This window comes from Streptomyces sp. NPDC088097 (assembly GCF_044741845.1).
GTDB lineage: Bacteria > Actinomycetota > Actinomycetes > Streptomycetales > Streptomycetaceae > Streptomyces.
The window spans coordinates 1-55,005 of sequence record NZ_JBIUTJ010000004.1; the positions used below are offsets into that span (position 1 = coordinate 1).

Annotated in this window: 53 protein-coding genes, 1 tRNA gene and 1 riboswitch (1 of these 55 only partly in view); of the genes, 14 read left to right on the plus strand and 40 right to left on the minus strand. The window is 72.8% G+C overall.

Annotated features, from left to right (window positions below; genetic code table 11):
• Positions 1-228: 228 nt before the first annotated feature.
• Positions 229-693 (plus strand): hypothetical protein, encoded by a 465-nt coding sequence (locus tag ACIOD1_RS14075; RefSeq protein WP_401902364.1) that lies wholly within the window; start codon positions 229-231, stop codon positions 691-693.
• 108 nt (positions 694-801) lie between these two features.
• Here ACIOD1_RS14075 and ACIOD1_RS14080 read toward each other — a convergent pair whose 3' ends face one another.
• Entirely contained in the window at positions 802-1,959 is a 1,158-nt protein-coding gene (locus ACIOD1_RS14080) for an agmatine/peptidylarginine deiminase (protein WP_401902366.1), read from the minus strand.
• Positions 1,960-2,140: 181 nt separating this feature from the next.
• On the opposite strand from ACIOD1_RS14080, the gene ACIOD1_RS14085 reads away from it, so the two are divergent.
• Entirely contained in the window at positions 2,141-2,773 is a 633-nt protein-coding gene (locus ACIOD1_RS14085; protein ID WP_401902368.1) for a TetR/AcrR family transcriptional regulator, read from the plus strand.
• Positions 2,774-2,863: 90 nt separating this feature from the next.
• On the opposite strand, the gene ACIOD1_RS14090 is transcribed toward ACIOD1_RS14085, so the two are convergent.
• From ACIOD1_RS14090 to ACIOD1_RS14135, 10 genes are all read right to left on the minus strand, one after another.
• Positions 2,864-3,667 (minus strand): ABC transporter ATP-binding protein, encoded by an 804-nt coding sequence (locus tag ACIOD1_RS14090; protein WP_401902370.1) that lies wholly within the window; start codon positions 3,665-3,667, stop codon positions 2,864-2,866.
• Positions 3,657-4,679 (minus strand): ABC transporter ATP-binding protein, encoded by a 1,023-nt coding sequence (locus tag ACIOD1_RS14095; RefSeq protein WP_401902371.1) that lies wholly within the window; start codon positions 4,677-4,679, stop codon positions 3,657-3,659. The genes ACIOD1_RS14090 and ACIOD1_RS14095 overlap by 11 nt, the downstream gene beginning before the upstream one ends.
• Positions 4,676-5,530: an ABC transporter permease gene (locus tag ACIOD1_RS14100; protein WP_365619957.1), complete on the minus strand. Its 855-nt coding sequence runs from the start codon at positions 5,528-5,530 to the stop codon at positions 4,676-4,678. Before ACIOD1_RS14100 ends, ACIOD1_RS14095 begins: the two co-directional genes overlap by 4 nt.
• Positions 5,527-6,489, minus strand: coding sequence for an ABC transporter permease (locus ACIOD1_RS14105; protein WP_401902373.1), 963 nt, complete (start codon positions 6,487-6,489; stop codon positions 5,527-5,529). Before ACIOD1_RS14105 ends, ACIOD1_RS14100 begins: the two co-directional genes overlap by 4 nt.
• The gene (locus tag ACIOD1_RS14110) at positions 6,486-8,159 is read right to left on the minus strand and encodes an ABC transporter substrate-binding protein (protein ID WP_401902375.1); all 1,674 of its coding nucleotides are present in this window, start codon (positions 8,157-8,159) and stop codon (positions 6,486-6,488) included. The genes ACIOD1_RS14105 and ACIOD1_RS14110 overlap by 4 nt, the downstream gene beginning before the upstream one ends.
• 85 nt (positions 8,160-8,244) lie before the next feature.
• Positions 8,245-9,258 carry an agmatine deiminase family protein gene (locus ACIOD1_RS14115; protein ID WP_365619966.1) on the minus strand — a complete coding sequence of 338 codons (1,014 nt, stop codon included), beginning with the start codon at positions 9,256-9,258 and terminating at the stop codon, positions 8,245-8,247.
• Between the two features lie 152 nt (positions 9,259-9,410).
• Positions 9,411-10,109, minus strand: a complete 699-nt coding sequence (gene ureA / locus ACIOD1_RS14120) for an urease subunit gamma (protein ID WP_365619969.1) — start codon at positions 10,107-10,109, stop codon at positions 9,411-9,413.
• A 478-nt stretch (positions 10,110-10,587) separates the two neighbouring features.
• Positions 10,588-11,169 (minus strand): helix-turn-helix domain-containing protein, encoded by a 582-nt coding sequence (locus ACIOD1_RS14125; protein ID WP_365619972.1) that lies wholly within the window; start codon positions 11,167-11,169, stop codon positions 10,588-10,590.
• 146 nt (positions 11,170-11,315) lie between these two features.
• A complete protein-coding gene (locus tag ACIOD1_RS14130) occupies positions 11,316-12,485 on the minus strand; it encodes an agmatine deiminase family protein (protein ID WP_365619975.1) in 1,170 nt (389 codons plus the stop codon).
• Positions 12,486-12,601: 116 nt separating this feature from the next.
• Positions 12,602-14,281 (minus strand): serine/threonine-protein kinase, encoded by a 1,680-nt coding sequence (locus ACIOD1_RS14135; protein WP_401902378.1) that lies wholly within the window; start codon positions 14,279-14,281, stop codon positions 12,602-12,604.
• 177 nt (positions 14,282-14,458) lie between these two features.
• Between ACIOD1_RS14135 and ACIOD1_RS14140 the strand changes: the two genes are divergently transcribed.
• The 3 genes from ACIOD1_RS14140 (at position 14,459) to ACIOD1_RS14150 (ending at position 17,376) form a co-directional block, all read left to right on the plus strand.
• A complete protein-coding gene (locus ACIOD1_RS14140; RefSeq protein ID WP_401902380.1) occupies positions 14,459-15,073 on the plus strand; it encodes a TetR/AcrR family transcriptional regulator in 615 nt (204 codons plus the stop codon).
• 183 nt (positions 15,074-15,256) lie between these two features.
• Positions 15,257-16,411: an agmatine deiminase family protein gene (locus tag ACIOD1_RS14145; RefSeq protein ID WP_365619984.1), complete on the plus strand. Its 1,155-nt coding sequence runs from the start codon at positions 15,257-15,259 to the stop codon at positions 16,409-16,411.
• A gap of 44 nt (positions 16,412-16,455) precedes the next feature.
• Entirely contained in the window at positions 16,456-17,376 is a 921-nt protein-coding gene (locus ACIOD1_RS14150) for a DUF4436 domain-containing protein (protein ID WP_401902382.1), read from the plus strand.
• 76 nt (positions 17,377-17,452) lie between these two features.
• Here ACIOD1_RS14150 and ACIOD1_RS14155 read toward each other — a convergent pair.
• Positions 17,453-17,526: transfer RNA gene (locus ACIOD1_RS14155), tRNA-Pro, on the minus strand.
• Positions 17,527-17,718: 192 nt separating this feature from the next.
• On the opposite strand from ACIOD1_RS14155, the gene ACIOD1_RS14160 reads away from it, so the two are divergent.
• A complete protein-coding gene (locus ACIOD1_RS14160) occupies positions 17,719-18,420 on the plus strand; it encodes a transketolase (RefSeq protein ID WP_365619990.1) in 702 nt (233 codons plus the stop codon).
• A 30-nt stretch (positions 18,421-18,450) separates the two neighbouring features.
• Positions 18,451-19,356, plus strand: coding sequence for a transketolase family protein (locus tag ACIOD1_RS14165; protein WP_401902384.1), 906 nt, complete (start codon positions 18,451-18,453; stop codon positions 19,354-19,356).
• A 33-nt stretch (positions 19,357-19,389) separates the two neighbouring features.
• On the opposite strand, the gene ACIOD1_RS14170 is transcribed toward ACIOD1_RS14165, so the two are convergent.
• From ACIOD1_RS14170 to ACIOD1_RS14210, 9 genes are all read right to left on the minus strand, one after another.
• Positions 19,390-19,749, minus strand: a complete 360-nt coding sequence (locus ACIOD1_RS14170; RefSeq protein ID WP_401902386.1) for an MmcQ/YjbR family DNA-binding protein — start codon at positions 19,747-19,749, stop codon at positions 19,390-19,392.
• A 93-nt stretch (positions 19,750-19,842) separates the two neighbouring features.
• On the minus strand, positions 19,843-20,388 hold the full coding sequence (locus ACIOD1_RS14175) for a GAF domain-containing protein (RefSeq protein ID WP_401902388.1): 546 nt from the start codon (positions 20,386-20,388) through the stop codon (positions 19,843-19,845).
• 34 nt (positions 20,389-20,422) lie between these two features.
• The gene (locus tag ACIOD1_RS14180) at positions 20,423-21,010 is read right to left on the minus strand and encodes an ATP/GTP-binding protein (RefSeq protein ID WP_365620002.1); all 588 of its coding nucleotides are present in this window, start codon (positions 21,008-21,010) and stop codon (positions 20,423-20,425) included.
• Positions 20,988-21,422, minus strand: coding sequence for a DUF742 domain-containing protein (locus ACIOD1_RS14185; protein ID WP_401902390.1), 435 nt, complete (start codon positions 21,420-21,422; stop codon positions 20,988-20,990). Before ACIOD1_RS14185 ends, ACIOD1_RS14180 begins: the two co-directional genes overlap by 23 nt.
• Positions 21,419-21,850: a roadblock/LC7 domain-containing protein gene (locus tag ACIOD1_RS14190; RefSeq protein WP_365620068.1), complete on the minus strand. Its 432-nt coding sequence runs from the start codon at positions 21,848-21,850 to the stop codon at positions 21,419-21,421. The genes ACIOD1_RS14185 and ACIOD1_RS14190 overlap by 4 nt, the downstream gene beginning before the upstream one ends.
• A gap of 34 nt (positions 21,851-21,884) precedes the next feature.
• On the minus strand, positions 21,885-23,657 hold the full coding sequence (locus tag ACIOD1_RS14195) for an ATP-binding protein (protein ID WP_365620005.1): 1,773 nt from the start codon (positions 23,655-23,657) through the stop codon (positions 21,885-21,887).
• Between the two features lie 320 nt (positions 23,658-23,977).
• On the minus strand, positions 23,978-25,189 hold the full coding sequence (locus ACIOD1_RS14200; RefSeq protein ID WP_365620008.1) for an MBL fold metallo-hydrolase: 1,212 nt from the start codon (positions 25,187-25,189) through the stop codon (positions 23,978-23,980).
• Between the two features lie 161 nt (positions 25,190-25,350).
• Positions 25,351-26,136, minus strand: coding sequence for an SGNH/GDSL hydrolase family protein (locus tag ACIOD1_RS14205; protein ID WP_365620011.1), 786 nt, complete (start codon positions 26,134-26,136; stop codon positions 25,351-25,353).
• Between the two features lie 163 nt (positions 26,137-26,299).
• On the minus strand, positions 26,300-27,319 hold the full coding sequence (locus ACIOD1_RS14210) for a LysM peptidoglycan-binding domain-containing M23 family metallopeptidase (RefSeq protein WP_365620013.1): 1,020 nt from the start codon (positions 27,317-27,319) through the stop codon (positions 26,300-26,302).
• Positions 27,320-27,323: 4 nt separating this feature from the next.
• Positions 27,324-27,503: riboswitch (cyclic di-AMP (ydaO/yuaA leader) on the minus strand.
• A 322-nt stretch (positions 27,504-27,825) separates the two neighbouring features.
• On the opposite strand from ACIOD1_RS14210, the gene ACIOD1_RS14215 reads away from it, so the two are divergent.
• Positions 27,826-28,644, plus strand: a complete 819-nt coding sequence (locus tag ACIOD1_RS14215; protein WP_401902392.1) for a tyrosine-protein phosphatase — start codon at positions 27,826-27,828, stop codon at positions 28,642-28,644.
• Positions 28,645-28,715: 71 nt separating this feature from the next.
• Here ACIOD1_RS14215 and ACIOD1_RS14220 read toward each other — a convergent pair whose 3' ends face one another.
• From ACIOD1_RS14220 to ACIOD1_RS14290, 15 genes are all read right to left on the minus strand, one after another.
• Positions 28,716-30,119 carry an aspartate aminotransferase family protein gene (locus tag ACIOD1_RS14220; protein WP_365618662.1) on the minus strand — a complete coding sequence of 468 codons (1,404 nt, stop codon included), beginning with the start codon at positions 30,117-30,119 and terminating at the stop codon, positions 28,716-28,718.
• Positions 30,116-31,147 (minus strand): adenosyl-hopene transferase HpnH, encoded by a 1,032-nt coding sequence (hpnH, locus tag ACIOD1_RS14225; protein ID WP_365618665.1) that lies wholly within the window; start codon positions 31,145-31,147, stop codon positions 30,116-30,118. Before hpnH ends, ACIOD1_RS14220 begins: the two co-directional genes overlap by 4 nt.
• Positions 31,148-31,152: 5 nt before the next feature.
• Entirely contained in the window at positions 31,153-31,794 is a 642-nt protein-coding gene (locus ACIOD1_RS14230) for a 1-hydroxy-2-methyl-2-butenyl 4-diphosphate reductase (RefSeq protein WP_365618668.1), read from the minus strand.
• The gene (gene shc / locus ACIOD1_RS14235) at positions 31,794-33,878 is read right to left on the minus strand and encodes a squalene--hopene cyclase (RefSeq protein WP_401902395.1); all 2,085 of its coding nucleotides are present in this window, start codon (positions 33,876-33,878) and stop codon (positions 31,794-31,796) included. The genes ACIOD1_RS14230 and shc overlap by 1 nt, the downstream gene beginning before the upstream one ends.
• Before the next feature lie 121 nt (positions 33,879-33,999).
• Entirely contained in the window at positions 34,000-35,094 is a 1,095-nt protein-coding gene (locus tag ACIOD1_RS14240; protein ID WP_401902397.1) for a polyprenyl synthetase family protein, read from the minus strand.
• Positions 35,095-35,153: 59 nt separating this feature from the next.
• Positions 35,154-36,524 carry a hydroxysqualene dehydroxylase HpnE gene (gene hpnE, locus ACIOD1_RS14245; protein ID WP_365618676.1) on the minus strand — a complete coding sequence of 457 codons (1,371 nt, stop codon included), beginning with the start codon at positions 36,522-36,524 and terminating at the stop codon, positions 35,154-35,156.
• Positions 36,525-36,591: 67 nt separating this feature from the next.
• Positions 36,592-37,572: a presqualene diphosphate synthase HpnD gene (gene hpnD / locus ACIOD1_RS14250; protein ID WP_401902401.1), complete on the minus strand. Its 981-nt coding sequence runs from the start codon at positions 37,570-37,572 to the stop codon at positions 36,592-36,594.
• The gene (gene hpnC, locus ACIOD1_RS14255; RefSeq protein ID WP_365618682.1) at positions 37,569-38,570 is read right to left on the minus strand and encodes a squalene synthase HpnC; all 1,002 of its coding nucleotides are present in this window, start codon (positions 38,568-38,570) and stop codon (positions 37,569-37,571) included. Before hpnC ends, hpnD begins: the two co-directional genes overlap by 4 nt.
• A 369-nt stretch (positions 38,571-38,939) precedes the next feature.
• Positions 38,940-39,722, minus strand: coding sequence for an ABC transporter ATP-binding protein (locus tag ACIOD1_RS14260; protein ID WP_365618685.1), 783 nt, complete (start codon positions 39,720-39,722; stop codon positions 38,940-38,942).
• The gene (locus ACIOD1_RS14265; protein ID WP_365618688.1) at positions 39,715-40,644 is read right to left on the minus strand and encodes an ABC transporter permease; all 930 of its coding nucleotides are present in this window, start codon (positions 40,642-40,644) and stop codon (positions 39,715-39,717) included. The genes ACIOD1_RS14260 and ACIOD1_RS14265 overlap by 8 nt, the downstream gene beginning before the upstream one ends.
• Before the next feature lie 93 nt (positions 40,645-40,737).
• Entirely contained in the window at positions 40,738-41,610 is an 873-nt protein-coding gene (locus ACIOD1_RS14270; protein ID WP_401903044.1) for a glycosyltransferase family 2 protein, read from the minus strand.
• An 8-nt stretch (positions 41,611-41,618) separates the two neighbouring features.
• Positions 41,619-42,398: a CDP-alcohol phosphatidyltransferase family protein gene (locus ACIOD1_RS14275; RefSeq protein ID WP_365618694.1), complete on the minus strand. Its 780-nt coding sequence runs from the start codon at positions 42,396-42,398 to the stop codon at positions 41,619-41,621.
• Entirely contained in the window at positions 42,376-43,437 is a 1,062-nt protein-coding gene (locus tag ACIOD1_RS14280; protein ID WP_365618697.1) for an iron-containing alcohol dehydrogenase family protein, read from the minus strand. The genes ACIOD1_RS14275 and ACIOD1_RS14280 overlap by 23 nt, the downstream gene beginning before the upstream one ends.
• On the minus strand, positions 43,425-44,177 hold the full coding sequence (locus ACIOD1_RS14285; protein ID WP_365618699.1) for a phosphocholine cytidylyltransferase family protein: 753 nt from the start codon (positions 44,175-44,177) through the stop codon (positions 43,425-43,427). Before ACIOD1_RS14285 ends, ACIOD1_RS14280 begins: the two co-directional genes overlap by 13 nt.
• Entirely contained in the window at positions 44,174-45,958 is a 1,785-nt protein-coding gene (locus ACIOD1_RS14290) for a DUF5941 domain-containing protein (RefSeq protein WP_401903046.1), read from the minus strand. The genes ACIOD1_RS14285 and ACIOD1_RS14290 overlap by 4 nt, the downstream gene beginning before the upstream one ends.
• 149 nt (positions 45,959-46,107) lie before the next feature.
• Between ACIOD1_RS14290 and ACIOD1_RS14295 the strand changes: the two genes are divergently transcribed.
• The 3 genes from ACIOD1_RS14295 (at position 46,108) to idi (ending at position 48,495) form a co-directional block, all read left to right on the plus strand.
• Positions 46,108-46,284: a hypothetical protein gene (locus ACIOD1_RS14295; RefSeq protein ID WP_401902406.1), complete on the plus strand. Its 177-nt coding sequence runs from the start codon at positions 46,108-46,110 to the stop codon at positions 46,282-46,284.
• Between the two features lie 199 nt (positions 46,285-46,483).
• Entirely contained in the window at positions 46,484-47,743 is a 1,260-nt protein-coding gene (locus ACIOD1_RS14300; protein ID WP_401902408.1) for a GNAT family N-acetyltransferase, read from the plus strand.
• Positions 47,744-47,895: 152 nt separating this feature from the next.
• Complete coding sequence (gene idi / locus ACIOD1_RS14305) at positions 47,896-48,495, plus strand: isopentenyl-diphosphate Delta-isomerase (RefSeq protein ID WP_365618708.1); 600 nt, start codon at positions 47,896-47,898, stop codon at positions 48,493-48,495.
• A gap of 39 nt (positions 48,496-48,534) precedes the next feature.
• On the opposite strand, the gene ACIOD1_RS14310 is transcribed toward idi, so the two are convergent.
• Together ACIOD1_RS14310 and ACIOD1_RS14315 are read right to left on the minus strand one after the other, a co-directional pair.
• Positions 48,535-49,029 (minus strand): ATP-binding protein, encoded by a 495-nt coding sequence (locus ACIOD1_RS14310; RefSeq protein ID WP_401903049.1) that lies wholly within the window; start codon positions 49,027-49,029, stop codon positions 48,535-48,537.
• A gap of 130 nt (positions 49,030-49,159) precedes the next feature.
• Positions 49,160-49,885, minus strand: a complete 726-nt coding sequence (locus tag ACIOD1_RS14315) for an HdeD family acid-resistance protein (RefSeq protein WP_401902410.1) — start codon at positions 49,883-49,885, stop codon at positions 49,160-49,162.
• Positions 49,886-49,965: 80 nt separating this feature from the next.
• On the opposite strand from ACIOD1_RS14315, the gene ACIOD1_RS14320 reads away from it, so the two are divergent.
• A complete protein-coding gene (locus ACIOD1_RS14320) occupies positions 49,966-50,742 on the plus strand; it encodes an enoyl-CoA hydratase/isomerase family protein (RefSeq protein WP_401902411.1) in 777 nt (258 codons plus the stop codon).
• A 1-nt stretch (position 50,743) separates the two neighbouring features.
• Here the strand turns inward: ACIOD1_RS14320 and ACIOD1_RS14325 are convergent, their stop codons facing one another.
• Both ACIOD1_RS14325 and ACIOD1_RS14330 read right to left on the minus strand, forming a co-directional pair.
• Positions 50,744-51,367, minus strand: coding sequence for a DJ-1/PfpI family protein (locus ACIOD1_RS14325; RefSeq protein ID WP_365618717.1), 624 nt, complete (start codon positions 51,365-51,367; stop codon positions 50,744-50,746).
• An 89-nt stretch (positions 51,368-51,456) separates the two neighbouring features.
• Positions 51,457-52,431 (minus strand): GlxA family transcriptional regulator, encoded by a 975-nt coding sequence (locus tag ACIOD1_RS14330; protein WP_365618720.1) that lies wholly within the window; start codon positions 52,429-52,431, stop codon positions 51,457-51,459.
• Between the two features lie 34 nt (positions 52,432-52,465).
• Between ACIOD1_RS14330 and ACIOD1_RS14335 the strand changes: the two genes are divergently transcribed.
• Together ACIOD1_RS14335 and ACIOD1_RS14340 are read left to right on the plus strand one after the other, a co-directional pair.
• Entirely contained in the window at positions 52,466-53,818 is a 1,353-nt protein-coding gene (locus ACIOD1_RS14335) for an SLC13 family permease (RefSeq protein WP_401903052.1), read from the plus strand.
• A 67-nt stretch (positions 53,819-53,885) separates the two neighbouring features.
• Positions 53,886-55,005, plus strand: partial view of an ABC-F family ATP-binding cassette domain-containing protein gene (locus ACIOD1_RS14340; protein ID WP_365618723.1) — the 5' portion only. 518 nt of this gene lie beyond the right edge of the window; the window shows 1,120 of its 1,638 coding nt (coding positions 1-1,120); the start codon lies at positions 53,886-53,888; its stop codon lies off the right edge, out of view.

The window sequence follows — 55,005 nt, forward strand, 5'->3', positions numbered from 1 at the left end:
CCGCCCCCCACCCCCGGGCCCCCCCCCACCCCCCGCCCCCGGGGGGCGTACACCCCCCCAAAAACCCCCCCCCCCGCCCCCCCCCCCCCCCGGCGCCCGCCCCCCCCCCCCCGGGGCGGGGGGGGGGCCCGGCCGGGGTGCCGACGGGTGGCCTCCGTGACACTCTGAAACGGGGGATGATCGCCGGCCTTGGCGTGCCAGACCGGCTCTGCCACCGAGGAGATCGACATGGCCGGCGACGCCGCCCGACCCCGAGCAGGCCACACCCATCCCAGCCCCACGCACGGGCCGACATCCGGTCGGACCCTCCTGGCGGCGACACTGATGATCATCGGTGGCGCGATGGCGATCTTCGAAGGGATCGCCGCCCTCACCAAGGACCGTCTCTTCGTCGTGACCCGCCACTACGTGTTCGAGTTCAACCTCACCGGCTGGGGCTGGATCCACCTGATCCTCGGCATCGGCCTCGTCGTCGCCGGCTGCGCCGTGCTCGGCGGGGCCCTGTGGGGTCGCTTCTTCGGGGTCGCCGTCGCTGGACTGGCAGCCATCGCCAACTTCCTGTGGCTGCCGTACTACCCCTGGTGGGCCCTGACCCTGATCGCCGTCAATCTCCTGGTCGTCTGGGCCCTGTGCACGGGCATGCACCACGAGGCGGACGCGGCCTCTGCCGCAGCCGCACGGCCGACCGTCTGACCGTCTGACCCACGGGCCGAGCGACCGAAGCCCGGGCCGACAAACCCGAAGGGCCGTTCCGGATCGCTCCGGAACGGCCCCTCCCCTCCCCCCGGCACCGGCGGCGCGTTACGCCACCGGCTGCTGCTGGGTGACGCAGTGGATCCCGCCGCCGCCGGTCCCGAGGCGGTCGATGTTGAGCTGCTCGATGACGCGGCCCGGGTAGAGGCGCGCCAGCGTGGCCTTGGCCGCGGTGTCGGCGCGGGTGTCCCCGAACTGGCCCGAGATCACCGCGCCGTTGCACAGGTAGTAGTTGGCGAACGAGGCGAGGAAGTCCGCGTTCCCCGAGCGGATCTTGTTGTAGTCGGGCCCTTGGAGCTGCTCGACGGACATGCGCGCCCCGCCGGCCGAGGTGGCCGCGGACAGGACCTGGTACTGCTTGCGCGCGTCTTTGGCGTAGACGTCGTTGTCCGAGGCCAACGGCATCTGGACGAGGGCCTTGCCGGGGGCGAGGAAGCGGGAGGTGGCGTCCACGTGGTCGTCGGTGATGTCCTGGCCGACCACGCCGTCGAACCAGATGACCTTGGAGGCGCCGTAGGCGGAGAGCATCGCGGACTCGATCTGCGCCTGCGACCGGTTGGGGTTGCGGTTCTTGTTCACCAGGCTGCTGCGGGTGGCCATGAGGGTGCCCGCGCCGTCCTGCTCGATGGCGCCGCCCTCGCCCACCAGTGCGGCGGAGGTGAACGGGACGCCGACGTAGGAGGCGATCCGTCCGGCGACCAGGGCGTCCTTGGCGTGGGTCTGCTTGTTGCCCCAGCCGTTGAAGTTCAGGCCGACCGCGTCGAGTCCGCCGGATCCGTCGGTACGGAAGACGGGCCCGGTGTCGCGCATCCAGCAGTCGTCGACGGGGATGGTGGCGACGACGGTGACGGTGGACCCGCACACCGAGCGCGCCTTGGCCGCGCTCGCGGAGTTGGCGCACATGTAGACCGGCTCGTACTTGGCCACGGTGCGGGCGATGAGCGCGATGTCCGACTGGACCCCGCTGAGCGTGCTGCCCCAAATGGACGTGCTGTCCGGCCAGGCCATCCAGGTACGGGTGTGCCGGACGTCCTCGATCGGTACGCGGAACGCACCCGCCGCCGCCGGACGCGCCACGGAGGCGGCACGGGCCCGCCCCTCGGTCGCCGCCAGCGCGGCCGCGGCGGCGGCGAGGCCCGCCGCCGTCAGGAAGCCGCGCCGGTCCATGCCCCCGCCTACGGGCCGTCTCACCACGTGATCGTTCATGGGATGGTTCCCTTCGATGATCCAACTCCCCGTCACCACAACGGGGTTGACCGGAAAGCTAAAACTGACCAAGCGCTCGGTCAATAGTTTCGACGAGGTCGTTCCGGACGGTCCGCGGGAGCGTTCCGTACGATCCGGGAAAACCGCAGGTGGCGTTCCCGAGGCCGGCTAGAGTGACGCCATGGCAGCTTCCACGAAGGATTCCGGGGACCGGGCCGTTCCCGCACGGGCCGGCCGGCCACGGGCCTCGGCGAAGGGCGAGCAGACGCGAGCGCGCCTGATCGCCGCCGCGCGGACCCTGCTCGCGGGCGAGATGAGCGAACGCTTCACCACCCGCAACGTCGCGGCCCTGTGCGGCGTTTCGCACGGGATGTGCCACTACCACTTCCAGGACCGCACCGACCTGGTCCTGGCGGTCATCGCCGACATCCGCCCCGAGTGGATCACGCCCCTGGAAGCGGCCGTGTCCGATCCCGGCACGTTCGCGCGGCGCGCCGAACGGGTGGTCGAGCTGCTCGCCCGCCCCGAGGGCGCCGAGCTGTCCCACCTCCATTCCGCCCTGCACTGGCAGGCGTTGAACGACGCCCGGGTCCGGGAGAGCCTGGAAGCCGAGTACCGGCGCTGGCGCGCCTGTTTCGTGGCCCTCTTCCAGGTCCTGGCCGACGAACGCGGCGGAGGGCTCGACCCGCGCCCGCTGGGACTGGCCGTGGCCGCGGCCGTGGACGGCCTGGCGGCCATGGACTCCCTCGGCGCGGACGGCGGTACGGGGCCGGTCCTGCGCACCCTGCTCCGTACGCTCGCCGCCGGGGCCTGAGCGACCCCGGCGACGACCGGCGCCGAGCCCGGCTTCTCGGACCGACCCCGACCGGTTCCGACCGCCGACCGCTCCGAGCCCGCCCGGGCGCTACAACGCCCTACGGGCCGCCGCGATGGCCTCCGGGTCCCACCCCGGGCGGGGTACCGACTCCAGGAGCAGCCGCGTGTAGGGGTGCCGGGGCGCGGCGAGCACCTCGGCCGTCGCGCCCGCCTCGACGATGCGGCCGTGACGCATGACGACGATCTCGTCGGTGACGCAGCGCACGACCCCGAGGTCGTGGGTGATGAAGAGGTAGCCGATCCCGGTCTCCTCCCTGATGTCGGCCAGCAGGTTGAGGATCTGTGCCTGGACGGAGACGTCGAGCGCGGCGACCGCCTCGTCCAGCACGAGGACGGACGGCTCGACCGCCAAGGCCCGTGCGATGGCGACGCGTTGGCGTTGCCCGCCGGAGAGCCGGCGCGGCAGGGCGTCGGCGGCCTGGTTGCCGAGGCCCACCTGTTCGAGCAACTCCCGTATCCGCACGGTGTGGTCGCGCCCGGGGAAGTGCAGGCGCAGCGTCTCGCGCAGGGCCGCCTCGACGCTGGTGCGCGGATCGAGGGAGAGGTACGGGTCCTGGAAGACCATCTGGACCTCGCGGGCGCGGGCCAGGCGCCGCGCGCGGCCGCGGCCCTCGCCCCGCGCGGTCCGGTCGCGACCGCCGACCAGGACCTCGCCGCCGTCGGCGCGTTCGAGGCCGACGATGATCCGGGCCGTCGTGGTCTTGCCGGAACCGGACTCCCCCACGATGCCGAGCGAGCCGCCCTCGGGGAGGACGAAGGAGACGTCGTCCACGGCGCGCACGGCTCCGTAGGAGCGGCTGAGCCCCCTGACCTCCAGTACGTTATCGGGCATCGACGGCGCTCCCTTCGAGCCGGTCGCTGTGGTGGCAGGCGGCCAGGTGGCCCGGCCTGCCGGGGGCGGCCGCCGGCAGCGGGACCTTCTGGTCGCAGACTTCCGTGGCCAGCGGACAACGAGCCGCGAAGGCGCAGCCGTGCAGCGCGCGGCGCAGGTCCGGCGGCTGGCCGGCGATGGCGGCGAGCCGGCCGCGCGGCCCGTCCATCCGTGGGGTGGAGGCCAGCAGGGCGGCCGTGTAGGGGTGGCGGGGAGCCGCGAACAGGGCCTCGGCGGGCCCGCTCTCGGCGATCCGGCCGGCGTACATGACGTAGACGCGGTCGCTGATGGCGGCGGCCAGGTCGAGGTCGTGGGTGACGAAGAGCAGGCCGGTGCCGAAGCGTGCGCGGAGGCCGGCGAGCAGGGCGATGACCTCGGCCTGGGAGGTGACGTCCAGGGCGGTGGTGGGCTCGTCGGCGAGGAGGAGCGCGGGGTCCCCCATGAGGGCCGCCGCGATCACCACCCGCTGGAGCATGCCGCCGGAGACCTGTCCGGGGTACTTGCGCAGGACGGACCCGTCCAGGCCCACCGCCTGGAGGAGTTCGCCGGCCCGCTCGGTCGCCTGGGACCGCGTCATGGCCTTGGTCAGCGTGACGCTCTCGGTGAGGAAGTCCCCGATGCGGCGCAGCGGGTTGACGGCGGCGCGGGGGTCCTGGAAGACCATGGCGGCGCCTCCGGCGCGCAGGCCGCGCAACCGGTCGTCGGTCATGGTGAGGACGTCCTCACCGCCGACCTTCACGCTTCCCTCGACGACGGCTCCGGGCGGCAGCAGGCGCAGCGCGCTGCGCGAGGTGATGCTCTTGCCCGATCCGGATTCGCCGACGAGGGCGACGGTCTCGCCGGGGGCGACGGTGAGGTCGACGCCGTCGAGGACGGGGCGGGCGGTGCCGGGGAGGGTGATGCGCAGCCCTTGGATGTCGAGCGTGTGCGTCGGCGGCGGGGTCGTCGACGGCGTCGATGCGGTCGGGTTCATCGGTCCCTCCTGGCGACACGGTCGGCCCAGCGTTCGCCGACGACGTTGAAGGCGACCACGGTCAGCACGATGAAGACGCAGGGCAGGATCGCGGACAGCGGGTAGCCGTGTTGGATGGCGGTCTGTCCGTCGAAGACCATGCGGCCCCAGTCGGGGGTGAGGGCGGGAACGCCGAGCCCGAGGAACGACAGTCCCGCGAGGTCCATCAGCGCGTAGCCGAAGTTGATCGTGGACTGGGCGAGGACGACGGGAGCGATGTTGGGCAGGATGTGGCGCAGGCAGATCTGGAGCGCCGAGTGGCCTTGGACCTGGTAGGCGCTGACGTACGGGCGGGCCCGTTCGGCCAGGACCAGGGAGCGGGTGAGGCGGCTGACGTAGGGCAGGTAGGCCACGGCCAGCGCGATGACCGGGGCGATCAGCCCTTCGCCGTACACCGAGATGATCAGGATGGCGAGCAGCATGCCCGGGAAGGCGAAGACCAGTTCCGTGCTGCGGGACAGGACGGAGTCGATCCAGCCGCCCCGCCAGGCCGCCGCCATGCCGACGGCAATCCCTGCGACGGTGGAGAAGGCGACGACGCCGAGCGGGCCGAGCAGGGAGGTCCGCGCGCCGAGGAGCAGCCGGGAGAGGGTGTCGCGGCCGGCGGCGTCCACGCCGAACGGGTGCGCGGCGGAGGGTGCGGCGAGGGCGTCGCCGAGGTCGACGGCGTTGGGGTCGTGGGGGGCCAGCCAGGGGGCGAACAGGGCGGCGAACACGACCAGGCCGACCAGGGTGAGGCAGGCGAGGTGGAGCGGGGAGCCGGCCGCGCGGATCCGGGAGAGGCCGGGGCGGCGGGTGAGGACGGTGGTCATGTGGCGCTCCCCCTCGTTCCGAGGGTGACCCGGGGGTCGACCAGGGGTAGTAGCAGGTCCACGATCAGGTTCACGATCATGAAGAGGGCGACGATGATCAGGGAGATCGCCTGGACGGTCGGGAAGTCCTTGGTGGTGGTGGACAGTTCGAGGAGCTGACCGATGCCGCCGATGCTGAAGGCGGTCTCGACCAGGATGGTGCACACCAGCAGCGTGGAGACGATGAGGCCGCCGGTGGTCAGGACGGTGCCGAGCGAATTGCGGAAGACGTGGCGGCGGATGACCTGGCGTTCGGGGACGCCCCGGCTGCGGGCGACCGTCACGTGTTCGCTGTCGAGGGCTTCGAGCATGGCGGAGCGGGTGACCCGCGCCAGCATGCCGATCAGGTAGAGGGCCAGCGCGACGGCGGGGAGCGTGAGGTGCCAGAGCATGTCCCCGAGGCCGCCGTCGCCCGCGCCGCTGCTGGGGAACCAGCCGAGCTTGACGGCGAAGAGACCTTGGAGCAGGACCGCCGCGACGAAGGACGGGGTTCCGACGGCGAACGTGGTGGTGACGAGGATCGTGGAGTCGGTGGCACCGCCGCGGACGGCGGCGACGCGGCCGAGGAGCAGACCGACGGCGACGACCACGACGAGCGACATCGCGATCAGGGCCAGGGTGATCGGCAGGCGGTCCGCGAGCAGGCGCGAGACGTCGGTGCGGTAGGTGATCGACCGTCCGAAGTCCCCGTGCAGCACGTCACCGAGCCAGCGGAGGTACCGGACGAGGAAGGGGTCGTCCAGGTGGTACTGGGCGTTGATCGAGGCGAGTGCCTCCGGGGAGGCCGAGCGGCCGGCGAGCAGGAAGCTCGCCGGGTTGCCCGGTGCCAGGTACATGGCCCCGAAGACCACGAACGAGGCGGCGAGGAGGGTGGCGATCATCTCCGCCACCCGCCGTGCCGCGAATCTGACGAAATTCACCGCACGGCCCCCACGTCGGCCGCCCACGGGTAGTACATGTACGAGATCGTGGTGGGGGCCCCGGTGATCCGCTTGTTCATGAACAGCGCGGTGGGCCACTCGGCGACGGGGATCCACAGCAGTTGTTCGGAGGCCTTCCGCTGGAGCTTCGCGGCGATCTCCATCCGCTGCTCGGCCGGGTAGACGCCGCCGGCCTGCTCGACGAGCCGGTCGTACTCGGGGTCGCTGTAGCCGGCGAAGTTCATGTACGCGCCGGTCTTGAAGTTCGTCAGCAGGTCGAGCGGATCGGTGATCGAGTCGTAGTAGGTCAGCGGGAACATGTCGATGCCCTCGCGCGCCTGCGGGTCGGTGAACAGGGCGGTGAAGGCGTTCGGGGCGATCGTCTTCAACCGGATGTCGAGACCGATCCGGGTGCCGGCGGCCTGGACGGCCGTGGCGAGGAGGGAGACGTCCTGGCCGATGGAACTGGTGGCCACGGTCAGCGTCTTGCCGCCCGCGCCGGCCTCCTTGACCAGGGCCTTGGCCTTCTCGATGTCCTGCCCGCTGGGGGGCAGGCCCTCGAAGGCGCTCTTACGGGTGCCCTCGGGGGCGGCGGCCCAAGCGGCGCGGGTGGTGAGGGAGTTGGTGGTGGTCCCGGCCCCGCCGAGTCCGGCCTTCACGAATCCTGAGCGGTCCAGCGCCAGGGACAGGGCCTGGCGCACGCGCAGGTCACCGAGGGGGCCCTGCATGTTGGTGACGTTGAGGTTGACCGTGCTCAGGCCCTCACCGAAGTAGAGGGTGCCCGCGCCGCTGCCGCTCAGGCGGGCGTAGCTCTCGGTGGGGATCAGGTAGCCGCCGTCGACCTCCCCGCTGAGCAGGGCGTTCGTCCGCGCGGAGGGGTCGGTCAGGACCCGGAAGACGGTCTTCTTCGCCTTGGCCTTGGTGCCCCAGTACCCGTCGAAGCGGTCCAGCTCGATCGACTGGCCCTTGTTCCACGTGCCGAGTTGGAAGGGGCCGGTACAGCCGAGGCCGCCGGTGGTGCCGTAGTCCTTGCCGGCCGCCTCGACGGCGGCCTTGGAGGCGACCACTCCGGCGGCGGTGGCCATGTACTGGGGGAATTGCGAGTCGGGCTTGTTGAGCTTGACGGTGACCTGGAGCGGGCCGCTCTTGTCGATCGAGGCGACGTTCTGGAACACCTGCGCCCAGGCGGCGGCGTTGTCGGGGTTGCGCTGCCGGTCGAGGCTGAAGACCACGTCGTCGGCGGTCATCTCCTTGCCGTCGTGGAAGCGCACTCCGGGCCGCAGGTCGTAGACCCAGGTGGTGGGGTCGGGGTTGGAGGCCTGCCGGGCGAGGCCGGGTTCCGTCGTCAGGCCCGGGGTCCAGCGCATCAGGCTCTCGCACACGTTGGACAGGACGGTGTTCTGCGGGTAGTCGAAGGCCACCGTGTAGTCGAGGGTGGGCGGCTCGGCGTAGACGGCCCAGGTGAAGGAGTCGATCTCGCCGCGGGCCTGCGGGGTGGAGGCCGACAGCTTGACGTCGGTGACGCCGCCGGCGTCGTCCTTCGGCGGCCCGGAGCAGGCCGCGAGGAGGGCGAAGGAGGTCAGGGCGGCGGTCGCGGTCGCGCCGAGGAAGGTGCGCCGACCGCGCCGGGAGCGGGAGGCTCCGCCGGTACGGGCTGGGGAGGTGGTCATCGTCGCGCTCTCTGTTCCGTGAGGGATGCGGGGGAGGAGCGGGCGGCCCGCCGGGGCGGTCCGCCGGGAGCGGCCGGTTTCCCGGTCAGGCGGTGGTGCGCACGGCCGGGACCTGCTGGGTGATGCAGTGGACCCCGCCGCCGCCGAAGGCGATGGCGAGCGCCCGCACCCCGACGACCTTGCGGCCCGGGTAGGCGGTGGCGATCACAGCGAGGGCTTCGTCGTCCTGGGGCACTCCCGCGACCGGGACGACCACGCCGCCGTTGGCGACGTAGTAGTTGAGGTAGGACACCTCGACCTCGCCGTCGCCGAGATCGGTGAAGGCCGTCTGCGGCACCTCGATGATCTCCAGCCGTCGGCCGCGGGCGTCGGTGGTGGCCTCCAGCACGGCCCGGTTGGCGCGCATCCGGGCGTGGTCGGGGTGGGCCGGATCGGCGGGCAGGGAGATGACGACGGTGCCCGGCGCGGCGAAGGCGGCGACCCCGTCGACGTGTCCGTCGGTCTCGGTGTCGAGCAGGCCGCCGTACGGGAGCCAGATGACCTTGGTGACCCCGAGCCGGGACTTCAGCTCGGCCTCGATCTCGTCCCGGGTCATGCCGGGGTTGCGGTTGGGGTGCAGGAGGCACTGCTCGGTGGTGATCAGCGTCCCCTCGCCGTCCACGGTGATCGCCCCGCCTTCGAGGATCATCTCGGAGGGGATGCGGTCCACCCCGAGGTGCTCCAGGAGGAGGCCGCTGATCCGGTCGTCGGCGTCGAACGGCTGGTGCTTGCCGCCCCAGGCGTTGAAGCGGAAGTCCACTCCGGCGCGGTTGCCGTCCCCGTCGAGGACGAAGAGCGGGGCGGAGTCGCGGAACCAGGAGTCGTCCAGCGGCAGCTCGACGACCGCGACGTCCTCGCCGCACAGCGCGCGGGCGTCCTCGCCGAATCCGGGCGGGGCGACCATCGTGACGGGCTCGAACGCGGCGATGGCGCGGGCGACGTTCGCGTACTCCTCCTTCACCTCGGCGAGCACGCTCCCCCACAGGTCCTCGCGGGTGGGCCAGGCCATCAGGCAGCCGTCGTGCTCGGTCCACTCGGCGGGCATACGGAATTCAGTCATCAGGTGTCTCATTTCTTACGTGGGTGGAGTCTCCACCCGACTGAAAATTCAGTCAAGAGCGGATGCGTGACGAAGGCGGTGCGTGTTGGCGATCATGCCCTTCGGCCCGATGCCGCGGGTGCCGCGGACGGCGACCTTGCGACGGCGGGTGTTCATGACGCCGGGGGCACCCGACTCGGCCGCGGCGCGACTGACGAGGGCCACGGAGAGGTCCGCGGGCGCCGCGCCGTGGGACCCGAAGGGCCGTCGGCCGGCCCCGCGCAACCGATCGCGATCCGCTCACCACCGATCGGTACCAGACCCACCTCGCCCTCACCGTGCGGATCGAACCGCACCGAAGACCCCGCCGGCACACACAACCGCATCCCGTACGCCGCCGCCCGATCGAAATCCAACCGCGGATTCGCCTCGAAGAAATGGAAGTGCGAGGTCACGCTCACGGGGACCGGCGCCGTGTTGCGGACGGCCAGGGTCACGACCCGGTCCGGCACGGTCGCGGTGTCCGGGCCGGGCAGGACGGCGCCCGGCGCGAAGTCGTCGCCCCCGCGCGGACCGAAGGGGTCGCTGATGGCGGCCAGGCGGCTGCCGTCCTCGAAGACGGCTTCGACGTGGATCTCGGTGACGATGTCCACGACGCCGGGAAGCACGTCGTCCGGGCCGAGGACGGTACGGCCGCGGTCGAGGGCTTCGGCCAGGCGCAGGCCGTCGCGGGCCGCCTCGCACACCGTGTCGGCGATCAACGCGGTCGCCTCCGGCACGTTGAGCGGCAGGCCCCGCGCGTGGCGGGCACGCGCCTGTTCGGCGGCGGTGAACAGCAGCCGTCGGTCACGTTCGGTGGGAGTCAGGGGCATGACGTCGCCCGGCTGTCCCGCCCGGCGTAGGCGCCGGTCGAAACCATCATGGTGATTCCTTCCTCCGGAAGGCGGGCGAGGGGCGGCCGGGGCCGGGGGGCGCCGTCCGGATGCGTGGTGCGCGAGGCGGTGGCCGAGGCCGGTGAAACGATGGGGGACGCCTCAAGAGGAGCGTCGAGGAGTGGTGCGGCCGGGCACGGGCCCGTGAGGTGGGGGCCGGCCGGCGGTCCGAAGGGGCGGGAAGCTCGGTCCGCCCTGCTCGGAATCCTCACTCTGGCATTGACTGAAAATTCAGTCAAGAGGCTGAACAGTGCTGGTCCCGGAAGGATCCGGCGAGTGACACGGGAATGACGCGGCAGCCCAGCGCGGTAGGGAACGCGGTCGGGAGGAAGTCGCGCGGCGGGGAAAGGACACCACGTCCGGGCAGGGGGAAGCGCTCCGCGCCGGGACCGCCTCGGCGGCCCCGGTCCGGCGTACGTCAGCTCCGGACGAGCCCCGCCAGCTCGGCGTCGACGGCGCCCCGCATCAGCTCGCGGGCGTGGCCGATCTGAATGCCGCCGCTGAGCCAGCGCATGCTCAGGCCCTCCAGCAGGGCGGTGAGCCGCTCGGCCGCGGCGGCGAGCGCGGAGGCCGGCGCCATCGGCTGCACCTGACCCAGCAGCGCGGCCACCTCCTGGACCCACACCAGGGTCGCCCGCGCCAGATCCTCGCGCAGGACCTCGTCGAAGACCGCGCTCGCCCGCAGCTCACCCCAGGCGGAGCTGTTCTCGCGTACGTCCACGCTGTCCTGGAGTTCGAGCAGGAGGGTCTCCTCCAGCTCCTCGCGCGCGGTCAGCGGCGGATCGTCGGGGTCCCGGTCGGTGGTGTAGCGCTCGGCGCGGTCGTTGATGAACTCCAGCGTCTGGCGCAGGACCCCCGTACGGTCCTTGAAGTGGTAGTAGATCAGGGCGGTGGAAACACCGGCCTCTGCCGCGAGTTCCTCCACGCGCAGCCCGCGCACGCCGCGCCGGGCGATCACCCGCGCGGCGGCTTCGAGGATCTGAGTACTACGAGACGCCATGGTCCGCACCTTACCGGGGTGATCCCCCACCTGGGTAAGCGGCCCGTCACCGGGAGCGCTGTCGTCGCGGGCCCCGCCACCAGGGACGTCGGACGGCACGGGGGCCGCCCCAGCGGTCGGATACCTCCGCCGGGGCGGCGCGGCCATCAGGCGGCCGGCGGCACGGCCGGGTGCGACTGGGTGGCGCAGTGGATGCCACCGCCGCCGGAGGCGATGCCGTCGATGGCGAGTTGCTCCACCCGGTGGTCGGGGTAGGCGGCCTGGAGGATGGCGCGGGCCACCTCGTCGGCGCGGTCGTCGCCGAACTGCGGTGCGATCACGGCGCCGTTCGCCGTGTAGTAGTTGGTGTAGCTGGACAGGAACTCGTTGCCCCGGCCGCGGATCTGGCGCCGGTCCGGTCCGGGCAGCTCGGTGACGGCCAGGCTGCGGCCCTGCGCGTCGGTGGCGCTCGCCAAGGCCCGCTTGGTCTCCTCGTAGACGGCCACCCACTTCTTGTCCGCGCCGGGACCGGGCTTGTCGAGGATGACGCGGCCGGGCGAGACGAACCGGGCCAGGCAGTCGATGTGGCAGTCGGTGATGTCCTGACCGGCCAGGCCCGGGACCCAGATGACCTTGTCGATGCCGAGCGCCGTCTTCAGGGCCTGTTCGACCTGGCCCTGACTCATGCCCGGGTTCCGGTTGGCGTTCACCAACGAGCTGACCGTGGCCAGCAGGGTCCCCTCGCCGTCGGTCTCCAGCGAGCCTCCCTCGCCGACGAAGCCCGCCCTGATCCGGGTCACCTCGTGCTCGGCGAGGAGGGTGCGGGCGGCCTGCGCGTCGTTGGCGAAGGGCTGGGAGTACGGGGTACCGGCCTTGCCCCAGCCGTTGAAGTTGGTGTCCACACCGGCGATGGCGCCCGGGGCGACGACGAAGGTGGGCCCGAAGTCCCGGATCCAGAGGTCGTCGTTGGGGATGTCGAGGACGTCGATGCCGTGATAGGCGCCGCGCCCGCACTGGTAGCGGGCGTCGGCGAGCTGGTCGGGGCGGGCCAGCATCACGACGGGCTCGTAGCGCGATATCGCGTGCGCCACTTCGGCGATGTCCTTGCGTACCGCCGCGAGGCCGCTGTCCCACACCGACGAGAGGGCAGGCCAGGCCATGTACGTACGGACGTGCCGGTCGGTCTCGGCGGGGATGCGGAGCGTCCCGGAACCGTCCTGCGCGGCCGAGGCCGTCTGCATGAGGGACGGGAGGGCGGCGCCGAGGGCCGCGAGCGGCACGGCCGCCGCGCCGAACTGGAGGATCCGGCGGCGGGAGGTGCGGGGGTTGGTATCCATGGTGACTCCCTGATGAGGAGGGGCGGGATGAACGGCATCCTCGCCCTAACTGAAAATTCAGTCAACCTTTTGGCTCATCGTCACCGAGGGTGTCGAGTCGGTTCCGCTTGCCGGGATCAGCTCCGGCGGAAGTGGTCGACGGTGATCGTGACGGACCCGCCCGCGGTGGCCTCGACGAGTCGCACGATCGCGATTTCACGCTGGTCAGGGCTCCGCACGCAGAAGGGCCGCTCCTTGGCGAGCGCCTTGTAGGGCAGGGTCGCCGCGGGCCGGCTCTCGATCCCCCGGGCGCAGTCCTCCGGGGTCAGCTCTCCGGTTCCGTCGGCGACGAAGGCGTCTGACTCCTCGGACGGCAGGAACCCGTCGGCGCCGTGCGCGAGGTACCAACCGGCGGTCTCGACGGGGGCCACCTTCCCGGTGCGGAGGTCGAACTCGTAACCGGAATCAGGCGCGGTCAGCTCGGCCTGCGGATATCCGGGGACGTACGAGGCGGCCGTCGGCCGGGGCGCCGGGGCCGTGGGCTCCGCGTCGGGGGCGCCCGTCCCCTCGTCCTCGGTGAAGCCGAACCAGTAGGCGGCCCCGCCGCAGGCCAACAGCGCGACGACGGCCAGGGCGACCACCGACCGCCGCCCCTCGCGGCGCCGACCCCGACGCACCGGGACGGGCTGCGACGGCGGAACGGGCTGCGACGGCGGGGCGGGGGCCGCCGCCACGGGGGCCGCCGGGGTCGGGTCCCACGGCACCGTTGCGGGCGGACCGCCGCCGGGGTACGCGGGGGCGGCCATCGTCGCCCGGAGGTGATCCGGAACGGACGGCCCCGACGGGACGCCTCCCCCGAACGGCGCGCCTCCCCCGGGCCCCGCGCCGCCCCCGGCGCCCCCGGCGCCCCCGCCCGCCCCGACCTCGTCCAGCACGGGCCGGGGCAACCAGCCGGCGGTGAATTCCGGGCTCGACCCCACGAGCGGGTGCGCCCGGACGGCCGCGATCAGCTCGCCGGTCGTGGGACGGTCCTCCGGGCTCTTGGCCAGGCACCACGACACCAGGTCGTGCAGCTCGTGCGGGATCCCGCCGAGGTCCGGCTGCTCGTGGACCACCCGGTACAGGGAGCCGGACTCCGGCCCGTTCCCGAAGGGCGGAGCGCCGCTCGCCACGTACCCGGCGAGCGCCCCGAGCGCGAAGACGTCGGTCGCCGGCGCCACCGGACGCCCCAGCGCCTGCTCCGGCGCCATGAACGCGGCGGTGCCGATCCGCAGACCCGTACCGGTGAGGGCGGCGGCGTCGGCGGCCCGCGCGATGCCGAAGTCGATCACCCGCGGCCCGTCCTCCGCGATCAGCACGTTGGCCGGCTTGAGGTCCCGGTGGACGACGCCCGCCCGATGGATCGCCTGGAGGGCCTCCGCGATGCCCGCGACGAGGAGCAGCACCGTCCGGACCGGCAGCGGACCGTGCCGCCCGACGACCTGGTGCAGCGAGGGTCCGGGCACGTAGGCCGTGGCGAGCCACGGAGTGTGGTCGTCCTCACCGGAGTCGACCACCTGCGCCGTGAACAGGCCGTGGATCCTGCGTGCGCTGGCCACCTCCTGGGCGAAGCGCTCGCGGAACTCGGGGTCCGCCGCGAACTCCCTGCGGACGGCCTTCAGCGCGATGGGACGTCCCCCGGGCGTGTACGCCAGGTAGACCACCCCCATGCCGCCGGCGCCGAGCCGGGCGTGGAGGCGGTAGCCGCCGATCTCGTGGGGGTCGTCGGCGGACAGGGCCGTACGGGAGGACAGTGCGCCGGGAAGCGGAGGGAACATGCGGAGGCTCTTTCAACGATGCGGCGGACGGCGGGGCGCGGGCGGCGAGGGAAGGGGCGTGGGCGGGCGCCCGGGGGCGCGGAAGGCAATGACCTGGGGCGCATCGTGCCGCTAACTAAAGTTTCAGTCAATGTGTGACAATGCGAGACGCACACCGCCAGGACGGAGGATCACGCAGTGTCGGATCGCAGGAGGGCCATCCTGGAGGGCGCCGCCCGCGTCATCGCGCGACGCGGGGTCCGCGGGCTGCGGGTGGGCGAACTGGCTGCCGAGGCAGGGGTGTCGACGGCCCTGATCTACTACCACTTCAAGGACCGGACCGGCATCCTGCGGCACGCCCTGGCCTTCATCGGCGACCGGGCCGACCGCTACACGGGCACCGCTCCCGGCGCCGGCCCCGGCGCTGACACCGGGACGGCGGACGCGGACCCCCGGCGACTGCTGGAGCGCACCCTGCTGCTCGAATTCCAGGATCTGCCCGAGGTGCGCGAGAACAGCACGGCCTGGGGAGAGCTGCGGGCCCACGCGGTCTTCGACCCGGAACTGCGCGAGGACCTCACCGCCGCCGGCGCGGCCTGGGTGGAGGAGGTGGCCGGCTTGCTGGGCACCCTGCGCCCGGCCGCACCGGCCGCCGCGGTGACCGCCGCGGCCGAGCGCCTGACCGCTCTCCTGGAGGGGCTGAGCGGCCGCTGGCTGAGCGGTCTGGCGCCGCTGGAGCACGCCCGCGAGCTGATGCGCGGGGCGATCGGAGTGGAGATCGGGCGTCTTGCTTCCCTCGCTTCGCAAAATTGACTGAATTTCCAGTCAGTGCCACAGTGGACGAACTCGGCCGCACCGCTTACCTGTGCGTACCGCCCTTTACCGGTGCATAGCGCGCACCCTTTACATAGGGCCCGGCCCGTAGTCCCTGCCACGCCTCCCGTGCCCCCACCGGCCGGACACCCCGCGCCGCCGGCACACGATCGGAGTCTCCCCGTGTCGTTCACTCCCCCCACCCGCCGGACCGTTCTGCGCACCCTCGCCGGTTTCGGCGCGGCCGTCTTCGGCGCCGCGGCCTGCGGGCCCGCCGAGTCCGGTGCGCAGCCCGGTGCCACCCCCCAGCCGTCCGGAGCGGGCGGGAAGCGCCGGTTCGGCGCCGAGTGGGACAGCCACACCCGTACCTTCATGTCCTGGCCGGCCCTGGCCTCGGTCTGGGAGCGGGACCTGCCCTACGTGCGCGAGGACATCACGCGGATCGCACGCGCCGTCGCCGGGTACGAAGAGGTGGTCATGATGGCCCGGCCCGAGCAGGTGGACGCGGCCCAGCGGGCCTGCGGCTCCCAGGTCGAGGTCATCCCGATGGCCGTGGACGACCTGTGGGCCCGCGACACCGTCCCCGTGTTCATCGAGGAGGGCGGCAAGCTCGCCGGCGTCGACTTCAACTTCAGCGGCTGGGGCAACAAGCAGGAGCACGCGAACGACGCCCAGATCGGGCGCAAGCTGCTCCAGAAGTACGGGATCCCCCGGATCCAGGCCCCGCTCGTCGCCGAGGGCGGTTCCTTCGAGACCGACGGCGAAGGCACCCTGATGGTCACCGAGAGCTCGATCGTCAACGACAACCGCAATCGGGGGAAGTCCCGCGACACGATCGAGGCCGAGCTCAAGCGGACCCTCGGGGTCGAGAAGGTCATCTGGCTGGCCGGGGTGCGCGGCGAGGACATCACCGACGCGCACGTGGACAGCCTCGTACGGTTCACCGCCCCCGGTGTGGTGCTGCTCGACCGCGCCCACCCCGGCACCCCGCCGGACTCCTGGTCCCGCTCGGCCGACCAGGCGAAGTCCGTCCTGTCGAAGGCCACGGACGCCCGGGGCCGCCGCTTCGAGATCATCGACCTGCCGCAGCCCGACCTGAACAGGATCACGGGCGAGGGCGACGACTTCGTCTCCACGTACGCGAACTTCTACGTGGCCAACGACTCGGTGTTCATGCCCCAGTTCGGGGACCGCGCGGCGGACGACCGGGCCCGCGGCATCCTGCGGGAGCACTTCCCCAAGCGGGAGGTCGTCCCGGTGAAGATCGACACCATCGCCTCGGGCGGCGGCGGCATCCACTGCTCGACCCACGACCAGCCCGGCAAGCCCGCGGCCTGACCCGCCCCGCGACCACGATCCGCCCCCGCACCACCGGAGCCACCGTGTCCACGTCCCGTCGCACGTCACCGCCCGCACGCCGCGTACCGGCGCTGCCGGCCCTGGTCCTGATCGCCATCGTGGCGGCGGTCGCCGTGGGAGCGTGGCTCCAGTTCGGGGAACGCCAGGCGTTGGACACGGTGTACACGGCGGGGCGGTCAGACCGGGACCGCGTCGACGTCGACGCGACGATCCAGCGCGTCGACGCCGCCGGCCGGGAGATGACCCTGCGGGTCCTGGTCACGCCCCGGGGGGCGCTGGCCGAGGCCGGCGGGGTCTCCCCCGTCGAGGACCTCACCCTCCAGACCTCGACCGCCACCCGGGGCGACCTGACCTTCAAGGCACACCAGCGCATCTCGACCCTGGACGTGCCGGTCGCCCTGACGGGCGGCTCGATCACGGACTACCCGTTCGATGCCTACGGGGCGGACGTGGAGTTCGGCGCGGTGCTCGGCGGCGAGAAGGTCCCGGTCCGGGTCACGCTCTCCAACAACGACGTCCTCTTCTCGGCGACGGTCGACGCCTCGACGACGCAGGGCGTCGCCGCCCTCGACATCGGACTGACCCGTTCCAACAGCGTCCTCGTCTTCGCGATCTTCATGATGCTCGCCATGTGGGCGCTCGCCGTCTCGGTCCTGATCGGCGGCTGGTACCTGGTCACCCGCCGCAAGGGGCTCACCTGGCCCGCGCTCGGCTGGATGGCCGCCACCCTCTTCGCCCTGGCCGCCTTCCGCAACACGGCCCCGGGCGCGCCGCCCATCGGCTGCCTGCTCGACTACATCGCCTTCCTCTGGGCGGAGACGGTCATCGCGTTCTGCCTGGTGACGGTGGCCGTCGCCGGCATCCGCGCCGAGCCCCCGCTCCCCTCCGACGAGCGCACCCCCGAGCGCTCCCCCACGGATCCGCCCACCCACCGGGCCCCGTGACCCACCTCACGAGAACGACCGGAGGGGCCGTTTCAGATTGCTCTGAAACGGCCCCTCGATTCACGACTCTTTCGAGTCGGGACGACAGGATTTGAACCTGCGACCCCTTGACCCCCAGTCAAGTGCGCTACCAAGCTGCGCCACGTCCCGATGCCGGTTGACCTGGGGTTTTCCCTGTCCCAACCGGCACGAGAACAATACCGCACTTCCAGGGGTGGTCGCGCGCACCTTTTCCGGTTCGGAAGGAGGGGAGCCGAGGAAGCCGAGGTGAGCCGAGGGATCCGACCGGCGCCCGAGGGCGGTGCTTGACCTCAAGTCCGGTTGAGGTCGCATCGTTGCGGCATGACACAGGCAACCGCGGACACCGGGTTCCGCCACGAAGATCTGGGTCGGCTGATCGCGCTCATGACAGGGGCCGAAAAGCACGGACCCGCCGCCCACTCCACCCTCGACGTGCTGTGGGTGCTCTACGACCGGGTGCTCCGGGTCGGGCCGGAAACGAGGGACGATCCGGGCCGGGACCGGTTCCTGCTCTCCAAGGGGCACGGGCCGATGGCCTACTACGCCGTGCTCGCCGCCAAGGGCTTCTTCCCCGTCGACTGGCTCTCCGGGTTCGGCGCCTACGACTCCCCCCTCGGCCACCACCCCGACCGCGTCCTCGTCCCCGGGGTGGAAATCGCCAGCGGCTCGCTCGGGCACGGGCTGCCGCTCGCCGTGGGCAGCGCACTCGGACTGCGGGCGCAGGGCCTGGACGAGCCGGCCGTGTGGGCGCTGATCGGGGACGCGGAGCTGGACGAGGGAAGCAATCACGAGGCGATCGCCTACGCGGGCTCGGCGGGACTGGAGCGGCTCCACACGGTGGTGATCGACAACGACTCGGCCACCCACGGCTGGCCCGGCGGGATCGCCTCCCGCTTCGAGGCGGCCGGCTGGTCGGCGGTGACGGTCGACGGACGCGACCACGCGGCCCTGCACGCCGCCTTCACCACACCGCACCCGGGCCGACCGCTCGCCGTCGTCGCCCGCGTCGAGAAGAAGAACTGAACGCGTCACACCCTCGGGAGGGGAAAGATCATGGACACCATGCGGGAGCGGTTCGTCTCGGTGACCTCGCGGCTGCTCGACGACGACCCCCGGCTGGCCCTCGTGCTCGCCGAAATCACCATGGACGCGTTCCGTCCGGCCGAGCGGCGGCACCCGGACCGGGTGATCAACGTCGGGATCCGCGAACAACTGCTCGTCGGCGTCGGCGGCGGGCTGGCCCTGACGGGGCTGCGGCCCGTCCTGCACACCTTCGCGAGCTTCCTCGTGGAGCGGCCCTTCGAGCAGCTCAAGCTGGACTTCGGGCACCAGGGCACGGGCGGCGTGCTGGTCAGCGCCGCCGCCAGCCACGACTGGCCGGCCGGCGGGTTCACCCACATGGCGCCCGGTGACGTGGCCCTGCTGGACACCCTCGACGGCTGGACCGTGCACGTCCCCGGCCACCCCGACGAGGCCGAGGCGCTGTTGCGGCACGCCTACGCCGCCGGGGACGACCGGGTCTACGTCCGGCTCTCCGAGCAGTCGAACCGCGCGGCCCGTCCCCCGGAGGCGGTGGGCGACCTGCGCCTGCAGACCCTGCGGGAGGGCCGCGGGGGCGTGGTGGTGGCCGTCGGCCCCCTGCTCGACCACGTGCTCGCCGCGACGGAGGGCCTGGACGTCACCGTGCTCTACGCGTCCACCGTGCGCCCCTTCGACGACGCGGGCCTGCGCGCCGCCGTCGGGCGGGCCGGGGCCGATGTGGTCCTGGTCGAGCCGTACCTCGCCGGCACCTCGTCCACGGCCGCCGCCCACGCCCTGGTCGACGTGCCGCACCGGGTCCTGGGCCTGGGTGTCGGGCGGGCCGAGCTGCGCCGCTACGGCACGATCGACGAGCACACCGCCGCCCACGGCCTGGACGCCGGCTCCCTGCGGCGGCGGATCACGGCCTTCCTGCGCTGACCTCCCGGGGCCGCGCGGGCCGACCGGCCGCCGTCAGTGCGCGCCGCCCACCTCCGGGTGGGCGGCGGCCAGGCGTCGGGGAGCCACTTGTCTCCAGGAGTCGGCCAGGATCGCCCCCAGCTCGGTGGTGTCCGCCACCGCCACGAGGCGGACCCGGATCCAGGCGTAGTGCTCGTCGTGGCCCGCCCGCAGGAAGAACTTCTCCGGCTCGGCGGCGATCAGCGCGGCCCGCTCCTCCTTGGGGCACTTCACCCCGATCACGGTGTCGTCGTCCGCGAGCGAGGCGAAGATCTTGCCCCCGACCCGGAAGGTCGGCATGCCCCAGGCGAGCTTCTCGCCGCTGTCCGGGAGCGAGAGCGCGATCGTCCGCACGTCCTGTGCCGTCGTGGCCATGGTCCCGGCCCCTCTCCGCGCGCCGTGGGTGGTCCTCGCCCCCGACGGTAGACCCCGCCACCGACAGTCGGCCGGCTCCGCGCCGGCGCCGGCTCAGCCGCGCCGGTCCTCCCGGGCGTGCAGGACCTCCACCAGTTCCGCCGCCAGCTCCTTGACGGTGGCCAGGCCCGCCGTGCCCCAACGCCTCGGCACCACGTCCGCGGCGCACACCGTGCCCAGCACGATGCCCCGCCGGTCCGTGAGCGGGGCACCGAGGTAGGAGCGCACTCCGCTCTCGTCCACGACGGCGTTGCCCGCGAAGCGCGCGAAGTCCCGTACGTCCTCCAGGACCAGCGCCCTCCTGCGGACCACCACGTGCGGGCAGTACCCGTGGTCGCGGGGCAGCACCCGGGCCGGATAGCCGCCGGGAGCCGCGTCCGGGGCGTGGTGCAGGCCCGCGAAGAACTGCCGTTCCTCTCCTACGAAGTTGACTCCCGCGTGCGGGGCCCCCAGGGTCCGCGCCACCTTCCGAGCGAAGGAGTCGAGTTCCGCGTCGAAGCGTTCCCCGAGGCCCATCTCCCGCAGCCGAACGGCCCGTTCCGGGGCCTCCCGGTCCACGGGGGTGAGCAGCAGATGGCCGGTGGACTCGTGGTACGTCATGGTGTTCCCCCAGTGTGGACGGTGCGCGGCGTGGTCAGCGGGCCTTTCGGGGCGCGGTCAGCAGGTGGTGCACGAGGGCGGCGAGGGTGCCCGTGGCGGATCCGGTCAGCCGCGCGTCGCAGCGCAGGACCGGCAGCTCCGGCCCGAGGCCCAGCGCCGCGCGGACCTCGTCGGAGGTGTAGCGGTGGGCGCCGTCGAACTCGTTGACGGCGACGACGAAGCCGATCCCGCGCCGCTCGAAGAAGTCCACGGCGGGGAAGCAGTCGGCGAGGCGGCGGGTGTCGCAGAGCACGACCGCACCCAGCGCCCCCGCGCACAACTCCTCCCACAGGAACCAGAAGCGCTGTTGCCCGGGCGTGCCGAAGAGGTAGAGGACGTGTCGGTCGTCGAGGGTGATCCGGCCGAAGTCCAGCGCGACCGTCGTCGTCGTCTTCGACTCCACGCCGTCGAGCGGGTCGGCGAACTCCCCCGCATCGCTGAGCATTTCCTCGGTGGACAGCGGTTCGATCTCGCTCACCGCACCCACGAAGGTGGTCTTCCCCGCCCCGAACCCGCCCGCGACCAGGATCTTCAGGGTCGCGGGCGGGGCCGGTGCGGCCTCACAGCCTTCGGCGTAGACCATCGAGCACCGCCCGGAGCAGGGTGTGGTCGTCGGCGGCGAACGAGGAGCCCGGTCCGGGGAGGTCCGGGAAGCGGGGCGCTCGCGCCATGACGGCCCCGTACTCCATCAGGTCGGACAGCAGCACCTTCACCACCGCGGCAGGGAGGCGCAGTTGCCCGGCCAGCTCGGCGACGGTCACCGCGGCCGCCCCGGCGCACAGCCGCAGCGCGAGGGTGTGTTCGGCGCCGAGCGGGACCCGTGGACGGACCCCGGTGGCGGTCATCACGGAGAGCAGGTCGAGGGCGACGGCCGGCCGGGTGCGCCCGCCGCAGGCCGTGTACGGCCGCATCACCCGGCCCGCCGTGTCGTCGAGCCAGGGCGTGTCGCGCACGGTCGTGCCGGGTCCGCGCGTCCCCCTCGCGGGGGCCCTCATCGCCCCGCGTCGGCGCCGGGCCGCCTCGGCGGGGCCGCCAGGTACGGCCGTACGCTCTTGACCAGCATCGCCATCTCGTAGCCGAGCACGCCCGCGTCGGCCTCCCGGTCGGCCAGGACGGCCAGGCAGGTGCCGGAGCCGGCCGCCGAGACGAACAACAGGGCGGAGTCCAGTTCCACGACGACCTGACGGACCTCGGCCCCGTCCGCGAAGCGGGATCCGGCGCTGCGGCCGAGCGAGTACAGGCCGGAGGCCAGCGCGGCCATGTGGTCGGCGCTGTCGGCGTCCAGGCCGTGGACGCAGCTGACGAGCCCGTCCGCGGTGAGCAGCACGGCGCTGCGCGTGTACGGCACCCGTTGGACCAGGCCGCCGAGCAGCCAGTCGAGGTCCGAGAGGCTGCCTGTCTTCGTCGCCGTTTCGCCGACCATGGGGGTGTGCTCCTTGCTGGGGTCGTTCACGGGGTCATGCCTGCTGCTCCGACTGGGCGAGACCGAAGCCGCGCTGGAAGGCCGCCATCAGGCCCGGGTCGTGCAGGGGTGGTTCGGGGTGGGCCGGTCCCCGGGGGGTCGGGGCCTCCCGCAGTTCGGGGGCCAGGTGCTGCTGGGCCAGGCGCCGGGGCAGCGCGGGACGGGGCACGGGCCACGCCCCGCCCGCCGTCGGCGCCGAGGCCTGGGCGGGCACGGCGCCCGGTGCCGGGGCGGGATACGGGTCCGGGGCGGGGTACGGGTCCGGGGCGGAGTGGCGGTACGGGTCGTGCGCGGGGTAGGGGTGGCGGTACGGGTCCGGGGCGGGCTCCGGGTCCGGAGCGGACTCCGGGAAGGGGGCGGGCTCCGGGTCCGGAGCGGACTCCGGGAAGGGGGCGGGATCCGGGAACGGGGCCGGCTGCGGGAACGGGTCGCCCCCCGCCGCCCGTTCCGCCTCGGGCCGGGATCCGCGGGCGGCCGTCCGTACGGGCTCCAGCCCGGGGTGTCCGGCTCCCTCCCCCGTCCCCCAGGAGGTCGCCCGGGAGCCGCCGAGGGCCTCGGCGGCGGTCGGCGCCTCGGCGCCCAGCAGCCCCTGTGGCAGCACGAGCACGGCGAGCACCCCGCCGTAGATGTTGGACTTGAGCTCGACGGCGATCCCGTGCCGCCGGGCCAGGGCCGAGACCACGTACAGGCCGATCCTGCCGTCGGCCAGCAGATGCCGGACGCTGACCTGGTCGGGGTCGCCGAGCAGCGCGTTCATCCGGTGCTGCTCCTCGGGGGGCATGCCCAGCCCGCGGTCCTCGACCTCGACGGCGATGCCGGCCGTGACCCGTTCGGCCCGTACCACCACGTCGGTGTCGGGGGCCGAGAACACGGTGGCGTTCTCCACGAGTTCGGCCAGCAGGTGCACCACATCGGCGACGGCGTGGCCGCGGACGGTGCCGCCCGCCGGGGGCACCACCTTGACCCGCGTGTACTGCTCGACCTCCGCGACCGAGGAGCGCAGGACCTCGCTCAGGTCGATGGGCCTGGTCCACTGGCGCCGGGAGGAGGACCCGCCCAGCACGGCGAGGTTCTCGGCGTGGCGGCGGATCCGGGTGGCGAGGTGGTCGACGTGGAAGAGCTCCTTGAGGAGGTCGGGGTCCTCGACCGTGTCCTCCAGCTCGTCGAGGAGCGCGATCTCGCGGTGCACGAGCGACTGGAGCCGGCGCGCGAGGTTGACGAAGACCTCCACCTTGCGGTCGCTGTCGCTCGGAGCGACCGGCACGGTGAGACGGGCCAGTGTCGTGTGGGCCTGCTCGCGGGCGCCGCGCAGTTCCTGCGCGAGCAGCCAGAACTCGTCCACCCCGGTCGGGTCGGCGCCCGCCCGGGGGTCGCCGGGACCGCCCCGGACGGGCCGCGTCGGGTTCTCCCCGCGCTCCAGGCGCTCGGCGGCGGTCCGCAGTTCCTGGCGTCCGCGCACGCTGGAGCGGCGCAGGGCCTCGCAGCGGTCGCGTACGGCCTTGGCCGCGCGCTGGGCGCCGAGCAGGGCGGCGGCGAGCGCGCCGACGACGAGCAGGGCGCAGCCGCCGAGCACCGGCCAGAGCCGGGGGTCCCGCGCGCCCGCGCCCCCGCCGAGCTGGAGCGTGAAGATCACCGCCGCCGCGCCGCTCAGGGCGACGGCGAGGGCGGGAAGGACGGCGGCGCGGACCAGTTGGGGGCGTATCTGCCGGCCGGGACCGGTGACGGCGTGTCTCGACGGGGAGTGGCGGGCTGCGCGAAGTCCGGACATCGGCGTCCTCGGTACGTGGGGCCCGGCCCCCAGCGTGTCCCGGGGCCCGGTGTTGATCACCGGATACCCACGCTAGACCGCGCTCTCCCGCCCCCGACGCCGAGTTGGGGAACTTCGCGGGCCTGCTTCCCGCTCCCGGTGGAGCGCTCGTACGACAGCCCGAATGCGCCGGGAGCGCGTACGCCTGTGCGCGGCGGGGGCGTGCGGCGCAGTTCCGCGCGCCCGCGCCCCCGCCGCCCCAGGTGTCCCCCGGGCAACCCGAGTCTCCGGAGCCACACGGCCCACCCGAGCCACTCCACCCACTCCGGGCGCGGTGCGTGCTACGAGCCGACGGCCTCCGGCTCGCCCCGTCCGACGGCCGGCGCCGGCGCCGGACTCTCGGCGGGGGCCGGCGTCGGGGCCACGGCCGGAACCGGTACCGGGCCGCCCGCCACGAAGGGACGCCACCAGGGCTCGTCGGGGGCGTCGGCGGCGCCCGGCTCGAAGGGCCGGCCGGGGATCGGCAGGGCGATGGCGGCCCCGGCCGACTCGGCGGCGGCGATGGTGCCCTCGCCGGGCTCGTCCCACGGGTGCGGGGCCAGGTTGAAGGTGCCCCAGTGGATCGGCAGCATCGTGCCGCGCGCCACTCCGCCCTGGAGGTCGAGGTGGGCCCGCATGCCCTCCTCGGGGGTCATGTGGATGTCCGGCCAGTACTCCGAGTAGGCACCGATCTGGATCATCGTGGCGTCGAAGGGCCCGTGCGCGGCGCCGATCTCCGCGAAGCCGGGGAAGTAGCCGGTGTCCCCGCTGTGGTAGACGCGGTGCTCCTCGCCCGCCACCACCCAGGAGGCCCACAGGGTGTACTGCTGGTTGCGCAGGCCGCGCCCGCAGAAGTGGCGGGCCGGGGTGGCCGTCAGCGCGAGGCCGGCGACCTCGGTGGACTCGTTCCAGTCCAGCTCGCGCAGCCGGTCGGGGCGCACGCCCCAGCGCTCCAGGTGGGCTCCGACGCCCAGGGGGACGGCGAAGACCGTGTCGGTGCGGGCCAGGGCCTTGATCGTGGGCAGGTCCAGGTGGTCGTAGTGGTCGTGGGAGATGACCACGACGTCCACCGTGCCCAGGGAGGCCAACGGCACCGGCGCCGGGTGCAGCCGCTTGGGGCCCGCGAAGGGGAAGGGGGAGCAGCGCTCTCCCCACACCGGGTCGAAGAGCACGCGGCGCCCGTCGATCTCGACGAGGACGGTGGAGTGCCCCATCCAGGTCAGGCGCAACCCGCTGACCGGCGGCTTCGCCAGTTCGGCGAGGGTCGTCGGGTACACCGGGATGGGGGCGCCGGGGTTGCGCCGGAGCCGCTGCTCCTTGTGGAAGTAGATCTTGGCGAACTCGGCCATCGAGCCGGAGGGCCTGGTCCGGGCGCCGACCGGGTTCTGGAAGACCCCGTCGGCGAAGTTCGGCGAGCGCAGGATCCGGTCGAGCCTCGCGCCGGACGGATCCGCGCCGAAGGCTTCGGGCCGCAGGGCGCGCAGCCGGGGACGCAGGGGAAGGGAGCCGGTCAAGGCGCCTCCTGGGAAAGGTGCAGGACGGTGGGACGGTCGTACCTCTATGACCGTCCCAACGCGCACGGCGCCCCGAGGATTCCGCTTCGCGCCCCCGGAATCCCCGCGCGCCCCCTGCGTCGTTCCCGTCCCGCCCGTCCCGCCGGGCCGACGGGGTCGGCCTACAGCGGGAGGAGGTCCGGACGCTTGGCTTCCACGTGGTCTCCGGAGGACTCCCCGCGCAGGCGGCGCCCGATCCAGGGGACGAGGTACTCGCGGGCCCACTGGATGTTGTCCCGGGTGACGTCCACCGATCCGCGCGGCGGCGTGGGCGGCCAGGGCTGGTCGGGGTCGGCCGGGACCGCGTAGCCGAGGACCTGCGCGGCGCGCAGGGCGACGCGGGTGTGCCCCTCGGGCGAGAGGTGGAGGCGGTCGCCGTCCCAGGCACGGCGGTCCTGGACCGACTTCAGCGACCAGAGGTCGAGCACCGGGCAGTCGTAGCGGTCGGCGATGGCGCGCACGTGGGCGTTGTACGTGGCGATCTTGCCCCGCAGGTGCTTGAGGACCGGCACGCCCCGGGTGTCGAAGCCGGTGGTGATCAGGACGAGGCCCACGGAGCCCGTGAGGTCGGCCACCGCCGCCTCGAACCGGTCCGCCGCGTCGTCGGGGTCGCTGCCGGGCCGGATGATGTCGTTGCCGCCCGCACAGAAGCTGACCAGGTCGGGGGCCAGCTCCTTGGCCCGGGGGACCTGCTCGGCCACGACCTGGTCGAGGAGCCTGCCGCGCACCGCGAGGTTCGCGTACCTGAAGTCGTGTTCGTCACGCCGGTCGGCCAAGAGCACGGCGAGCCGGTCCGCCCAGCCGACGAAGGAGCCCCCGGGTCCCGGGTCCCCCACTCCTTCGGTGAAGCTGTCCCCGATCGCCGCGTACGAGCCGATGGTCTTGAGTGTCGTCGTCGTCGCTGCCACGAGAGCCCATCCTTCACTCCCGTGAGCAACCTACGCCAACGTAATGAGGGGTTGACGGACCGTGATCTATACCACGCGCGGGATAAGGAATAAGTACACGTGAGGCCGGGACCCCCCTCGGGCCCCGACCTCACGTGCTCACCCGCTCGCGCGGAGGGTGATCTCAGATGCTGACGCCCTTGGAGCGGAGGTAGGCGAGCGGGTCGATGTCCGAGCCGTAGGACGGACCCGTGCGGATCTCGAAGTGCACGTGGGGGCCGGTCACGTTGCCCGTGGCGCCGGAGAGGCCGATCCGCTGGCCGGCGGTGACGGTCTGGCCCACCGAGACGGACAGCGAGGAGAAGTGGCCGTACTGGGAGTACTTGCCGTCGGCGTGCCGGATGACGACCTCGTTGCCGTAGGCGCCGCCCCAGCCGGCGGACACGACGGTGCCGGCGCCGACCGCCTTGACGGGGGTGCCGGTGCTCGCGATGAAGTCGACGCCGGTGTGGTAACCGGAGGACCACATGCTGCCGTTCTGGTGGTACGGGGTGGAGGTGCCCCCATCGACGGGAGCGACGAAACCGGAGCCGGTCGAGGGCGTCGTGGACCCCGAGGAGTCGGCGGCGGTCGCCGGCTTGGCCTGCTTCGCTGGCTTGGCCGGCTTCGCCGGGGCGGCCCGCTCGACGGGAGCGGCGGGGGCCTCGTCCGCGCCCGTACCCGAGTCCGCGCCCTCGTCGGAGGTGTCCTCGCGGCCGGATCCGGTCGCGCTCGAAGGCTCCGCGTCGCCGGAGCCGGACGGGGCGGCCGTGCCCGGTCCGCCGAGGGTGAGCTTCAGGCCCGGGTGGATGAGGGAGGGGTCGGTCCCGACGGCCTCGCGGTTGTCCTCGTAGAGCCGCTCCCAGCCGCCGTCGAGGTGGCGCTCCGCGGCGATCTTCGAGAGGTAGTCGCCGGAGACGACCACGTACGAGGTCGGGGCGGACCCGGTCCGGGCGGGAGCCGACGCGGGGGCGGCGGCCTGGAGCGCGGCGGGCACCTGCGGGGCCTGGGCCGGCAGGGCGGTGGTCGCGGCCGGGGCGGCGGCGTGGGCGCCGGCGGCGCCCATCAGCGGCAGCGCGAGGGCGGCGCCACCGGTGCCGGCCACGGCGAACCCGCGGGATATGGAACGGGACTTCGGACGGCGGTGCTTACCCTTCGGGGGCATGGCGAATTCCTCTCCGTCGCCTACGAGGTGAGCTGTCGGGTTCGGACTGGAGATGTCCGGCCGTGCCCGTGGGCCACGACTGGGTCCATGAGTACGGCTTCACCCCGAGCCGTTCCGGAGAAAGATCCGAAAACGGCGGCTTACCTGGTTCCCCCGCTCCTGCCGCGCGCGTCGAGTCGGGTGCGGTTGCCGGGCGGCGGCAGGATTAGGCGGTCCACCCGGATCGATCGCGAAGGTAATCGAGCCGGGCCGCACACAACAAGCCACGAATTCCCTGACGCGATAACAGGCGTGAGGGCTCGACCGAATTCCGGTTACCCTCCGTCCGTTCCGAACCGTCAAACAGCGCCCCGACAAGGGAATTCGAATCGCGTGATCAGGCACGCACGGTCACCGTATGATCTGGCTCACGGAGCCCGGCGCGATCTCAGCACCTCATATGGCAAGTTGGAAGCAATCTGTCCAATTCGGACACACAGCACGCTCGACGACGCGGAGGAGTACTCGTGACCCAGCAGATACCCCAGCCCCATCCGGCCGCACCCGAACCCGGGGTGGCGTTGTCCGGAGTGCGCAATTTCCGCGATGTGGGCGGTTTGCCCACCATTGACGGGCGCAGGGTCAGGCCGGGCGTGCTGTTCCGAAGCGGACATCTCGCTCATGCCACCGAAAACGACGCGGAGTTCCTCGCGTCCCTGGGGCTCCACACCATCTTCGACTTCCGCAACACCGCCGACCACTCCCTGGAGGGGCGGGACGTCGAACTGCCGGGCGTGCTCAACGTCAACATCCCGCTGTCGGATCCCGCCGACGGCCGCGAGTTCTGGAAGATGGTCCGCGACGGGGAACTCGACCAGCTCCGCTCCGCCCTCGGCGAGGGCCGGGCCGCCGCCCGGATGGCGAACTCCTACCGCGTGATCGTCCGCACCCGCACCGCCGAGCACGGCCGGGTGGTGCGCGCCCTGGCGGAGCACAGCGTGCCGGCGCTCATGCACTGCGCCGCGGGCAAGGACCGGGCCGGGCTGTCGATCGCCGTGACCCTGCTCGCGCTGGGCGTCGAGCGCGAGGCGGTCGTCGCCGACTACGTGCTGTCCAACGTCCCGCACAACCGCTACCTGGTGCGCCGGGGCTCCGACTCCGCCGCGCCCCGCTCCCCCGAGGTGACGGAGCTGCTCGCGCCGCTCTTCGACGCCCGCGCCGAGTACCTCCTCGCGGCGTTCGAGGCCATCGCGGAGGACTGGGGCACGGTGGACCGTTACCTCGCCGAGGGCCTCGGACTCGCGCCCGAGACCCTGGACCGGCTGCGGGAGCGGCTGCTCGACTGAGGTCCGGGAGGGGACGGGGTGCGCGCACCCCGTCCCCCCCGCGCCTCTTCCTCCCGCGCCCCGGTGGGCCGTCAGCGCTGTGCGACGGCCTGCTTGACGAGCGTCCGGCCGAAGTCCCACATCAGGCCGCCCCCGGCGTGCGCCTCGTCCATGACCTCGCGGAAGGCGCCGACGAACCGGTCGACGTCGCCCTCGTCCACGATCAGCGGCGGGATGAGCTTGATGACCTCCAGGTGGTCCCCCGAGACCTGGGTGAGGATCCGGTGCTTGTGCAGCAACGGCACCACCACCATCTGCGCGAAGAGCCCCTTGCGGGCCGCCTGGAGCATGGCCCAGCGACCGCGCAGGCCGAGCGAGGAGGGCCGGCCGAACTCGATGCCGATCATCAGTCCGCGTCCGCGCACCTCGTGCAGCATCTCGTACTCGTCCACGAGCGCGGCGAGCCGGCCGCGCAGGAGGTCTCCGGTGGCGCGCGCCCGCGCCACCAGCCCCTCGTCCTCCATGACGCCGAGGACGGCCAGTCCGGCGGCCATCGCCTGGGCGTTGGAGCCGAAGCTGGCGGAGTGCACGAGCACCCGGTCCATGGACGAGTAGACCTTTTGGAAGATCCAGTCCTTGCCCAGGGTGGCCCCGACGGGCACGTACCCGCCGGACAGGGCCTTGGCCACGCACACCAGGTCCGGCTCCACGCCGGCCTCGTGCTGGTAGGCGTAGAAGTCGCCGGTGCGGCCGAGGCCGGTCTGCACCTCGTCGGCGATCAGGAGCGCCTTGTGCCGGTGCAGGAGGTCCTGGGCGGCGCGCAGGTACCCGGGCGGCGCGGCGATGACCCCCTTGCCCTGGATCGGCTCGACGATCAGGGCGGCCACGTCGCCGTGCGCCAGCTCGCGCTCCAGGGCCGCGAGGTCGCCGAGGGGGACGCGCGTGTCGGGCAGCAGGGGGGCGAAGCCGTCCCGGAATCCGGCCTCCCCGTTGACCGACAGGGAGCCGGTGGTGAGCCCGTGGAAGGCGTGGTCGCAGTAGAGGATCCTGGGCCGCCCGGTGGCGTACCGGGCGAACTTCAGGGCCGTCTCCACGGCTTCGGTGCCGCTGTTGCCGAAGAAGACCCGGTCCAGGTGCGGGCTGTACGAGAGGAGCTTCTCGGCCAGCAGCCCGGGCAGCGGCTGGCAGTCGAAGCGGAGCAGGTCGGCGAGCTCGGCGTCGAGCACGTCGTGCAGGGCCCGGCGCACCACGGGGTGGTGGCGGCCCAGGCCCATCACCCCGAAGCCGGCGAGCATGTCGAGGTGGTCGTTGCCCTCGGCGTCCCAGAAGTGGGCCCCCTCGGCCCGCACGTAGACCTTGTCGAAGCCGATCGTGCGCAGCATCCGGGGCAGCTGGTGGTTGAGGTGGCGGGCGTGCAGCTCGTAGCGCTCGCCACCGCGCTCGGCGAGCAGGGCTCCGAGGTCGAAGCCCTTGCCCCCCGCCGGTGGCGCTGTCATGCCGATGAGTCCCGGTTCGACGCGAGGGTCTCCCGGACCGCGCGCAGGGACTCCTTGAGGGAGCCCATGGTGGCGAGGACGGCCGTCGGCTCGTAGCCGCAGTGCGCCATGCAGTTCGCGCAGCGCGGGTCCTTGCCCCGGCCGTACTTGTCCCAGTCGGTGTCGTTGATGAGCTCCCGGTAGGTGGGGACGTAGCCGTCGCTCATCAGGTAGCAGGGGCGCTGCCAGCCGAAGAGGGAGTAATTCGGAATGGCCCAGGCGGTGCAGGGGAAATCCGCTTTCCCTTCGAGGAAATCGAGGAAGAGCGGGGAGTGGTTGAGGCGCCAGCGTCGCCGGTTGCCGCCCGCGAAGGCCTTCTTGAAGAGTTCCCGGGTCTGTTCGACCCCCAGGAAGTGTTCCTGGTCGGGGGCCTTCTCGTAGGCATAGGCGGGAGAGATCATCATTTCGTCGACCTTGAGGTCGTCATTGAGGTAGTTGAGGACCTCGATGATGGTCTGCGGGGTGTCGGTGTTGAAGAAGGTGGAGTTGGTGGTGACGCGGAATCCGCGCTCCTTCGCCTCCTTGATGGCGGCGACCGCCTCGTCGAATACGCCTTCCTTGGCCACGGATTCGTCGTGGCGCTCGCGCAGTCCGTCGATGTGGACGGCGAAGGCGAAGTAGGGGGACGGGGTGAACTTGTCCATCTTCTTGCGGAGCAGCATGGCGTTGGTGCAGAGGAACACGTACTTCCTCTTCGCCACCAGTTGCCGCACGATCTCGTCGATCTGGGGGTGCATCAGCGGTTCGCCGCCCGCGATGGACACCATGGGCGCCCCGGACTCCAGGACGGCGCCCACCGCCTGGGCCACCGGCATGCGCTGCTTGAGCACGCCGGCCGGGTGTTGGATCTTGCCGCAGCCCTCACAGGCCAGGTTGCAGGCGTAGAGCGGCTCCAGCTCGACGATCAGCGGGAACTTCTCACGCTTGCGGAGCTTCTGTTCGAGAAGATAGGTCCCGACCCTGATGGACTGACGCAGTGGCATGGCCATCTGGTTCACCTCCTGGGGAGCAGCAACGAACGGTGCCAGTCATGGAACGCGGGCAGTACCCCGCGAAGGACACGGAAGGCCGATATTCCACCGCGAACCGTGCCGATGCGGACGAGCTCGTGCTCCGGAGCGTCCACGATCACCCGGACGGCCGCAACCGGGCGGCCCCCGCCCCGGGTGGCGGCCCACAGGGTGGCCGCGGACTCCATGTCGACGGCCACGGCGCCGGAAGCGCGCAACCGGGCGCGTTCCTGGCCGCGGACGACATGGTCGGATCCGGTCAGCGCGCCGGTGTGCACGGTCCGGCCGGGAGCGGCCCGGGCCAGCGCCTCGGCGAGCAGGGCGGTGCCGGTGCAGGCCACCGTCCCGTGGGGGTCGCGGGTCTCGTCGGCGACGACGAGGTCCCCGGGGTGCATTCCGGGGACGAGGCCGGCGCAGAAGCCCGTGGCGAGGACCGCCGCCCCGGCCATCCCGGGTCGCTCCAGGGCCCGGGCGACGGCCCGTTCGGCCGCGCGGGGGCCCATCCCCGTACGGAGCACGGACGCGTCCGGCGGCCCGGCACGGCCCGCGCCGCTCAGGGCCGCCCGCTCGATGCGCAGGGCGCAGGCGATCAGCAGGGGGAGCCCCTGCGGCTCCCGGGTGCCCATCAGGCCTCCTCGGCCAGGGCAGGGGCGGCGGTGGGGTGCCGCCCGTCGGGGCCGAAGGGTTCGCCGTGGAGGTACCGGCCCAGTGCGGTGAGCGGGAACACCTGCCGGTAGAGGTGGTAGTTGATGGAGAAGTCCCAGGGGAAGCCGGTACCGGTGAAGTACGGCTCCTCCCAGGTGCCGTCGGCCCGTTGGGTGTCCACGAGCCAACGCAGGCCCCGCTCCACGGCCCTGCCGTCCCGCTCCCCCGCCGAGAGCAGTGCCATCAGCGCCCAGGCGGTCTGCGAGGCGGTGGAGGCGCCCTTCCCCGCCCAGGCGCGGTCCTGGTAGGAGCGCTGATCCTCGCCCCAGCCGCCGTCCTCGTTCTGTACGGACTCCAGCCAGTGCACGGCCCGCCTGATCGCCGGGTGCGACGGGCTGAACCCGCAGGCCGTGAGGGCGGGGACCACCGAGCCCGTGCCGTAGACGTAGTTCGTGCCCCAGCGGCCGAACCAGCCGCCGTCCGCCTCCTGTTCGGCGAGCAGCCAGGAGATGCCGCGCCGGGTGCGGGGGTCGGCGGCGCGGCCCTCGACGGCCAGCATCTCCACCACGTGGGCGGTCACGTCCGCGGACGGGGGGTCGATGACCTCGCCGAAGTCGCAGAAGGGCAGTCGGTTGGGCAGGGTGCTGGTGTTGTCGGCGTCGAAGGCGCCCCAGGCCCCGTTCTTCGACTGCATGCCGAGGTTCCAGGACACCCCCCGGGCGATGGCCCCTTCGAGCCGCACCGGATCGGGGTGCCGGATCCGGCGCAGGGCGAGGACCACCTCGGCGGTGTCGTCGATGTCGGGGTAGTTGTCGTTGTGGAACTCGAACGCCCAGCCACCGGGAGCCAGTCCGGGCCTGCGCACCGCCCAGTCGCCACTGCGCCCGATCTCCTCGCCGAGCATCCAGTCGGCGGACTTGACCAGGGCCGGGTGGTCGGCCGGCAGGCCCGCGTCGGCGAGGGCGATGGCCGCGAGGCAGGTGTCCCACACCGGGGACTGGCAGGCCTCGATCATGCGGGCGCCGTCCTCGCGCCAGATCGCGAAGCGGTCCAGGGACGCCAGGCCGGCGCGCATGACGGGGTGGTCCAGGTCGTATCCGAGCAGGTGCAGGGCGATGACGGAGTAGACGGCGGGCGGCTGGATGCCGCCCCAGCAACCGTCGTTCTCCTGGCGCTCGATGATCCAGCGGCCCGCGTTGGCCATGGCGGCCCCGCGCAGCCGGCGCGGGGCGAAGCGCCGGTAGGCGTGCAGGGCCTTGTCCATCCGCTGGAACACCCCCTCCCAACTGGTCAGTGGGGCGGGCCGCTTGGTCGGGTACGGGTTGCGGGCGTCGGTGTGCAGCTCGTCCAGGACGAAGGGCGCGGGGCGGACCGGGCGGTGCGCGGAGACCACGGTGAGGGGCACGATGGTCTGGCGGGCCCAGCACCCGAAGTCATAGATGTTGAGCGGCGCCCAGGAGGGCAACAGCACCAGCTCGGGAGGGAGTTCGGGGAGGTGGTCCCAGCTCCACCAACCGAACAGGGCCAGCCAGATGCGGGTGAAGACCCGGGCGGCGGCGAGCCCCCCGTGAGCCCGGATCCAGGCGGAGGCGCGGCTCATGTGCGGGTCGTCGGGCCGGTCCCCGGCCAGGCGCAGGGCGACGTACGCCTCGATGGTGGCGGAGAGGTCGGGCGGGCCGCCGTGGAAGGTGGCCCAGGTGCCGTCCTCGCGCTGCTCGCCGCGGACGAACAGCGCGGCGGCGCGGGTGACGGCCTCGTCGGGGATGCCGAGGAACTGCCGTAGCAGCAGGTCCTCGGCGTCCATGGTGACGTTGGTCTCCAGGTCGCCCTTCCACCACCCGGCGGGGTCCTGGCGGTCCAACAGGTCACGGACGGCGCGCTCGGTGGCCTCGCGGACCCCGCGCGTCAGCTCGTCCTCGTGGTCGGCTGCGGAATGTGGGCCGGTGGCGGAGGTCAGGTGAGGGCCGGGCGGTCCGGAGGCGGTGGGGGCGAAGGCCCCCGCCCGCTCGTGTTCCGGATCCGCGCCGTCGGCCCTCGCCGCGCCGCCGTCGGTCGTCGCTGTCATGGCTTCCCCTTCGAACAGTGTCCTCTGCTGAACTGGGGTCTGCCGTCGGCCGGGCCGCGCGCTCTACGAGACGGCGGCTCCGGCCGGCGACCGGCGATTCATATCCGCTGCCGGGTGGCGATCACCTCTTGCGTACGACGACGAAGTCGGCCAGGGCCACGAGCTGCGCCCGGACCCGCTGCGGCATGTCCACGTCGTCGAGCGCGCGGACGGCGACCGCGTGTTGGCGCCGGGCCTCGTCGGCGGTCCACTGCCGGCCGCCGGCGGCCTCGATGAGCGCGGCGCGGGCGGCGAACTCCTCCTCGGAGAAGTTCTCGAAGTCGTTGCTCTTGGCGTCGGCGGCGAGCAGCTCGGCCAGTTCGGCCGAGGCCGGTCCGCCGGCCGCGAGGGCGGCGACCACGGGCAGGGACTTCTTGCGCTGGCGCAGGTCGCTCCAGGTCTGCTTGCCGGTGGACTCGGGGTCGCCCCAGATGCCGAGGAGGTCGTCGACGGCCTGGAAGGCGAGGCCGAGGTGGTAGCCGTACTCCTCCAGCTTGTCGGCGGTGCGGTCGTCGGCGCCGCCGAGGACGGCGCCGATGGAGACCGCGCAGGCGAGGAGGGCGCCCGTCTTGTTGCCCTCCATCTCCAGGCACTCCTCGACGCTGACGCGCTCGCGGTGCTCGTAGGAGATGTCCTGGGCCTGGCCGTCGATGAGCTTGCGGCTGGCGGTGGTCAGGCGGCGGGTGGCGCGGCCGGCCTCGACGGTGCCGAGTTCCAGCAGCACCTCGTTGGCGAGGGCGAAGAGCGCGTCGCCGACGAGGATCGCGAGGGCCGGGCCGTGGACCTTCCAGACGGTGTCGCGGTGGCGGCGCTGTTCGTCGCCGTCCATCAGGTCGTCGTGCAGCAGCGAGAAGTTGTGCACGAGTTCGACGGCGACGGCTCCGGGGATGCCGACCTCGGCGGAGGCTCCGGCGGCCTCGGCGGAGAGCAGGGCGAGCGCCGGGCGGACGGCCTTGCCGCCGTCGCCGTCGGCGGCGTTGCCCTGGGCGTCGATCCATCCGAAGTGGTAGGCGGCGACGGTGTCCATGGGCGCCGCGAGCCGGTCCACGGCGGCCCGGAGCACGGGGGTCGACAGCGTGCGGCCGCGTTCCAGGAGGGCGAGCGTGTCCGCCTGCTCCCCGCCGGCCGTGCCCACACTGGCAGCCGTGTTCTCGACTGCCGGGTTCCCCGGGTTCACTGGCTCTCCTCTGGTTCCTGTACGTGCTGTGCCGGTCGTGCTGTCGGTCGTGGTCGTGCTCATGCGGCCTCCGGGGAAAGGTGCTCGCCGCGGCGGCCCAGTGCGGCGTCCGCCGCGCCGAGTCCGCTGCGGACGGCGCTCTCCATGGTCGCGGGCCAACCGGTGGCGGTCCACGCACCTGCGAGAAACAGCCCCGGCGTGTCGGTCCGGTGTCCGGGGCGGAGTCGGCCGACTCCGGGCGCGGGGGCGAAGGTCGCGGTGCGTTCCCGGGTGACGAAGAAGTCCCGCACCTTGGCGCCGCGCGCGGCGGGCAGCAGGCGTTCCAGTTCGGGGAGGTACTTGGTACGCAGGACCGAGACGGGTTCCTCGATGTCGTCCTGGGCCACGGACTGGGACAGGGCCAGGTACTGGCCGCCGTCGGTGAGTCCGGAGGAGTCGGTGCGGTCGAAGACCCATTGGACGGGCGATCCGAGTGCGGCGAAGAAGGGCTGCCGCAGCACCTTGCGGTCGTAGACCACGTGGACGTTGAGGATGGGGGCCGTGCCGATGTCGAGCAGCTTGTCGGGATCGGCGAGCGCCCCGGCCGGCAGCAGGCCGTGCGCCTCGCGCTGCGGAACGGCGAGGACGACGGTGTCCGCCTCCAAGGCCTCGTCCTCGGTGTCGACGCGCCAACCCCCGTCCTCGGTACGGGAGACGGCGGTGACGCGGGTGCGCAGTTCGGTGCGTACGCCGGCCGCGTCCAGCGCCTTGCGGGCGAGGGTGTCGTGGAGGTCGCCGAGGGGGACGCGGGCCCAGCCGATGTCGGCGGCGCCGTTCTCGGAGAGCAGGCCCGTCTTGAAGACCATGGCGGCCAGGCCCAGCGAGGACTGCTCGGCCGTGGCGTTGAGGGTGGCGACGCCGACGAGGTCCCAGAGGGCCTCGATGGTGCGCGGGGACTGGCCGTAGCGGGCCAGCCAGGTCGCGAAGTCCAGGCCGTCCAGGGCCGGGTCGGCGGGGTCGAGGCGGCGCAGCGCGAGGGCGGCGCGCCCGACGCTCGCGCGCTCGGCGAGGGAGAGGTGCGGGTAGCGGACCAGCGAGGCGGCCAGGTGCAGCGGGACGGGCAGGGCGCTGCGGCGCAGCCGCCCCAGGCGCGGTCCGCCGGGGTGGGCGACGTCCAGGACGGGCACGTCGAGCCGGTCCTGGAGCGGGGCGAGGGCGGCGCCGTCGATCCGGTCGAGGAACCACCGGTAGGCGGTGCAGCAACGCAGGTACACGTGCTGGCCGTTGTCGACGGTCAGCTCGCCGCGCTTGAAGGAGAAGGCGAGGCCGCCCAGGCGCGGGCGCCCTTCGAGGAGGGTGACCCGCGCTCCGGCGTCGGCGAGTCGGAGCGCGGCGGTGACTCCGGCCAGTCCGCCGCCGACGACGACGGCGCGCTGTCCGCCGCCGCTCATGAAGCCTCCCCCGTGGCGCTGCCGCCCGTGGGGCAGGACGCGCCGGCCGGCGCGGAGGTTGCTCCGGTCACGACCGCCTCCGCGTGCTCTGCCGGGAGATGGTGCGGGCGTCGAGGCCGGACAGGCCGCGGACGGCCACGTACGCCTTCTCGTGGGGCGGCAGCGAGACCCGGCCGCGCAGCACCGCCTCGGGCTCGCGTTCGATGCGGTCCAGGAGTCGGCGGTAGATGCCGGCCATGGCGGCCACGCAGGCGCCGCTGCGCCGGTCGAGCAGGGGCAGCAGCCGGTAGCCCTCGACGAACAGGGCGCGGGCGCGCCGGACTTCGTGGTGGACCAGGCCGGCGAAGTCGGCGCCGGGGGGCATCCGTTCGCTGCCGAAGCCGTCCGAGCAGCCGAACTTGGCGAGGTCCTCGGCGGGCAGGTAGGTGCGGCCGTTGCCGGCGTCCTCGCGAACGTCGCGGAGGATGTTGGTGAGTTGCAGGGCCAGGCCCAGGACGTCGGCGTACTCGTCGGCGCGGGCGGCGCCGGGGCCGGCGAGGCCTCCGGTGTTGACCGTGCCGAAGACGCCGAGGGAGAGCCGGCCGATGGCTCCGGCCACGCAACGGCAGTAGACCTTGAGGTCGTCCCAGGTCTCGTACTCCTCACCGCGGACGTCCATGAGGACTCCGTCGATGAGTTCGTCGAGGCCGCCCAGCGGGATGGGGAAACGGCGGGAGGCGTGCGCGAGGGCGACGGCGACGGGGTCGGTGTCGTCCTCGTCGACCTCCTCGGCGCGGATCCGGCCGAGCAGGTCTCGGGTCTCCTCCAGCCGGACGAGCTTGGCCTCGGGCGGGAGGGTGCCGTCGCCGATGTCGTCGACGCGTCGCGAGAACGCGTACAGCGCGGACATGGCCTGCCGCTTGTCGGTGGGCAACAACCTGATGCCGTACGCGAAGTTGCGCGCCTGCGAGCCGGTCACGGCCTCGCAGTAGCTGTAGGCCGCGAGGACCGGTGCGGACGGAACGGACGGGACGGACGCGTGTGTGGGGCCCTGCACGTTCGGGCTCACCCCTTTCTCGGCGCTGTGCGCAGGACGGCGGCCACTTCGCGGAGCAGGAGGCTCCTGGTGGGCTTGGGCGGGCCGGGGAGCACGTCGAAACCGGCGGCCGTGACGGCCCGCAGGGCGGCGCGCCCCCCTCCCACGAAGCCCGCGAGCAGCAGCCTGAGCCTGCCGTGCACGCTACCCACGAGCGGGGTCCCTTCATTCAGGAGCTCGCGTGCGCGCATGGTTTCGAATGCGATCAGGGAGCGTACGGACGCTCCGGCGGACGGGGCCTTGAGGTCGGTCTCGGCCACGTGGAAGCGCCGCATGTCCTCGGCGGGGAGGTAGATCCGGTCGCGGCCGAGGTCCTCGGCGACGTCCTGGAGGTGCTCGGCGATCTGCAGGGCGGTGCAGACGGCGTCGGAGCGGCGGATCCGTTCGGGGGTGGCGGTGCCGGTGAGAGCGAGCACGAGGCGCCCGACCGGGTTGGCGGAGAGCTCGCAGTAGGCGAGCAGGTCCCCGTACGTGGCGTAGCGCGCGATCCGCTGGTCCTGGCGGTTGGCCTCGACGAGCCGGAGGAAGGGCTCGGGGGTGAGGTCGTGCTCGCGGACGACGGGGCACAGCGCCGCCAGCAGCGGGTGGCGCGGTGGGCCGTCCGAGCCGCCGAAGACGCGCAGCAGGTCCGCCTCGAAGGCGTCGAGCATGGCGAGGCGGTCATCGACCGCGGCCGGGTCGAGGCCGAGGAGGACGGCGTCGCGTCCGCCGGGGGTGAGGTCGCCGTCGCCGATGTCGTCGACGAGCCGGGCGAATCCGTAGACGGCCGTCAGCCCCTCGCGCCAGGCGCGGGGCAGGAAGACGGGGGCGACGGGGAAGTTCTCGGAGGCGGCCTTGTCGAGGGTGTGCCGCGTGTGCTCGGCGTGGCCGGCTCGCGGCGCCCCGGTGGTGCGTCGGCCGGTGGCCCCGTCGGGGCGCGGGCCGCGGGCCTGCCGCGGGGCGCCGGGGTCGATGCCGTGCCCGGGGGTCACCGCCCGCCGCCCGGGGCGGGGACGGCCACTGTGCCTGGGGGCCGGAGAATTCCCGTAGCCATTGCCGTCACGTCTCCCGTTCTACACTGCCGACCCAAGTCATCCTATTTCGGACACGCCGCCCGACTTTACCCGGGGTACCCCGGGAGTTCCGGCTGACGGGAATCGTCCCCTCTTGGCGCGATTGAGAACTGCTCCAGCTTACGCTGTACAACGCCGCCGAGGCCTATCGGGTGTTCGTCGCGCCCCGGAATGTCGCACGCCGCACGACGAGGCCCCCGACGCGCGGAGCGGCGGGGGCCTGCGAAGGAAAGGGCCGAAGAGCCCCGGGGGGCTCGGCCGGACCGGGGCGGCGGCGCCGCCCGCGGGTCAGTGGCTGGTGGCCTTCTCGTACGCCGATACGACTTCCTCGGTGGGCCCGTCCATCAGGAGTTCGCCCTTTTCCAGCCACAGCACCCGGCTACAGGTGTCGCGGATGGAGTTGTTGTTGTGGCTCACCAGGAACACCGTTCCGGCCTTCTCCCGCAATTCGCGGATCCGGCCCTCGGAACGCACCTGGAACTTGCGGTCACCGGTGGCGAGCGCCTCGTCGATCATCAGCACGTCGTGGTCCTTGGCGGCCGCGATCGAGAAGCGCAGGCGCGCGGCCATGCCCGAGGAGTAGGTGCGCATCGGGAGGGAGATGAAGTCTCCCTTGTCGTTGATGCCGGAGAAGTCCACGATGCTCTCGTAGCGCTCCCTGACCTGCTCGCGGGTCATGCCCATCGCCAGACCGCCGAGGACGACGTTGCGTTCACCGGTGAGGTCGTTCATCAGCGCGGCGTTGACGCCGAGCAGCGAGGGCTGGCCGTCGGTGTAGACCTTGCCCGACTCGCAGGGCAGCAGGCCCGCGATGGCGCGCAGCAGGGTGGACTTGCCGGAGCCGTTGGAGCCGATGACGCCGATGGCCTCGCCGCGGTACGCCGTGAAGGAGACGCCCCGTACGGCGTGGACCCGGCGGACGCCCGGGGCGTCGCCCTTTCCGCGGCGCATGATCTTGCTGAGCGCCGCGGTGGCGCTGCCCCTGCCGGAGCTGCCCGTGTTGACGCGGTAGACGATGTGGACCTCGTCGGCGATGACGGTGGGCACGTTGGTCTTGATGATCTCAGCCACGGCCGTAACGCTCCTCAGCCTTCCAGAAGTACACGAAACCGCCCGCGCCGATGACGAGGGCCCAGCCGACCGCGAACAGCCAGACGTGGGGCGGCAGGTTCGACGCGCCGTAGCCGTCGATCAGGGCGAAGCGGACCAGGTCCATGTAGATCGCCGCCGGGTTCCACTGCAGGACGTCGGCGATCCAGGCCGGCTTGTCCTTCAGCATCTCGCTGATCGAGAACATGACGCCGGAGGCGTACATCCACGTGCGCGTGAGGAAGGGCATGAGCTGCGCGAGGTCGGGGGTCTTGGACCCCATGCGCGCGAAGATCAGGGCGAGCCCGGTGTTGAAGACGAACTGGAGCGCCAGGGTGGGGACGACCAGCAGCCAGGAGAGCTGCGGGTAGTTCCCGAAGGCGACCGCCACGACGAAGACGACGAGCATCGAGTACAGCAACTGCTGGAGTTGCTGCATCGAGAAGGAGATCGGCAGCGAGGCGCGCGGGAAGTGCAGCGCGCGGACGAGGCCGAGGTTGCCGGGGATCGCGCGGACGCCCGCCATCAGCGAGTTCTGGGTGAAGGTGAAGACGAAGATGCCCATCACCAGGAAGGGGATGTAGACCCCCTTCTCCATGCCGCGGCCGGCGTCCAGGATGAGGCCGAAGATCAGGTAGTAGACCAGCGCGTTGAGCAGCGGGGTCGCCACCTGCCAGATCTGCCCGAGCTTCGCCTGGCTGTACTGCGCCACCAGCTTGGCCCGGGAGAAGGCCATGATGAAGTGCCGCCGGCCCCAGAGCTGCCGCACGTACCCGCCCAGGGTGGGCCGGGCGCCGCTGACGGACAGGCCGTACTTCCTGGCGAGTTCCGCAGGGGTCAGTCCCGCGTCGTCGGACGGCGGCTTGCTCGTGGCGAGGGCGCCGTCGTGGGTTGTGTCACTCACAAGTTGAAACTTTCCGTCTTCAAGATGCGGCAGGAGGGCATCGGTCCGGAGCGCGGACCCGTGATCGGGCCCATGCTCCCAGACGCGAGCTTGTCAGATCACGGGCGGTCGGCCCAGCCGGGTCAGTCGCCAGACCGTGCGCCACTTCATCGGGCGTCGGGGGCCGCAGGGAGTGGTGCAACCTTCCTTGAACCCGCCGAACCACGCCTTGAGCGCCGGAGCGGACGGCCTGCGTACGAGCGTCAGCGCGAGCCAGACGCCCAGGTAGACCGGAACCAGCGGGGCGGGCAGGTTGCGGCGGGCGAGCCACACCCGGTTACGGGCAACCATACGGTGGTAGACCGCGTGCCGGGACGGGGCGGTCGTCGGGTGGAGCAGGACCATGTCCGCGCGGTAGTCGATCGACCACCCCGCGTCAAGGGCCCGCCAGGCGAGGTCGGTCTCCTCGTGGGCGTAGAAGAACTCCCCGGGCAGCGCCCCGACCTGCTCGAACACCGAGGTGCGGACGGCGTTCGCGCCGCCCAGGAAGGTGGTCACGCGGGAGGAGCGCATCGGGTCGGAGGCGCGCAGTCGCGGGACGTGACGGCGCTGGGTGGCGCCGGTGTCCGGGTCCGCGATGCGGAAGCTGACGATGCCCAGCTCCGGGTCCTCAGCGAAGGCCTGCCGGCACAGCTCGGCGGTGTCGGTGCGCTCCAGGAGGCCGTCGTCGTCGAGGAAGAGCAGGGCGTCGACCTCGCGGCCGCCGGGGCCGAAGGCCTCGATGCCGACGTTGCGCCCGCCGGGGATGCCCAGGTTCTCGGGCAGCGTGACCCCGCGGACGCCCTCGGGCAGCCCGGTGACCTCGACGCCCTGGCCGACGACGACGACCTCGACCCGCTCGCCGTCCTGGCGGGCGACCGAGTCGAGCAGCGCCTTCAGCTCGTCGGGACGGTTGCCCATGGTGATGATCACGGCGCCCAGCCGCATCGGCACACTCACTTCAGCCTGCTGGAGGCGAGGATCGACACCAGGTGCAGCACCGTCTGGAGCAGGGCGATGCCCGCCAGGACGGCGACGCCGAGCCGGGAGAAGAACAGGTCGCCGCGGATCTGGTCCGCGACGGCCAGCACCAGGATGAGGAGGGAGGCCTCGATGCCGAGGACGAGGCGGTGGAACTTGAGCGCGGCCGCGGCCCGGCGGGCGAGCGCCATGCCGGAGGAGCGCGGCTCGGCGGCCGACTCCTGGACGGGCGCCTTGCCGGTCTGGTGACGGGCGACGCCGACCAGGTCGGTCTCCGCCTTGATCAGGATCGCGCCGAGCGCGGCCAGGGTGCCGAGGAAGGCCCACAGCCAGTCGATCCGCCCGCTGCCCCACAGGTCCGAGGCGCGCAGGCCGAAGCCCACCAGGACCGCCGCGTCGCACAGGTAGGCGCCGACGCGGTCGAGGTAGACGCCGGAGAGGGAGAACTGCTTCTTCCAGCGGGCCACCTCGCCGTCGACGCAGTCGAGCAGCAGGTACATCTGGACCGCGAGCACGCCGAGGACGGCGCCCCAGACGCCCGGCACCAGCAGGGCCGGGGCGGCGAGGACACCGGCGATCGTCATCACGTAGGTCAGCTGGTTCGGCGTGACCTTGGTGGTGACCAGGACGCGGGTGATGCGCAGGGAGACCTCGCGCATGTACAGGCGGCCGCCCCAGTGCTCCCCGCTGCGCCGGTCCTTCACGCCCGGGGGGTGAACGACGGGCCGGAGTTCAGCGATGGATGGTCTGGACATAGTCGGCGTATGCGTCCCTGATCTCGGCTGCGGACAGGTTGAGGTGCTCCAGGATCGTGAAGCGTCCCGGGCGGGTCTGGGGGGCGTACTCGACGGCCGCGACGAATTCGTCCACGCTGAACCCGATCTCCTCGGGCAGTACGGGCAGTCCGTGGCGGCGCAGGACCTCGACGAACAGTCCGGAGTGATCGGCGGCGCCGCGCAGGTGCATCGCGAAGGCGGCGCCGATGCCGACCTGCTCGCCGTGGAGCGCGGAGCGCCCCGGGTAGAGCAGGTCGAAGGCGTGGCTGATCTCGTGGCAGGCGCCGGACGACGGGCGGCTGTCGCCGCTGATCGACATGGCGATGCCGGAGAGGACCAGTGCCTCGGAGAGCACGGTGAGGAACTCGTCGTCCCCGCAGCCGCCGGGGTGGCGCAGGACGGACTCGCCGGCCGTACGGGCCATGGCCGCGGCCAGGCCGTCCACGGCCTCGCCGGTGACCCGGTGGGAGAGCTCCCAGTCGGCGATCGCGGAGATGTTGGAGATCGCGTCGCCGATGCCGGCGCGGATGAACCGCACCGGGGCGTCCTTGATCACGTCCAGGTCGATCACCATGGCGATCGGCGTGGGCACGCCGTAGGAGCCGCGCCCGTTGTCGTTGTCCAGGATGGACACCGGGGAGCAGATCCCGTCGTGGGAGAGGTTGGTGGCCACGGCCACCATCGGCAGGCCGACCCGCGCCGCAGCGTATTTCGCCACGTCGATGATCTTTCCGCCGCCCAGGCCCACGACGGCGTCGTAGCGGCGACCCTTTATGTCGTCGGCCAGTTTGACCGCCGAGTCGATGGTGCCGTCGACGACCGGGTACCAGTCGGCGTGCGGCAGGACGGGCTCCAGCTTGGCGCGCAGCGCCTGTCCGGAGCCCCCGCTGATCGCGATGGCGAGCTTGCCGGACGCGGAGATGCGCTGGTCGGCGAGGAGCCCGGCCAGATCGTCCATCGCCCCCCGGCTGATGTCGACGACAACGGGCGAGGGGATCAGCCGTGTCAGTACTGGCATGCGATCGTCCGGCCCTTGGCGAGGTCGTCGTGGTTGTCGATCTCCACCCACTTGATGTCCCCGATGGGGGCCACGTCGATGGTGAAGCCGTCGTTCACGAGCTGCTGGTAGCCGTCCTCGTAGTAGAGGTCGGGGTCCCGCTCGAAGGTGGTCTTCAGGGCCTCGGCGAGCTGTTCGGCGGCCTCGGGCTCGATGAGGGTGACGCCGATGTACTCGCCGGTCGCGTCGGACGGATCCATCAGCTTGGTGATCTTCCGCACGCCCTGACCCTCGGCGGTGACGACCTTCATCTCCTCGTCGGCCAGGTTCTTGACCGTGTCGAGGGCGAGGATGATCTTCTTGCCGTCGCCGCGGGCGGCGAGCAGGGTCCTCTCGACCGAGACGGGGTGGACGGTGTCGCCGTTGGCGAGGATCACGCCCTGCTTGAGGACGTCACGCGCGCACCACAGGGAGTAGGCGTTGTTCCACTCCTCGGCCTTGTCGTTGTCGATCAGCGTGATCTTGACCCCGTACTTGGCCTCCAGGGCCTCGCGGCGCTCGTACACGGCCTCCTTGCGGTAGCCGACGACGATCGCGACCTCGGTGAGGCCGACCTCCGCGAAGTTGCCCAGGGTCAGGTCGAGAACCGTCAGGCTCTCCTCCCGGCCCTCGGGGCCGACGGGCACGAGGGCCTTGGGGAGGGTGTCGGTGTAGGGACGCAGGCGGCGTCCGGCACCGGCGGCGAGGACAAGGCCGATCATGCTGGTTCTCCTTCGTCATGTACGGCGGGTGCTCCGGTGGAGACCCAGAAGCGGATGCTCTCCACGAGCACCACCAGTGCCACGAACACGGCCGTGGCCGTGAGCGCGACGGGGAACGCGTCACGGGCGAGGACGGCGGCCAGGACCACGGTCAGCAGGACCCGGCCCTCGTGGCCGCCGGTCGTCCGCACCAGCCAGTGCGGGGGCGCGTCCGAGCCACCGCGGATGCGGTAGACCGTGTCGTAGTGATGGTAGGCGACCGCCGCGACCAGTCCGAATGCGGCGGGAAGGGCTCCCGGAACGTCCGCCCGGGCGGCGAGCGCGAGCACCGTCACGTATTCGGCGAACCGGAAGAACGGCGGGATCAGCCAGTCGAGGGGGCCCTTGAGGGGCCGTGCGACCGCCACCGCGGAGGCCAGGACGTAGACCACCGCCGTCGCGATCAGCCACGGGTCGCCGTACTCCCGGGTGGCGGCCGCGCCGGCCATCAGCAGCGCGGCACCTCCCGCCAACCACACCGCCGCGCGGTCGGGCCGCTTGCCCGGTCGGGGGGAGCCGGTCCAGGCGAGGACGCCGGAATCGGCGAGGTCGGCCAGGGCGAGCGCCGCCCGATCGGTCCGGGTCGCCTTGCGGGTCAGGGAGCGCAGGACGCGGCCCGCGGTGGTGTAGAGCGCGCCGAAGGCGCAGCCGATCAGGAGGGCGTAGAAGACGATCCGGGGGGTGGTGAAGGCGGTCAGGACCGCGATCATCGCCCAGCGCTCACCGATCGGGAGGATGATCATCCGTCTGACCCAGACCGTCCAGCCTACGCTGTCGAGCCGGTCGGACAGGGCGGCCGTGGGGCTCGTGTTCGCCGTCGCGTCGTGGTTCGCCTCGTTGAAGGAGAAGTCGACGACGTGCCGGCAGGTCATCAGGATCATCGCGCCCAGGGCGAGGCCCCAGACGTCGTCCCCGTCGCGGGCCGCGCCGAGCGCGAGGCCCGCGTAGAAGGCGTACTCCTTCGCGCGGTCGAAGGTCGCGTCGAGCCAGGCGCCCAGCGTCGAGTACTGGAGCGAGTAGCGGGCGAGCTGCCCGTCGGTGCAGTCCAGGACGAAGGAGAGGAGCAGCAGCACACCGGCCGCCACGTACCCCCAGCGCTCGCCGGTCGCCGCGCAGCCGGCCGCGACCAGGGCGGTGAGCAGCGAGGCCGTGGTGACCTGGTTCGGGGTCAGTCCCCGGCGGGCGCACCAGCGGGCGATGTAGCGCGAGTACGGGCTGATGAAGAAGGTGGTGAAGAAACCGTCGCGGGACTTCACAGCGGTGCGCAGCCGCACGGCCTCGTCGTCCACCGCCGCGACCGCGGCCAGGGCCTCGGCGCGCTCGGCCCCGTTGGCGGGCACGGCCGCGACGAGGGTGCCCAGCTCGGGCCGGCGCACCGGGGTCCCGGCGGCCTCCACGGCGGCGGCGAGCCGGTCCGCGTAGGGCTCGGCGTCACCGCCCCCCGCGACGACCCGCCCGGCCGCCCGGTCGAGGGCCGCGCGGCCCTCCGGCAGGACGGCGAGGGCGCCGGTGACGGCGCAGGCCTCGAAGCGGGGGTCGGTCAGGGCCAGGCGCAGCGCGTGCGGGTGGCCGACGAAGGCGCTGTCGACGACGGCCACGCGGCGGCCGGTCGGTACGCCGGCGAGGACGGCGGCGGTGTCTTCGGGACCGGCGGCCGGGCGGACGTCGAACCCGAGCGAGCGGAGCTCGTCTTCAAGCGGTGATCCGGGGACCGGCGGGCCGGTGAGGATGACGGTCGACAGACGGACTCACTCCTTGCGACGAACACTCTCTGCGGGCGCCGGCTCGGGTCGCCCGGTGGGGCGGCGGCACGTCGGCAGAGGCTATCGGATGAATGGAAGCCCGCATTCACCAGCCGTTCGGCCCCCATTGGCCCCGGATGTTACGGTGGATGACGGCGCGTACGAATTCCGTAAACGTGCCCGACATCCCTGATGTGGCCTTTGCCGCGGATGGCCTGGAACGCAGAGAAGAGGTGGGGTTGATGACCGTCGCAGTCGTCGCCGCCGTGCGCAGCGAACTCCGGTACGTCCCCTTCCTTTCCTTCCGGGCATCCGGCCGGGGCTGATCCGAGCGACCTCCCCGCGTCGGCCGGAGCCCCCTTCACCCGAGGGTTCACGTTGACCGACCAGGACGACACCACTTCTTCCGCTTCTCCTTCCGCCGGTTCTGCCGGTTCTTTGGGCTCCGCCGGTTCCGCCGGTTCTGACGCTTCCGACGCTTCCGACGCTTCCGACGCTTCCGACGCGGCGTTCTTCGCCGCGTTCATGCAGCTGCACCACGGCCTGCCCCGGCAGTCGCCCGGCTCCGACGCCACCACCCGTCACCTGCTGTCCCTGTGCGGACCGCTGCCCGAGCGGGCGCGCGTCCTCGACCTAGGGTGTGGGCCGGGCCGCAGCGCCCTGTTGCTCGCCGCCGAGGCGGGCGGCGCCGGCCTCGCCGAGGTGACCGCCGTTGACCTCCACGAGCCGTTCCTCGACGAGCTGCGCACCGCCGCCGGCGAGCGCGGGCTCGCCGACCGGGTCCGTCCCGTGCGGGGCGACATGGGCGCGCTGCCCTTCCCGGACAGGTCCGTCGACCTGGTGTGGGCCGAGGGCTCCGCCTACCTGATCGGCTTCGACCGGGCGCTCGCCGAGTGGAAGCGCCTCCTCGCGCCCGGCGGCACGCTCGTGATCACCGAGTGCGAGTGGACCGCCGAGCGGCCCTCGGACGGGGTCCGGGCCTTCTGGGACCCCCAGTACCCGCTGCGCTCCACCGCCCGCAACCTCGCCGCCGCCCAGGCGGCCGGGTACCGGGTGTTGGGCACCCACCTCCAGCCCGATTCCGACTGGGCCGAGTACTACGGCCCGATCGGGGACCGGGTCCGCGCCGCCGGCGCCTCCGCGGCTTTCGGGCCCGGGGCTTCGGCGGCCGGGGCTTCCGCGCTGGAATCCGTACGCGAGGAGCTGCGCGTGCGGGAGCTGTACGGGCACGAGTACGGCTACACCGGGCACGTCCTGACGCCCGTCACGGCGGGCGGGGACGGACGGTGGCCGGTCCGTCCGGAGACCCCCGCGGACGGGCCCGCCGTCCGGGGCGTCAACCTGGCGGCCTTCGACACCCCGCTGGAGGCCGACCTCGTGGACGCCCTGCGCGCCGACGGGTCCTGGCTGCCGGGGCTCTCGTACGTCGCCGAGGGTCCGGGCGGGGCGGTGGCGGCGCACGCCCTGCTGACGCGGTGCGAGGTCGACGGCGCGCCGGCCCTCGCCCTGGCCCCCGTCGCGACGGATCCCGCGCTCCAACGCTCGGGCGCCGGCAGCGCGGTCGTACGGGCGCTGCTCGCGGCGGCCCGGGAACGCGGGGAATCCCTGGTCCTGGTGCTGGGGCACCCCGCCTACTACCCGCGGTTCGGGTTCGTGCCGGCGTCGCGGTTCGGGATCCGGGCGCCCTTCGAGGTGCCGGACGGCGCGATGATGGCGCTGGTGCTGGACGATTGCGTTCCGGTCCCGTCGGGCACGATCACCTACGCGGCCCCGTTCGGCGTCTGACGCCCGGCGCGGCTGGCGCCCGCGCGTGGTGAACCGTCCGCCCTCCGTCGCTTATCACGCGACGGGGGGCAGACATGCGCGGATCGCCGAAGTGGGGACAAGCCTCTTTTGTACGGCAGACTGAAGGTCGAAGTCCGACGCGAAGGATGGGTATGCCGACCACACCAGCCACCGACGCCAACAGCGCGTCCCCCGGCACCGGATCTCAGGAATCGATCATGCTCGAACTGGTCGACGAGTCCGGCGAAACCATCGGCACGGCGGAGAAACTCGCCGCCCATCAGGCCCCCGGTCTGTTGCACCGGGCGTTCTCCGTCTTCCTCTTCGACGAGCAGGGCAGGCTGCTGCTCCAGCAGCGCGCCCTCGGGAAGTACCACTCCCCCGGCGTCTGGTCGAACACCTGCTGCGGTCACCCGTACCCCGGCGAGTCCCCGTTCGCGGCGGCGGCCCGGCGTACGCACGAGGAGTTGGGGCTGTCGCCCTCGCTGCTCGCGGCGGCGGGGACGGTGCGCTACAACCACCCGGACCCCGCGTCCGGACTGGTCGAGCAGGAGTACAACCACCTTTTCGTGGGACTTGCCCAGTCGGCGCTCACGCCGGATCCCGAAGAGGTGGGAGACACCGCCTACGTCACGGCCGAGGAGCTGGCGAAGCGCCACGCGGAGGTGCCGTTCTCCGCGTGGTTCATGACGGTGCTGGACGCGGCGCGGCCCGCGATCCGCGAGCTGACCGGTGACGCGGCGGGCTGGTAGCCGCCGTAGCACCGGGCGCCGACGCTCCGGTCCCCGCGGTCAGACCGCGGGGGCCGGCTCGGTGAGCGGGAGGGCCGCCCAGATGACCTTGCCGCCGGTCGAGGTGTGTTCCACGTCGCACACGCCGCCGGCTTCCAGGGTGATCTCGCGGACCAGCAGCAGGCCCCGACCGCCGGTCTGGCCGAAGTCGGCCTCCAGCGCCTTGGGCCGGTACGGGTGGTTGTCCTCGACGGCGACCCGGACCCAAGAGCGGCCGATCGCGACCTCGACGGCCACCTCGGGGGAGAGCAGGGCCGCGTGCCGCACCGAGTTCGTCACCAGTTCGGAGACGATCAGCAGCAGGGAGTAGACCAGGTCCTGGTGGGCCGGCACCCCTTGGCGGCCGAGCAGGTCGCGGACCGCCCGGCGGGCCTGCGGAACGGATTCTTCTACCGCGGGCGCGGTGAAGCGCCACACTCCCTCGTAGGCGAGGGGGTCCGCCGGAGCGGGCGCCTCCCCCGCGTCGGCTGGCGGGACGCTCCCGCTGTCGTTCATCTTCCGGCCCCCGTCTTCACGCTCGATCGTCTCCACGCGTCAAGAGTGGGGAACAGCCCGGTGCGGACCGAACCGCTGACCAGAAGTCAGCATCATTCGGACGCTTTTTGACCACTGGCGTATGACAGAGTCAGTTGTGCGACCGTTCCTGATCCGTCGCGGGCCCCTTGCCGGCCGTCTCCCCCGCCCCGTCCACCGCACCCGACGCCGGGACCGGGGCCGCCGCGACCGTGTCCTCCCTGACCAGGCCGAGGATCCGCCGGGCGCCCGTGCCCAGCACGATCAGGCTGAGCCCGTCGAACAGCAGGGCGAGCGAGAAGAACGCTCCGATCACGTACTGGCTGCTGCCGGGCCATCCCCAGAGCACCAGGATGCCGAGGAGGACGCCGAAGGCGCCTTGGACCAGGCTCATCCCGAGGTTGGGACCGCGCACCACGAGGGAGCCCACGAGGCGGAAGAGTCCGGCGGTCAGGAACAGCAGGGCGGCGAACATGGTGAGCGCCTCGGCGCTGGCCTCGGGGCGCCGCAGGACCACGAGCCCGGCCGCGATGTTGATGGCCGCGACGATCACGGCGAGCCAGAAGTGGTTGGTCTTGCGCGCCTGCACCGCCTGCGCGAGGCCTACGACACCGCCGATCAGCAGCAGCCAACCGAAGAGGAACATCGAGGTCAGGGTGGCCAGGCCGGTGTAGACCAGGCCTACCAGACCGGCGATGACGAGGATCACCCCGAGCAGGGCCAGCAGCCCGAAGCCGCGGCTGAGCTTCTTCTTGTCCTGCTTCGACCGCTTGTCCTGCTTCGAGCGCGGGGGGACGCGGTCGTCGGAGGAGAGGCGGTCGGACCGATCGGCGCCCATGGGCGTGCCACCTTTCAGCACCCCCCGGGGACGGACTCCCCTTGATCATAGGAGCGTGGGCCCGGGATAGCATCCGGCCCATGGACGCAGCCCTCCACTCCGACGTGACCGACGGCGTGGCCACCGTCGTGATCTCGCACCCCGCCAAGCGCAACGCCATGACGGCCCCCATGTGGCGGGCCCTGCCGCCGCTGCTGGCCGACCTGGCCGCCGATCCCGACGTACGGGTGCTCGTGCTGACCGGGGCCGGCTCGACCTTCTGCGCGGGCGCCGACATCTCCACCCTCACCAGCCCCGGCGAGGACGATCCGCAAACCCTCGCGGTGGCGGCGGAGGAGGCCCTCGCCGCCTTTCCCAAGCCGACGGTGGCGGCGATCCGCGGCTTCTGCGTCGGCGGCGGAAGCCAGCTGGCGGCGGCCTGCGACCTGCGGTTCGGCGAGGAGGGATCGTCCTTCGGAGTGACCCCGGCGAGGCTCGGGATCGTCTACCCGGCCTCCTCCACACGGCGGTTGGCCTCGGTGGTCGGCCCGTCGTGGGCCAAGTACCTCTTGTTCTCCGCCGAGTTGATCGGGGCCGACACCGCCCTTCGGGCCGGTTTCCTGAACGAGCTGCTCCCGGCGGGTCAACTCGACAAGCGGGTCGCCGAGTTCACCCGGATCCTCACCACGCGCTCGCACCTCACCCAGGCCGCCGCGAAGGAGTTCGCGGACGGCCGCACCGACCGGGACGACCACTGGGCGGAGCAGGCCGCCACCAGCGGCGACACCGCCGAGGGCGTCGCCGCCTTCCTCGAACGCCGCAGCCCCACCTTCACCTGGCCGTCACCGGCCCAGGACGTCAGGGCCCAGGTGTACTGAGCTAGGCCCTCGTCGCCCGCAGTCGCGCGACGATCTCCGCCGGGGCCTTCTGCGGGGAACCAGCGTCGTAGGGCGGCTGGGGGTCGTACTCGCACATCAGCTGGACCGTCTGCGCGTACGCGTCGCCGGCGATCCGACCGAGCAGGCCGAGGCCCATGTCGATGCCGGAGGACACCCCGGCGGCGGTGACGTACTTGCCGTCGTAGACCACCCGCTCGCCGGTGGGCTCCGCCCCGAAGGCGGGCAGCCGGTCGAGGTAGAGCCAGTGGCTCGCGGCCCGGCGGCCCTCCAGCAGGCCGGCGGCGGCGAGCAGCAGCGAACCGGTGCAGACGGAGGTGGTCCAGGTGGTGGTGGCGTCGACGGCGCGCAACCAGTCGAGGACGGCCGGGTTCTCCATCTCCGCCTCGGGGTGCGGGCCGCCCGGCACCACGACGATGTCGGGTCGCGTCACCTCGTCCAGGCCCTTGTCGGCGACGAGCGCCAGCGAGCCGGAGTCGGTCCGGACGGGCCCGGGGCGCTCGGAGACGAACACGGTCTCGGCGCCGTCGAGCCGGCCGAGGGTCTCGTAGGGGCCGATGGCGTCGAGGGCGGTGAAGCGGTCGTAGAGCAGTACGGCGATCTGCATGGCTCCTCCGGAGCGGTGGAAGGGTGCACCGCTCGGGGCGGTGCGGGACTGTTCGGGGCCGCGCGGCCGAAGCGGCGGGGTCGGTGGGCTCAGTGGGGGTGCGCGGTCGGGCGGCCGAAGCGGCGGCGGTATTCGGCCGGGGACTGTCCCAGGGCACGGGCGAAGGCCCGGCGCAGCGCCTCCGGGGTGCCGTAGCCGCAGGCCCGGGAGACCTGGGCGACGCCCTGCGCCCCGTCCTCCAGGAGCCGGCGGGCGTGTTCGACCCGGACCCGTTCCACGTACCGTCCCGGGGTCACGCCCGTCTCGGCCTGGAAGGCCCGCGCGAAGTGCCGGGGTGAGAGCCCGGCCCGCGCCGCGAGGGCCTCCACGCCCAGGTCCGCGCCCGGATTCTCGGTGATCCAGTGCTGCACCTCCCGCAACGGCTCCCGCCGGGCGGTCTGCGCGGCGAGCTGGGCGCTGAACTGGGCCTGGTTCCCGGGCCTGCGCAGGAAGACCACCAGGTGGCGCGCGACCAGCAGGGCCACGTCCCGCCCGAGGTCCTCCTCGACCAGCGCCAGGGCCAGGTCGATCCCGGCGGTGACCCCCGCCGAGGTGGCGACGCGGCCGTCCCGGACGTAGATGGGGTCCGGTTCGACGCTCACCCGGGGGTAGTCGCGGGCCATCTGCGCGCACACGCTCCAGTGGGTCGTCGCCCGGAGCCCGTCCAGGAGGCCGGCCTCCGCCAGGACCAGTCCCCCGGTGCAGACCGACACCAGCCGGCCCGCGCCCGGACCGTGCGCGCGCAGCCAGTCGGTGAGCGGCGGTGCGAAGTCGCCCGTGTAGCGGCCGCCGGGGACCAGCAGCGTGGTCCCGGGGCCGGGCCGGGCGCTCTCCAGGTCCCCGTCGGCGAGGAGGCCGAGGCCGCTGCTCGTGCGGACCGGCGCGCCGCCCATCGACACCGTCCGGACCGTGTAGCCGTCCCCGCGCACCGCCCGGCCCGCCCCGCTGAACACCTCGACGGGGCCGGTCACGTCCAGGCTCTGCACCCCGTCGTAGAGGACGACGAGCACGTCTCGCTGCGGCATGTACCCATCCTGCGACCCGGCCCCGATGGCCGCAATGACGGGCATCCCACCTATCCGGCCATCGCGGCGGGAGTGCGATCCTGTTCCGGCACGCCGAACGCATCCGCCCCTCCCGGAGCACGCCCTGAACCCCGTCCTCGCCGCCTCCCTGTCCGTCGCCCTCCTGCTGGGGGTGCTGGGCTTCGCCGTGGTGCGTCCGCGCGGGCTCCCGGAGGCGGCGGCAGCCGTGCCCGCGGCCGGGCTGCTCGTCGGCGTCGGGGCGGTGTCACCCGCCGACGCATGGGCCCAGGTACGGGAACTGCTGCCCGTGGTCGGGTTCCTCGCCGTGATCCTGGCCCTCGCCCAGCTGTGCGCGGACGAGGGGCTCTTCCGGGCGGCCGGGGCGGCGGTGGCCCGGCGAGCGGCCGGGCGCGGTCCGGCGGGGCTGCTCGGCGGGGTGTTCCTGGTGGCTTCGGCGGTCACGGCGACGCTCAGCCTGGACGCGACGGTGGTGTTGCTGACCCCGGTGGTGCTGGCCACGGCTGCCCGGCTCGGGGCCCGGCCCCGGCCGCACGTGTTCGCCACCGCGCACCTGGCGAACACGGCCTCGCTGCTCCTTCCGGTGTCCAACCTGACGAACCTGCTGGCCTTCGCCGCCAGCGGGCTCACCTTCACCCGGTTCGCGGCGCTGATGGCCCTGCCGTGGGCGGTGGCGATCGGCGTCGAGTACCTGGTGTTCCGCCCCTTCTTCCGGGCGGACCTGGCGGCGCCGCCCGAGCACGTGCCCGGTGCGGCCGAGCCGGCGCCGGTGCCGCGGTTCGCCCTCGTGGTGCTGCTCCTGACCCTGGCGGGCTTCGCCGTGACCTCCTTCGCGGGGGCGAGTCCGGCGTGGGCGGCGCTGGCGGGCACGCTGGTCCTGGCCGTACGGGCGCTGCGGCGCCGGGAGACGACCCCGCGCCGGGTGCTGACCTCGGCCGCGCCCGCCTTCTGCCTGTTCGTCCTGGCCCTCGGGGTCGTCGTACGGGCGGTGGTGGACCACGGGCTGGGCGACGGGCTGGCCCGGGTGCTGCCCGCCGGGGACTCGCTGCCCGCGCTGCTCGCGATCGCGGGAGTGGCCGCCGTACTGGCCAACCTGATCAACAACCTGCCCGCCGTCCTCGCCCTGCTCCCGCTGGCCGCCCCCGGCGGCGCGGGGCCGGTGCTGGCGGTGCTGATCGGGGTCAACATCGGACCCAACCTGACGTACGCGGGCTCACTGGCCACCCTCCTGTGGCGGCGGCTGTTGCAGGCGCACGGCGAACGCGTCGGGCTCGGGGAGTTCACCCGGCTCGGGCTCCTGACCACCCCGGCCGCCGTGGCCGCCGCGGTGAGCGCCCTCTGGGCCGGCCTCCACGTCCTCGGGCCGTAGGCCCTGTCGAGGGGCCCTGGGCCGGCCCGGACGGGAGGGCGCGGGGCGCGGATAGGATCGGGGCATCATGACTGCAACCCTCGTCGCCAAGAACCTCACCGCCGCGCACGGTGAGCGCACGCTCTTCGCCGATCTCGACCTCGTCGTCGCGCCCGGCGACGTCATCGGACTCGTCGGCGTCAACGGCGCCGGGAAGTCCACCCTGCTGCGGATGCTCGCCGGGCTGGACGCGCCCGAGACCGGGGAGACGCGCCTGTCGCCGCCCGGCGCCGCCGTCGGGCACCTCCCGCAGGAGCCCGAGCGGCGTCCCGGGGAGTCGGTGCGGGAGTTCCTGGCCCGGCGCACCGGCGTCGCCGCCGCGCAGGCCGCGCTCGACGAGGCCACGCAGGGCCTGGTCGACGGGGTCCCGGGCGCGGACGACGCGTACGCTGACACCCTCGACCGGTGGCTGGACCTCGGCGGCGCCGACCTCGACGAGCGGGCCCAGGAGGTCGCCGACGAGCTGGGCCTGTCCGTCGGCCTGGACCTCCCGATGGCCGCCCTCTCCGGCGGGCAGGCCGCCCGCGCGGGGTTGGCCTCGCTGCTGCTGTCGCGCTACGACGTGTTCCTCCTCGACGAGCCCACCAACGACCTCGACCTGGCCGGTCTGGAACGCCTGGAGCGGTTCGTGACGGGGCTGCGCGCCGGCACGGTCGTCATCAGCCACGACCGCGAGTTCCTCGCGCGCACCGTGACCAAGGTGCTCGAACTCGACCTGGCCCAGCAGCAGATCAACCTCTACGGCGGCGGCTACGAGTCCTACCTGGAGGAGCGCGAGCGCGCCCGCGGCCACGCCCGCGAGGAGTTCGAGGAGTACGCGGGCAAGAAGTCCGCGCTCGAAGGCCGGGCGCAGATGCAGCGCAACTGGATGGACAAAGGCGTGCGCAACGCCCGGCGCAAGGCGTCCGACAACGACAAGATCGGCAAGAACCTGCGCGGCGAGTCCAGCGAGAAGCAGGCCGCCAAGGCCCGGCAGACGCAGCGCGCCATCGAGCGCCTGGACGTGGTCGAGGAGCCGCGCAAGGAGTGGGAGCTGCACATGGAGATCGCGGCGGCCCCGCGCTCCGGCTCGGTGGTCGCCACCCTGCGCGAAGCCGCCGTCCGCCGGGGCGAGTTCGACTTCGGCCCGGCCAGCCTCCAGATCGACT

What these genes read in the sequence shown, in the direction of transcription:
- ACIOD1_RS14075 (WP_401902364.1), top strand. Translation starts at nt 229, where the DNA reads ATGGCCGGCGACGCCGCCCGACCCCGAGCAGGCCACACCCATCCCAGC.
- ACIOD1_RS14080 (WP_401902366.1), bottom strand. Translation starts at nt 1,959, where the DNA reads ATGAACGATCACGTGGTGAGACGGCCCGTAGGCGGGGGCATGGACCGG.
- ACIOD1_RS14085 (WP_401902368.1), top strand. Translation starts at nt 2,141, where the DNA reads ATGGCAGCTTCCACGAAGGATTCCGGGGACCGGGCCGTTCCCGCACGG.
- ACIOD1_RS14090 (WP_401902370.1), bottom strand. Translation starts at nt 3,667, where the DNA reads ATGCCCGATAACGTACTGGAGGTCAGGGGGCTCAGCCGCTCCTACGGA.
- ACIOD1_RS14095 (WP_401902371.1), bottom strand. Translation starts at nt 4,679, where the DNA reads ATGAACCCGACCGCATCGACGCCGTCGACGACCCCGCCGCCGACGCAC.
- ACIOD1_RS14100 (WP_365619957.1), bottom strand. Translation starts at nt 5,530, where the DNA reads ATGACCACCGTCCTCACCCGCCGCCCCGGCCTCTCCCGGATCCGCGCG.
- ACIOD1_RS14110 (WP_401902375.1), bottom strand. Translation starts at nt 8,159, where the DNA reads ATGACCACCTCCCCAGCCCGTACCGGCGGAGCCTCCCGCTCCCGGCGC.
- ACIOD1_RS14115 (WP_365619966.1), bottom strand. Translation starts at nt 9,258, where the DNA reads ATGACTGAATTCCGTATGCCCGCCGAGTGGACCGAGCACGACGGCTGC.
- ureA (WP_365619969.1), bottom strand. Translation starts at nt 10,109, where the DNA reads ATGCCCCTGACTCCCACCGAACGTGACCGACGGCTGCTGTTCACCGCC.
- ACIOD1_RS14125 (WP_365619972.1), bottom strand. Translation starts at nt 11,169, where the DNA reads ATGGCGTCTCGTAGTACTCAGATCCTCGAAGCCGCCGCGCGGGTGATC.
- ACIOD1_RS14130 (WP_365619975.1), bottom strand. Translation starts at nt 12,485, where the DNA reads ATGGATACCAACCCCCGCACCTCCCGCCGCCGGATCCTCCAGTTCGGC.
- ACIOD1_RS14135 (WP_401902378.1), bottom strand. Translation starts at nt 14,281, where the DNA reads ATGTTCCCTCCGCTTCCCGGCGCACTGTCCTCCCGTACGGCCCTGTCC.
- ACIOD1_RS14160 (WP_365619990.1), top strand. Translation starts at nt 17,719, where the DNA reads ATGACACAGGCAACCGCGGACACCGGGTTCCGCCACGAAGATCTGGGT.
- ACIOD1_RS14165 (WP_401902384.1), top strand. Translation starts at nt 18,451, where the DNA reads ATGGACACCATGCGGGAGCGGTTCGTCTCGGTGACCTCGCGGCTGCTC.
- ACIOD1_RS14170 (WP_401902386.1), bottom strand. Translation starts at nt 19,749, where the DNA reads ATGGCCACGACGGCACAGGACGTGCGGACGATCGCGCTCTCGCTCCCG.
- ACIOD1_RS14175 (WP_401902388.1), bottom strand. Translation starts at nt 20,388, where the DNA reads ATGACGTACCACGAGTCCACCGGCCATCTGCTGCTCACCCCCGTGGAC.
- ACIOD1_RS14180 (WP_365620002.1), bottom strand. Translation starts at nt 21,010, where the DNA reads ATGGTCTACGCCGAAGGCTGTGAGGCCGCACCGGCCCCGCCCGCGACC.
- ACIOD1_RS14185 (WP_401902390.1), bottom strand. Translation starts at nt 21,422, where the DNA reads ATGAGGGCCCCCGCGAGGGGGACGCGCGGACCCGGCACGACCGTGCGC.
- ACIOD1_RS14190 (WP_365620068.1), bottom strand. Translation starts at nt 21,850, where the DNA reads ATGGTCGGCGAAACGGCGACGAAGACAGGCAGCCTCTCGGACCTCGAC.
- ACIOD1_RS14195 (WP_365620005.1), bottom strand. Translation starts at nt 23,657, where the DNA reads ATGTCCGGACTTCGCGCAGCCCGCCACTCCCCGTCGAGACACGCCGTC.
- ACIOD1_RS14210 (WP_365620013.1), bottom strand. Translation starts at nt 27,319, where the DNA reads ATGCCCCCGAAGGGTAAGCACCGCCGTCCGAAGTCCCGTTCCATATCC.
- ACIOD1_RS14220 (WP_365618662.1), bottom strand. Translation starts at nt 30,119, where the DNA reads ATGACAGCGCCACCGGCGGGGGGCAAGGGCTTCGACCTCGGAGCCCTG.
- hpnH (WP_365618665.1), bottom strand. Translation starts at nt 31,147, where the DNA reads ATGGCCATGCCACTGCGTCAGTCCATCAGGGTCGGGACCTATCTTCTC.
- ACIOD1_RS14230 (WP_365618668.1), bottom strand. Translation starts at nt 31,794, where the DNA reads ATGGGCACCCGGGAGCCGCAGGGGCTCCCCCTGCTGATCGCCTGCGCC.
- shc (WP_401902395.1), bottom strand. Translation starts at nt 33,878, where the DNA reads ATGACAGCGACGACCGACGGCGGCGCGGCGAGGGCCGACGGCGCGGAT.
- hpnE (WP_365618676.1), bottom strand. Translation starts at nt 36,524, where the DNA reads ATGAGCGGCGGCGGACAGCGCGCCGTCGTCGTCGGCGGCGGACTGGCC.
- ACIOD1_RS14270 (WP_401903044.1), bottom strand. Translation starts at nt 41,610, where the DNA reads ATGCGGCTGGGCGCCGTGATCATCACCATGGGCAACCGTCCCGACGAG.
- ACIOD1_RS14275 (WP_365618694.1), bottom strand. Translation starts at nt 42,398, where the DNA reads ATGTCCAGACCATCCATCGCTGAACTCCGGCCCGTCGTTCACCCCCCG.
- ACIOD1_RS14280 (WP_365618697.1), bottom strand. Translation starts at nt 43,437, where the DNA reads ATGCCAGTACTGACACGGCTGATCCCCTCGCCCGTTGTCGTCGACATC.
- ACIOD1_RS14285 (WP_365618699.1), bottom strand. Translation starts at nt 44,177, where the DNA reads ATGATCGGCCTTGTCCTCGCCGCCGGTGCCGGACGCCGCCTGCGTCCC.
- ACIOD1_RS14295 (WP_401902406.1), top strand. Translation starts at nt 46,108, where the DNA reads ATGACGGCGCGTACGAATTCCGTAAACGTGCCCGACATCCCTGATGTG.
- ACIOD1_RS14300 (WP_401902408.1), top strand. Translation starts at nt 46,484, where the DNA reads ATGCAGCTGCACCACGGCCTGCCCCGGCAGTCGCCCGGCTCCGACGCC.
- idi (WP_365618708.1), top strand. Translation starts at nt 47,896, where the DNA reads ATGCCGACCACACCAGCCACCGACGCCAACAGCGCGTCCCCCGGCACC.
- ACIOD1_RS14310 (WP_401903049.1), bottom strand. Translation starts at nt 49,029, where the DNA reads ATGAACGACAGCGGGAGCGTCCCGCCAGCCGACGCGGGGGAGGCGCCC.
- ACIOD1_RS14315 (WP_401902410.1), bottom strand. Translation starts at nt 49,885, where the DNA reads ATGGGCGCCGATCGGTCCGACCGCCTCTCCTCCGACGACCGCGTCCCC.
- ACIOD1_RS14320 (WP_401902411.1), top strand. Translation starts at nt 49,966, where the DNA reads ATGGACGCAGCCCTCCACTCCGACGTGACCGACGGCGTGGCCACCGTC.
- ACIOD1_RS14325 (WP_365618717.1), bottom strand. Translation starts at nt 51,367, where the DNA reads ATGCAGATCGCCGTACTGCTCTACGACCGCTTCACCGCCCTCGACGCC.
- ACIOD1_RS14330 (WP_365618720.1), bottom strand. Translation starts at nt 52,431, where the DNA reads ATGCCGCAGCGAGACGTGCTCGTCGTCCTCTACGACGGGGTGCAGAGC.
- ACIOD1_RS14335 (WP_401903052.1), top strand. Translation starts at nt 52,466, where the DNA reads ATGACGGGCATCCCACCTATCCGGCCATCGCGGCGGGAGTGCGATCCT.